Genomic DNA, 54,724 nt, shown 5'->3' with positions numbered 1-54,724 from the left:
TCTGGCGGATGCGGTCGAAGCGCTGATCGCGGCGGTTTACGTCGACGGTGGCATCGAGGCCGCGCGGCGGTTCGTCCTGCGCTACTGGGAACCGCGCTCGCATACGGTGATCGCAAAGCCGCTCAATCCGAAATCCGATCTGCAGGAATGGATTGCCAAGACCCGCGATGCGCGCCCTGAATATGTGATCGAGAAACGAGAAGGCCCGGACCACCAGCCCGTCTTCACCGTGTCCTTGCAGGTCCGCGGCTTTGCGCCGATAAGCGGTACTGGCGGCTCCCGCAGGGTTGCCGAAGAAGCGGCGGCTTCGGCATTTCTTGTGCGCGAAGGCGTCTGGGCCACCACGTCGGCCCAAAAACCGGAGCGCGCGCGCTCAAGTGAAGGGAGTGCGGCATGACCGCCACCGAAGAGCCGGCGACCGCAGCCGCCACGCATTCCGGCTTTGTCGCGCTGATCGGCGCGCCCAACGCGGGCAAGTCGACCTTGGTCAACCAATTGGTCGGTGCCAAGGTGTCGATCGTCACCCACAAGGTGCAGACGACCCGCGCCATCGTGCGCGGCATCGCCACGCATGATAATGCGCAGATCGTTTTTGTCGACACGCCCGGCATCTTCAAGCCAAAGCGGCGGCTCGACACGGCGATGGTGACCACCGCCTGGGGCGGCGCCAAGGACGCCGATATCGTGCTGCTTTTGATCGACGCCGAACGCGGCATCAGGGGCGACGCCGACGCCATCCTCGAGCGGCTGAAGGATGTGCGCCAGCCGATGGTGCTGATCCTCAACAAGGTCGACCGGGTCAAGCACGAGGCGCTGCTGGCCTTATCGGCGGCAGCCAACGAAAGGGTGCCGTTCAAGCGCACCTTCATGGTGTCGGCGTTGACCGGTTCCGGCTGCAAGGACGTGCTCGATTATCTGGCCGAGGCTCTGCCGGTCGGCCCCTGGTACTATCCGGAAGACCAGATCTCGGACCTGCCGATGCGCCAACTCGCGGCCGAGATCACGCGCGAGAAGCTGTATCTCAGGCTGCATCAGGAACTGCCCTATTCCTCGCATATCGAGACCGAGAAATGGGAAGAGAAGCCGGATGGCTCGGTGCGCATCGACCAGACCATCTATGTCGAGCGCGACAGCCAGAAGAAGATCGTGCTCGGCCACAAGGGCGAGACCATCCGCGCCATCGGCCAGGCGGCACGCATGGAAATAGCCGGTATCCTGGAACAGAAGGTGCACCTGTTCCTGTTCGTCAAGGTGCGCGAGAACTGGGGCGACGACCCCGAGCGCTATCGCGAGATGGGGCTCGAGTTTCCGCGCTAGACCGAAGGTTCGCGTAGCGACAGCGGCAAGCGGTTTTCGGAGAGTTCAAATAAATCGCTCCAGGTCCATGGTCAGCAATCTGAACATCGACACGGCGCTTGTCAGCCGACTGGTCGCCACGCAGGAGTGATCTTGCGGTCAGGCCGGTCGAGATTGGCAGCTGAGGCTTCTATCTTAGCGACGAGATGAGGTGGAAAAGGGCGATCCCGCCTGTGATCTGGCAATTGCCTGGACGCTTTTCGAGGGCAAAAGCCGGGAAGCGTTCTGCGCCGACCTTCCCGCCGACGAAGCGATGATGTGCAAAGCGCTGATCACGGTCGGCGGATACATCGGCATCAACCCCGTCGAGTTTGAAAAATCCTGGCACGTGGCCGATGAAGTGCTTGCCGATCACGCGCGCGGGCGTGAAGTGCCGAACGGTACGCCGCTCTAGCCAACCAGAACCCTGATCCTGTCGCCGGACCATCCGCCATCGCATGGCGTGACCAGGGACATTCTGGCCGAAGCGATGCTTTCCAGGACCTATGTGTGCCAATCCGCCTATCGAGGCGGGCGACCACGTCGCCTGCGTCGCCAAGGTCGACTGAGAGGCGTCGCGAAGGAATCGCCTTCAACGGTTGACTGCTGTCACAATCAGCGACGCGACAGCGCTCCAGGGGGTTTCGATCGCTTTGGAAGAGGCAGACAGGCTTGGAGGCGTCATCCTGCTTTTCGCCTCGGTATCAAAGTGGGTTTGGCGGATCGGCGGCATCTGACGATAAAGGGGGCGGCAAGATTCAGGCGATTTCGGCGTAAATCAGGTAGATATTCCGCATTATACGGTCATTTTGGAAATATAGCACGTCACAATTGTATTTAGCCGCGAAAGTATCGGTATATATATTTAATAAATGACATTGTGCCAGTTGTGCCACTCGTCGGATTCGCAAGTGTTATTTGTGCAACACAGTATTAATCTGTTCAAGGAATTGGCATTATTCGAGAAATCGTCATTGAAGACAGATGATCGATGGGTATGTTCGCCGCTGAAAAGGGCGAGCGATGCGAGCCTTTTTCGCTGTGGGGGTGAGGCGGGAAAACATTGCCGCCAGCCACAAATCCGAAGCCATTTATAACTATGACTGGAGAGGTCAGAGAATGAACATCAAGAGCCTCCTTCTCGGCTCAGCCGCGGCCCTCATCGCGGCCAGCGGCGCGCGCGCCGCGGACGCTGTCGTCGTTGCCGAGCCGGAACCTGCCGAATACGTCAAGATTTGCGACGTCTATGGCGCCGGCTACTTCTACATCCCTGGCACCGAGACCTGCCTGCGCATCGGCGGCTATCTTCGCTACGACATGGGCGTCGGCGATTCCGGCACGTTCGATGGTGTCAACAACGTTGCCGATCACATGGACGGCGATAGGCACGACACTTATTACAAGAACATGCGCTTCACGCTGAGGACTTATACCGGCCAGGAAACCGAGCTCGGCACGTTGAAGACCTTCACCGAGACCCGGTTCCAGTTCGGCAACTCCTCTGGCGACTATGACGGAAGCTCAAGCACTGGCTGGCAAGCCGGCAATAACAAGGCAGATGGAACCAGCAAGACTTCGCTGAATTTCGCCTGGATCCAGCTCGGTGGCCTGCGGGTCGGCAAGGATGAAACGGTATACGACCAGTTCATCGGCTATGCCGGCAATGTCATCCAGGACACGCTCATCCCGTATGGTGTCAAGGATACCAACCTCATCAGCTACTACTTCGACGCAGGCAGCGGCTTCACGGGCGTGGTCTCGCTCGAAGAAGGCACCGCCGTCAACACGATCGACAGCTACGTTCCGCATGTTGTCGGCGGTTTGAAGTACAAGGGCGACTGGGGTGCGATCACCGGCGTCGTGGCCTATGACAGCAACTATGAGGAAGTGTCCGGCAAGGTCCGTCTGGACGTCAACGTCAGCAAGGAACTGACGCTGTTCGTCATGGGCGGCTACGGCACCAACGACAACATCAACGACTTCGGCACAGGCCGTACCCAATACAAGCCATGGGGCGGAAACTGGGCGATCTGGGGCGGCGGCACCTACAAGTTCAACGACAAGACCTCGTTCAACGCCCAGGTCTCCTATGACGACTGGAAGAACCTCGGCGTCGCGGCCAACGTTGCCTACACCATCGTCCCCGGTTACACGATCACGGCCGAAGTCGATTACCTCAATGCAGGAAAATTCGACGACTTCGATTTCAACAACTGGACCAAGGCCGACAAGAAGAGCAGCGTCGGCGGCATCGTTCGCTTCCAGCGCAATTTCTAACAGATCGACTGACCTCACCAGCCCGCCCGCAGCACATCGCTGCGGGCGGTTTTTTATGCCATTGGCATGAGAGTTACCCAGGGCCAAGCCGATACCTTGATTTCGCCACCCGATCGGTGAAAAGCTCCTGAAATGGAATGGCGCGACGAGGGAATCATTCTCGGCACCCGCAAGCATGGCGAAACCAGCGCCATTCTCGAGGTGTTGACGCGAGCGCATGGCCGTCATCTCGGCCTTGTTCGCGGCGGCCGTTCGCGCAAGCAGCAGCCTGTTCTCCAGCCCGGCAACCGTGTCGACCTGTTGTGGCGAGCGCGCCTTGACGAGCACCTCGGCACGTTCCAGGCCGAAGCGATCGAGATGAACGCGGCCCGGCTGATGGACAGCGCCGTCGCCGTCTACGGCTTGCAGACCATGGCCGCGCATCTGCGCCTGCTGCCCGAGCGCGATGCGCACGAAGGTCTTTACGAAACGCTTGCCGTAATGATCGTCCATCTCGACGATGCCGAAATTGCCGGCGAACTGGTGGCGCGCTTCGAGCTTCTGGTGCTGGACGAACTCGGCTTCGGCCTCGATCTCAGTCAATGTGCCGCCACCGGCACGCGACAGGACCTGGCCTATGTCTCGCCGAAGTCGGGACGCGCGGTATCGCGCGAAGCCGGTTTGCCTTGGCGCGACAAGATGCTGACTCTGCCGGCTTTCCTGCAGCGCGGCTCCGGCCTGCGCGCCGATGCGGCAGCGGTCGAGGACGCCTTCCGGCTCACCGGCTTCTTCTTCAACCGCCATGTCTATGAGCCGCGCGGCTTCGAGCCGCCAGACGCTCGTACCGGCTTCCTCGCCGCCTTGCGCAAACATCACGCGCGCGGCAAGGCCATAGCTGGCGAGGACGCAGCCAGAGAAATCATCACATGAGCGAGGTCGAACTTTATCCTGGCCGGGTCTCACCGCTCGGCCTCGGCACCATTCCGCACGCCGACATCCTGAAATACACCGGTTTGGAATTGCTGCAGCGCATCGTCGACGGCAAGTATCCGGCGCCGCCGATTTCCTTTCAGCTGAATTTCACTCTCACCGAAGTCTCGGAAGGGCGCGCTGTCTTTCGTGGCATGCCGAGCGAGCGCCATCTCAATCCGCTGGGCAGCGTACATGGCGGCTGGGCGGCGACGCTGCTCGATTCGGCACTGGCCTGTGCCGTGCAGACGCTGCTCGAAAAGGGCGAGGCCTATACGACGGCGGAGTTCAAGGTGAATTTGACGCGTCCCATCACGCCGAGGACCGGCGAGGTGGTGTGCGAGGGCAGGGTTGTTCACAAGGGCCGCACGTTGGCGGTGTCGGAAGCGACGTTGAAGGATGCCGGCGGCAAGCTGCTGGCTTTCGGCACCGAAACATGCTCGATCTTTCCGGCCGCCAATCTGGCGGCGCGTTGACTGGCGGCGCATTGAGTTTTCCGAGCTTGGATTTTCTGGCCGCTTGGCCGCCGCATTTGAATGTCAGTACGACGGATGTCAGTGAAAACTGGCCTGGTTTGGGGGAACCGCCATGTTTGAAAGCCTGATCGGCCTTGTCGCCATCATCGCTTTGTTCGTCATCATTTCGCGCCAGCAGAGCCGCATCGGCCTTGTCGAGCGCGAGCTTGGCGCGCTGCGCAGCCTGGTCCTTTCCGGTGCCGTGCCGCCTGCGGCCCAGTCGTCCGAACAGGTGGACGACAACGCGCCCGCCGACATGGCTCCGGACGCAGCGGCTGCGACCGATATCGTTCCGCCGGAGGTAAGCGCATCAGTCACCGCCCCGGCGCCAGCCACGGACACGGAAGACTCGACCGGCGAGATCGTCTCCGGGCCGTGGACCGCTCCAGAACCGGCACCGAAGGCGGTGGATCCCGCGGAGCTTCCCGGAGCGGCGAAAGCCGCCCGCCAATCCGATGTCGAAACCGCGCTCGGCACCCGCTGGGCGGTCTGGGTCGGAGGCATCGCACTGGCGCTGGGCGGCCTGTTCCTAATCCGCTACACCATCGAAGCCGGCATTTTCGGTCCCGGCGTGCGGCTGAGCATGGCCGGCGTGCTCGGCCTTGTGCTGGTCGCCGGCGGCGAGTTCATCCGGCGCACCGGCTTCAAAGTACCGGTGCAAGGCGCTGCCGGCGCCTATATCCCGGCGATCCTGACCGCGGCCGGTGCCTTCATCCTGTTCGGCACCGTCTATGCCGCGCATGGCATTTACGGCTTCATCGGCCCGGCACTTGCTTTCATTCTGCTTGGCGTCATCGGGGTGGCGACGATCGCGGCAGCCCTTGTCCATGGCCAGGCGCTGGCCGGCATCGGCCTTGTCGGCGCCATGGTGACGCCAGTGCTGGTCGCCTCGCAGGCACCCAGTCCCTGGGCGCTGTTCGGCTATCTCGCGATCGTGCTCGCAGCGACCGGCGTCATCGCCCGCATGCGCGACTGGAAATTACTGATCGCGGCCGCCTTTTTCGGCACCGGTGTCTGGACCATCCTCTATATGACCGATGCGCCGGGGGCGAACCTCTCCGCCATCCTGTTCATCGACGCCGTCACGCTGGCTGTGCTGGCCCTTGTCTGGCTCGCTCGCCGTGGCGATGAAACCGGGCCGGCCAGGGTTTTCGACTGGCCGTCTATCGTGCCTGGCTTGTTCATCGCATTCTCGGCGCTGGGCCTGTCGGTCGACCCGGTCTTTGCAGCCGCCGGCGATGCCTTGCCGGGCGCGGTGGTGATCGCCGCAATGGTGGCTGTCGCGCTTTATCGTCCGCTGGCGCTGCCGCTCCTCTATGCCGCGGGACTGGTCATGGTGCTGATCTATCTCGGCATCATCCCGCCAACCTCGATCGCTTCCGATTTTTCGGGCGGTGCCCTGGGCGTCGACGGACTGCCGGTGGCCACGTCCAACGCGCTGACCTTGCGCATCGGCATCGTACTTGGCCTGGTTTTCATCGGCGCCGGCTTCTGGGCCGCACGCCGGTTCGCCGCCGGCACGCAGATCCGCGCGGCCTCATGGGCAGCGTGGGGCGTCATCGTCCCGCTGGTCGTCCTGCTGGCGCTCTGGTTCACTTTCGGCAATCTCGACCGTGACTTTGTCTACGCTGCCGCGGCGGCACTGCTGGTCGTCATTTTCGCCGCCGGTGGCGAGTGGATCGCGCGGGCCGAGGAGCCGCCGCTCAAGGGCGGTGTCGCGGTGTCGTTTGCCCTGGGCGGCGCGGCCATCGCCGGGCTCCTGCTCATGCATATGGCTTTCGATTCCGGCTGGACCACCATCCTGCTCGGTGCGGCGGCCATCGTGCCGGCGCTGGCCACGCGCCGGCGCGCCTATCCGGTGCTCGGCTGGATTTCGGTCGGCGCTGTGATCGCGGTGCTTGGCCGCGTCGCTTTCGACCCGACCATTGTCGGCGCCGGGTTCCTGTCGAGGACACCGGTCTTCAACTGGCTGTTGCCCGGCTACGGCGTGCCGGCGCTGGCCTTCGGCTTCGCCGCCTGGCAGCTCGCCCGCACCACGAATGGCCGGCCGCGCCTTGCCATGGAGGCGGCTGCGGCGCTGTTTGCGCTGCTCACGCTCGCCATGCTGGTGCGCCACGCCATGCACGGCGGCGTCATCGACACGGGTGCCATGACGCTCGCCGAACAGTCGATCTACACGCTGATCGCCATTGGCGCCGGCGCCATCCTGGTCGCCATCGACATGCGCTCGCCAAGCTCGGTGCTGCGCTATGGTTCGATGGCCGCCGGTGTGGCCTCGGTCGCCTTCATCGTTGTCAGGCATTTCGTCTTGCTGAACCCATTGTTCACCGACGAATCGACCGGCCGCATCCCGGTGTTCAACCTGTTGTTCCTCGCCTATCTCCTGCCGGCGATCGCCGCCGGGGGACTGGCGCTCTACACCAGGGACAAGCGGCCGAAATGGTATGCGCAGATGCTGGCTGTGGTGGCTGCCGCACTTGCCTTCGCCTATGCCACGCTCTCGGTGAGGCGTCTGTTCAAGGGCGAGTTCATCGGCTTGTGGAGCGGCCTCGGCCAGCTGGAAACCTACACCTACTCGGCGCTTTGGCTGGTCATCGGTGTGGCGCTGCTCACCGCCGGCGTCTGGCTGAAGTCGCAGGTGCTGCGAATTGCCTCGGCCGCGCTGATCGCGATCGCCGTGCTGAAAGTCTTCATCTTCGACATGTCGGAGTTGGAGGGAGTGCTCAGGGCGCTGTCCTTCATCGGCCTCGGCGCGGTGCTGATCGGCATCGGACTGTTTTATCAGCGGCTGCTGACGCGGGCGGCGAAGGAGGGATGACACGCTTGCTTCCGTGAACAGTTCTTACCGGTTCATGGACCGCCTATTCGCTATTTTCGGATGGTGCCACGCACGCGGCGTTGTACGACTGCCTCTTTGATGAGGCCCGCGATCTTGCGGACAAACGCCGGGCTGAAGGGGCCTATTGGCTTCGTCGTGACCAGATCATAAGCTTCGTCGACTTGTACGCGGTTGTACTCGTCTAGAATCAGCCACGACGGAAAATCGAGCCCACCTCTGCGGCACTCGATTTCGCTCACGGCAACATGCGTGTGGGACTGGTCGGGCTTTTGCGAAGTGAGCGGGAACAAGAAGAGTGCGGCAGGCGTTGCCGGGCGTTCTAACCACAATGCAGACGGGCCGCGCCTTGCGGCCGGACTCCTCGCCGACATCAGCCTGCCGCGCCCATAGATAGTAGTATCGAAGCAAATCGCCGGGCTTAAGCATCCGGCTTGTCGCCGGTTGTGATGGCCTCCAATCCGGACATGAGTTCATCGTGGATCTCGTCCGGCGCGTCCTCAAGCGTGTAGGCTACGGCATGAGGCGAACTGACGAGCTGCCGGTATTGGGTGGCTGACAGGATGATCAGCTTCTCCTTGCCACGTTTCGTGAGAGCGACAGGCTCGATCATTGCCGTTTCGAGAATTTCGCCGGACGCCCGGTTCATGTCTGAAAAGGTGAACTGCTTCATCGGGTGGTCCTCATACGTATTTCACCTATTGTGCATATTTTACGTATCTAAGCAATCGATTTGCCGCTGCCTTCCGGTCGGGAATAAATCGGCACCAGCCAGCGTTATCTCATTGCTTGGGTGACCGGAGCGGCGGACCGCTTCGCGCTGGCCGCTTGCGCCGCGCCCGGAAGGCGCGTTCAATCGGATCAACAAGGGCGACCTCGAAAACCAGCGGTCATGGACGAAAAGAAGGCAGCAATCCTTGGCGAAATACCGCGCCTGCGCCGCTACGCACGCTCGCTTTTGCGCGACCGCGACGCTGCCGACGATCTCGTCCAGGATTGCCTCGAGCGGGCGCTCGTGCGGCTCGACAATTGGCAGACAGGAGAAAGCCCCCGGAGGTGGCTGTTTACGATCATGCATCATTTGTTCATCGACCAGATGCGCAAGGTGAACCGTCGCGGCGAGGCGGCGATGTTGCCGCTGGAGGCGGGCGAGGCCGTTGCCCAGCCGGCCGAGCAGATGGAGAGCATTGCCTCGCGCGAGATCATCGACGCATTGCAGGCGATCAGCCCCGACCGTCGCGCAGCCCTTGTCATGGTTGCCATCGAAGGTTTTTCCTACGCCGAAGCCGCCAACATTCTGGGCGTGCCTGCGGGCACGCTGATGTCGCGCATTGCGCGCGGGCGTGAGGAATTGCGCGGGTTGCTGGACGACACGGCGCGCCGCCGGGCGATAAGGATCGTCGAGAAATGATCCGCCGCGACTTTTCCGAACGTGACATCCACATGGCGCTCGATGGCGAGCTGCCCGGCGATGAGCGCTCGGCCTACGATGCCTGGCTCGACGCCAATCCCGAGATGAAGGCCAAGAGCGCCCGTTTCACCGCCGACCGAGCGGCGCTGCGTGCCGCCTTCGCCGACGTGCTGGACGAAGCCGTGCCTGCGCGGTTGCGCAAGGTCGTGCTTGGCGAGACGCCGGTCAAGGCATCTGTGCCACGCTCACGCTGGTGGCTTGCCGCTGCTGCCGCCGTGCTTCTGGTCACTGGCGGACTTGGTGGCTACTTTGCCGGCATCGATGGCATCGGCCAGGAGGACCCGGCGGAAGATCGGCTGGCCGAGCAGGCAATCGCGGCCCATGTCATCTATGCCGCCGAAAAGCGGCATGCCGTCGAGGTGCCGGCCAGCGACAAGGACCATCTGCAGACCTGGCTGTCCAACCGGATAGGGCTGAAGCTGGTGGCGCCGGACCTGACCGCCGACGGATTCCAGCTGGTCGGCGGCCGGCTGTTGCCGGCAGGCGAGAGCAAGGCCGCCATGCTGCTTTACGAGGACGGCAATGGGCAGCGTATCTCGCTGTTCGTCACCACGGAATCGACCGAGAATGCCAAGGGCACCTACGCCGCCGCGCAAGACGGACCCGAGGCCGTCTACTGGCTGGACAAGGGCTATGGCTGTGCCGTGGTCGGCTCCTTGCCGCGCGAGCGGTTGGCCGAGGTCGCGAGGAGCGCCTACACGCAACTTGTAAACGGGCTGGCAAGCTGAACGGCATCGCTTTTGCCGGTGCCGTCGATGCGCGAATGCTGATCCGGCCGAAGGACCTTTTGCGCCCGTCGGGCCGGCGTCGGATTTGTCACAATTCGGCCCTAATCGAGGTGCGATAGCGCTTGATGAATGCCGTCGCATCGCCCCGAAAATCGGAAACGGTTTTTGGAAACCCGAGGCGAAGATTCAAGGTGGTGGAGCGGACTTCGTGCGCCCAGGTGGACGCCGGTTTTCCCAACGCCCTGGTTGGCGTCAAGGACGTGTTCGAGTAGGGCCATTTCCACCACCAATCGAGGTTTTCTGAAGCCGCATGCCTGCCGAGATCCGCACGGCCCGCGCGTCTGACGTCGATGATCTCGCCGCCATTGAGAAAGCTGTTTTCTCAAGCGACCGTATTTCCCGCCGCTCCTTCCGCCTGTTCATCGAGCGTGAAACCGCCGAGACGCTGGTCGCCGAAGTCGACGGCCGCGTGGCCGGCTATGCGATCGTGCTGTTTCGCAAGGGCAGCGGCGTGGCGCGCCTCTACTCGATTGCGACCAGTCCGTTTTTCGGCGGACTGGGTGTCGGCCGCATGCTGCTCGGATCCGCCGAAGATGCCGCCTTCGAGCACGACCGCATGATGCTGCGCCTCGAAGTTCGCGAGGACAACAGCCGCGCGATCCGCATCTACGAACGGGCCGGTTATCACAAGATCGGCCGTGAGCCCGGCTACTATGAGGATGGCGAAACGGCACTTCGCTACGAAAAGACCTTGCGTGGCGGCATTCCGATCGCCACCAAGGTTCCGTTCTACCCGCAGACCTGCGAATTCACCTGCGGCCCGTGCTGCCTGATGATGGCGATGGCCAATTTCGATCGCGGCTTCGTGCCGGATCCGGTCATGGAAATCCGCCTGTGGCGTGAAGCGACGACCGTCTTCATGATGTCGGGTCCCGGTGGTTGCGAACCGTTCGGCCTTGCTGTCTCGGGCTACGAAAGCGGGCTCGCGGTGGAGATCTACGTTTCCTTCTATGGCGCGCTGTTCCTGCAATCGGTGCGCAGTGAGGACAAGCGCAGGGTGATGGAACTGGCCCAGGTCGACTTTCGCCGACGCGCGGAACTTTACGGTATCCCGGTGAATTACCGTGCATTCACAATCGACGATATCCGCGCTGCGATCGCTGGGGGAAAGCTGGTGCTGGTGCTGATCAGCGGCTTCCTGATGTTCGGCAAGAAGGTGCCGCACTGGGTGCTGGCGATCGGCGATGACGGCGACCATATCCTGATCCACGACCCTTGGGTCGAGGATGAAAGGCAGGAGACCATTCTTGATGCAGCCAACATTCCCGTGCCTTACGGCATCTTCATGAACATGGCGCAGTTCGGTCGCGATGGACTGCGTGCCGCCATCACTCTGGGAAAGCGTGACAGATAATGACCTGGGTCATCCTTACCGGCAGGCAGAGCGATCTCGACCAGGTGGCGACACCGCACAAGATCATCACCAATCGCGACTATCTCGCGCATCCGTCACTGTTTCGCGGCCAGCGGCCGAAGGTCATCAACCTGTCGAACAATTACGCCTACCAGAGCCGCGGCTACTATGCGTCGCTGCTGGCAAGCTCGCGCGGCCACAAGGTGATCCCGACGGTCGAAACGATGATCGACCTTTCGGAGCGCAAGCTCTATGAACACGCGCTGCCGGAACTGGAGCTGGCGCTCAACAAATGCCGCAAGGACCTCGGCGACGTTTTTCCGCAAAAGGTCTGCATCTTCTTCGGCATCGGCCCGTCGAAAATCTGGGACCGCTTCGCCAAACTTCTGTTCGACTGGTTCCGCGCGCCGGCGCTCGAAGTCCACATCAAGGACAGCGCCGAATGGGCCTCGATCCGCAAGATCGGTTTCCATCCGCTGGCGCGGATGACCGAGGACGAGGAAAAAAGCTTCATCCAGTGCCTGGAGACCTACACCAACCGCGAATGGCGCGACACCAAGGGCCGCACGCCGGCGCGCTACACCTTCGCCACGCTGGTCGACCCGCATGAGGAATTGCCGCCCTCGGAGATATCGTCGCTGCGCTATTGGGCCAAGATCGCCGAGAAGATGGGCGTCGAAATCGAGCCGATCACCAAACGGGACCTCGCCAAGCTCGCCAATTACGACGCGCTGTTCATCCGCGAGACCACCTCGATCTCCAACCACACCTATCGTTTCGCCCGCCGCGCCCAGCAGGAAGGAATGCCGGTGATCGACGATCCGCTGTCGATGATCCGCTGCACCAACAAGGTCTATCTCAACGAGCTGATGGCCTACAACAAGGTGCCGGTGCCGCCGACGGTGATGATCGCCGGCACCTCGGATCTCGAACTGGCGGCGCAGACCCTGGGCTTTCCGCTGGTGCTGAAGATCCCGGATTCGTCGTTCTCGCGCGGCGTCAAGAAATGCGCCAATTTCGAGGAACTGAAGACGCTGGCCACCGAATGGCTGGAGGATTCCGACCTTCTGATCGCGCAGAAATTCATTCCGACCGAGTATGACTGGCGCGTCGGCGTGCTCGGCGGCCAGCCATTGTTTGCCGTGCACTATCTGATGGCCAAGAAGCACTGGCAGATCGTCAACCACAAGGCCAACGGCAAGCCCGACCAGGGCGGCATCAAGACCTTCACGCTAAAGGAAACGCCGGCGCATGTCGTCGAGACGGCAGTGAAGGCGGCGCGCTGCATCGGTGACGGGCTCTATGGAGTCGATCTCAAGGAGACCAAGGACGGCGTCTTCGTCATAGAGGTCAACGACAATCCCAACCTCGACCATGGCTGGGAGGATTCCGGCGAGAAGGACGAGGTCTGGGTGCGGCTGACGCAGTGGTTCCTGGAGCGGCTGGACCGGCCGGGGCGGTAATTTGATCGGGGGTAGAACATGCAGTTCATCGTCATCGAGGATTTCACCGGCTGCGATCGCAAGGAGATCTACCGTCGCTTTCGCGACCGGGGCCGCCTGAAGCCGGACGAGCTTCTCGTGCACCACAGCTGGATCGCGGCGGACATGAGCCGTTGCTTCCTGCTGGTGGAAGCCAATGACGTCACGCTGCTGCAGCGCTGGGTCATCGAATGGGCGGATCTGGTGGAATTCGAGATCGTTCCCGTGGCGACAAACAAGGACATGGCTGAGGCATTGAGCGGGCACCTCTGATCATCGCCGCACACTACGTCAACGCAGTGCCGGCGAGCCGACTGCGCGCCGACACTCGTCGATCAGCCACAGGCGAAACGCGGCCACGACATCGCGCCTGGCGCTGCGCTCCGGGATCGTCAGGCAATAGGGCTGGCGCAGCTCCAGTGCCTGGGCGAGGGGCCTGACAAGTCGGCCGTCTGCCAGCGCCGCGGCACAGTAGATCCCTTGCGCCAGCGCCACGCCCAATCCCGAAATGGCAAGGTCGAGTGCCGCGCGCGATGAGTTGGCCGAGAGGCCGCGCTGCGCTGCCCGGCCGGGCTCGATGCCGGCCGCCTCGAACCAGTTGTGCCAGGACGGAAAGGACGCACCAGTCGGTCCCCAGCCCGTGTGGATAAGCGGCAGGCTGGCCAGGCCCTCGGGTTTGATTGTGTCCGCCAGCCCGGGGGCACACACGGGATAGACTGCGTCCTGGACGATGTCCTCGGTCGGGTGCTCGCGATAATGCGGCCCATAGGAGAGCCTGATGTCGATCAGTTCACGGTCGAACGGCACCGGGTCGTCGTCGCCTCTGAGCGATATGTCGACGACGCCATGGCTTGAGGCAAAACCAGCGAGACGCTGCGAAAGCCAACCCATGGCCATGGATGGCGGCACCGACACCACAAGGCGTGGGCGGAACGTATCGCCGCCCAGCTGGCGCGCGACGCTGCCGATCTCCTGGAAGGCCATGGTCAGCCTGGGCAGCATCTCGACGCCTGCCTCGGTGAGGACGACGCGCCGGTTGACGCGGTGGAACAGCTTGCGGCCCATCTGCTCCTCGACCGTGCGGATGAGCTGACTGACGGCAGCGGCCGACACCGAAAGCTCTTCCGCCGCCGCGGCAAAGCTGCCTATACGGGCCGCAGCCTCGAAAGCTTGAAGCCCTTTGAGAGAAGGAGGTACGGCCATAATCACCGAATAGATAAGTTCAGCTTATCTAGATTGCAGAAATCGTCGTTTTTGGAAAGGTTGTTCATTGGCTACAGTGGGTTCATCAAACTCCAGTCTGGATCGAAGCACGTGGATCATCGTGACGTAATTTCATCGCTGACGCAGGAGGAGCGCAATCGGCTGACCGCCAAGTCTGATGTTGCGGGCCTCGTTCAGCTTGCTGCTCATTGGGGCGCGATCATGGTCGTCGGATCGCTGATCGCCGTCAAGGTGCCGTTCTGGCCACTGCTGATGCTGCCGCAAGGTATCCTCATCGTCTTCCTGTTCACGCTGCTGCACGAAACGGTCCATCGCACGGCCTTTGAGTCGCAATGGCTGAACGATGCCGTGGCGCGGGTGTGCAGCCTGGCGATCGCGCTGCCGGCGGACTGGTTTCGCTATTTCCATTTCGCCCACCATCGATACACGCAGGACCCGCAGAACGACCCGGAACTGGCCTTCCCCAAACCGGAGACATGGCGGCAATATCTCGTCCACATATCCGGCATCCCTTTGTGGTGGGGCCACCTCAAGACGCTTTATGCCAATGCGATGGACCGCGGCCGGGAAAGCTACGTTCCGCCAAAGGGCTATGACAAGGTGCGCATCGAGGCACGCGCCATGATTGCCTTTTACGCCGTGGTCCTTCTGCTGGCCGTCTATTTCCGGCTCTCGGTGCTTCTCTATGTCTGGATCTTGCCCGCTCTGTTGGGGCAGCCGTTTCTGCGCCTCTATCTCTTAGCCGAGCACGGCCGTTGTCCGTTCGTCGCCAACATGCTGGAGAACACCAGGACCACGCTGACCAACTGGCTGGTCCGCAGGCTGGCGTGGAACATGCCGTTCCATGCCGAGCATCATGCCTATCCAGGCGTGCCGTTTCATCAACTGCCGCGGTTTCATGCGCTGATCGAGCGGCATCTCAAGGTGGTCGAGCCCGGCTATGTCAGCTTCCACGGCAAATACATCGACACGCTGCGTTGACGATGGCCGGCCTCAGCCGGTCTGGCTGTGGAGCGCTCGGGATTTCAACAGACGCTGGATCTCGGCGGCCGTTGACGGCACGCCGATCAGATAGCCCTGCGCCTCTGTACAGCCATTGCCGCGCAGGATGTCGAGTTGCGCCTCGGTCTCGACCCCCTCGGCGGTGACAGTGATGCCAAGCTCGGCGCCCAGCCCGATGACGGTGCGAACGATCGCCGCGGCGTCACGATTGCCCAGGTCGTGGATGAACGAACGATCGATCTTGATCTTGTCGACGGGAAAACGCCTGAGATAGCCGAGCGAAGAATAGCCGATGCCGAAATCGTCCAGCGCGATACGGACGCCGAGTTCGCGCAACTGCCGCAGCGTCCTTAGCACCGCCTCGCTTTCGTCCATCAGCACGGTTTCGGTTATCTCCAGTTCCAACCGATCGGCTGGCACGCCGGAGAAAGCCAGCGCCGAGATGACGCTGCGGGCGAAGCTGCCGCTTTTAAGTTGCACGGCCGAGACATTGACCGCGACGCGCAGGCCGGCGGGCCAGTCGGCCGCCGCCGTGCAAGCTTTCCTCAGCGCCCATTCGCCAAGCGGCACGATCAATCCAGTGTCTTCGGCGACCGGAATGAAGCTGTCCGGCGCCACCGTGCCGCGTGTCGGCGAATGCCAGCGCATCAAGGCTTCCGCGCCGACGATCTCCCCGGATGCGATGTTCATGATGGGCTGGAAGTCGAGGTCGAATTCCTGGCGCGGCAGCGCGGTCTCGAGGTCGATCTCCAGCGCACGCCGTGCCTGTACCATAGCGTCCATTCCGGGTTCGAAGAACCGATACTGATTGCGCCCTTCGCTCTTCGCCCGGTAAAGCGCCGTATCGGCGTTCCTCAGCAGCGTGTCGGCATCTCCACCGTCGTCGGGGAAAACCGCTATGCCCAGGCTGATGCCGATATGCATCTCGCGGCTCTTGTCGCGGAACGGTTTTCCTATTGTCTCGATGATGCGCTTCGCGAGTTTTTCAGCATTGGCAATGCCCTTGAAATTGAACTGGATGATGACGAATTCGTCACCGCCGAAGCGGGCAACGACGTCGTTTTCATTATGAAGGCAGCGCTGCAGCCGCTCGGCCACGCTCTTCAGCAGCCAGTCGCCGGCCGGATGTCCCCAAGTGTCGTTGACCGCCTTGAAGCGATCGAGATCGAGCGAGAAGATCGCCAGCGGCGTGGCCGCCGTGTCCTCCAGCGCAAGGTCGAGCCGTTCGCGAAACATCGAGCGGTTGGGCAGTCCGGTCAGCATGTCGTGATGCGCAAGATGGGTCATGCGCTCTTCGGTACGGCGGCGCTCCGTAACATCGTCAAAGGTCGCCACCCAACCGCCGCCGTTCATCGGCTGGCGGGTGACCAGAACCGTCCTGCCGTCTGTAAGATGCCGATAGGCCGAATGCATTTTTTTCGCCACCAGGCAGGCCTCGGTCTTGGCGACTTCGCTGTCGACATCGATCTTCGTATAGATGCCGAGTTCCAGCAATCGTTCGAGCGCGTCGCGGTGCGTCGTTCCAAGCGGGAAGTCCGCCGCGGTGACGTTGTAGAGTTCTAGGAAACGCCCGTTGCGCACGATCATCTTGCCGTCGGCGTCATACATCAGCAGGCCTTGCGACATATTGGCGAGCGCTGCGTCGAAGCGGCGGTGCTGCTCTTTGAGGTCCTCTTGCGCGCGGCGCTGCTCAGTGATGTCCTCATAGATCGAGACCCAGCCGCCCAGAGCCAGAGGGCGGTGCGAGATGCTGACGATGCGGCCGTCCGACAGTGTTTCTTCGTAGGTCGAGGGCTTTGCCTGATCGATATAGGGTTTGCGGATGGCGTAGAGTTCGTCGGCGGTTTGCGAGGCGATGCCGATATCGACGCTGTGGCGCAGAATGTCGAGGAACCGGATGCCGGGCCTTATCACCCTGGTGTCGAGGCAAAAGATGTTTAGGTAGTTGCCGTTGCAGATGATCATCCGCTCGTCGGCGTCGAACATGCACAGGCCGTGCGACATGTTCTCGACCGCAGCCGAAAAGCGTTGGTTCTGCTCGCGCAGTTCGTCTTCCATGTGGCGGGAGCAGTCCATGCCTTCGGCCTCCCGTTTCGGGTTGGTCGAACCATCCTTGGCATCAGCGACGGGCATGAGCGCGCCTGCGGACCGTGATCGAACGCGCTATTGTGGCCGCCGCCGGTTAATTTAGCGTTTTTAGTCGATTGCGGTCGCCGAAACCTGGTGTCGCGATGTCTCGATCGCGGAAAACCGCTTCAGGAACGCATTTTGCGCCCAGGTCACCGAGCGTGGCGTGAAATCGAAGCGGTCGGCATTGAAGCCGCGCGGACGGCCGAAGAACTCGGTCGCCTCGGCGGTCGAAAAGCCGGCGAGCAGCGTTGCCTCGAAATAGGCGGCGATCTGGTCGGCGCGCTTGATCTCCTTGCGCAGCGCAGCACCCGGTTCCGGCAGCGAGAAGCGCAGATGGATGGCGCGTTGCAGCCGCAACTCACAATCCTTGTAGCTGCCGCCCATTACCGATTTGAACGGTGAGATCATGTCGCCGATGACATATTCGGGGGCGTCGTGCAGAAGAGCCGCCAGCCGGGCGTCGGCCGAAGCCTCGGGTACCAGGTCGCGGAACAGCGCTTCGACCAGCAGCGAGTGCTGGGCGACCGAAAAGGCATGCTCACCGCTGGTCTGGCCGTTCCAGCGGGCAACGCGGGCGAGCCCATGCGCAATGTCTGAAATCTCGATGTCGAGCGGCGAGGGATCGAGCAGGTCGAGCCGGCGGCCCGAGAGCATGCGCTGCCACGCGCGTGCCGGCGCGCCGACGCGGTCGGCAGCCATCAGGCCTCCTCCGCGCTGACGGCTTCCTGCGGGAAGGCGAATTTTGCCCAGACCGGGATGGCGAGTGAAACGGTGGCGTCACCGGCCATGATCGGCTGGCCGGCGTCGAGCGCCGCCTTGACCCGGTCGATGCGTGCAATGGCCAGACCGGTCGTGCCGGTGGTCGAGCCGAGCGTGCCAACCGGCCGGCCTGCAACGGTTAGCTCGGTGCCCGGCGCGGGCAGGGGCCCGTCGGCCGACACAATCAGCACACGCCGCCTGGCCGTGCCGCGATGCTGCATGCGCGAGACGACCTCCTGGCCGACATAGCAGCCCTTCTTGAAGCCGACGCCACCGGTTTCGTCCAGCAGCACGTCGTGGGGGAAGGCGTCTCCGAGTTGGTAGTCGCTGCCGCTTTCGGCAATGCCGCCGGCAATGCGGAAGGCTTGCCACGCGGCAAGATCGCTGCGCTCATCTGTTTCGCCATAGGAACGCGTGACGGCACCCTTCGGAAAGCGTGTGTCGGCGGCTGCCGTTGAATCAGATTGTGAGGGTGTTGATTCATGTCCCCATGCGACGGTGACAAATGCCTGATCGGATTTGGCAATCTCGACCTTGGCGCGCAGTTTGTAGAGCGTCAGCCGGCGTATGAAATCGTCCGCTATGTCGGCACGGCATTCGAGCCGGAATGCATTCTCGCCGGTGCGCGAGATCAGGAAATCGAACAGGATCTTGCCTTGCGGCGTCAGCAGCGCACCGGGCTTGGCTTCGCCGGGAGCCAGAATGTCGAGATCGGTGGTCACGATGTTTTGCAAAAAATGCTCGGCATCCGGACCTGATACGGAAATGAGGGCGCGGTCTTTGAGCTGGGCAAAGGGCATGGGCGGAAAAGCAACCTGATCTTGCAAAACGGTCGGCCTTTACGTAAGCCGCTGGCACTCCCCCCGCAAGAGAGCATGGCCATGATCTACGACCTCATCCTGACAGGCGGCACCGTGGTCAACCACGACGGCGAAGGGGCTCGCGACATCGGCGTGAAGGGCGGGCGCATCGCCGCCATCGGCGATCTCCGCCAGGCCTCGGCCGGCGAGACGATCGACTGCCGCGGCCTGCATATCCTGCCGGGTGTCATCGACAGCCAGGTGCACTTTCGCGAGCCGGGACTGGAGCACAAGGAAGATTTGGAAACGGGTTCGCGCGCGGCCGTGCTTGGCGGCGTCACCGCCGTGTTCGAGATGCCCAACACCAATCCGCTGACCACCAGCGAGGCAGCGCTTGCCGACAAGGTCCGGCGCGGCACGGATCGCATGCATTGCGATTTCGCCTTCTGGGTCGGCGGTACCCGCGAAAACGCCGGGGATGTCGGCGAGCTTGAGCGGCTGCCGGGCGCTGCCGGGATCAAGGTTTTCATGGGCTCGTCCACTGGCGACCTGTTGGTCGAGGATGACGAGGGCGTGGCGTCGATCCTGAGAAACACGCGCCGGCGCGCCGCCTTTCATTCGGAAGACGAATTCCGGCTGCGCGAGCGCCTTGGCGAACGCATCGAGGGCGATCCTTCATCGCACCCGGTCTGGCGCGACGAAATCGCCGCCTTGCGCTGTACCGAACGGCTGGTACGCATCGCGCGAAACGCCCGTGCCCGCATCCATGTCCTCCACATCTCGACGGCCGAGGAGATCTTGTTCCTCGAACAACACAAGGATGTCGCGACCTGCGAGGCAACGCCGCATCATTTGACGCTGAGCGCCGACGACTATGCACGGCTTGGCACGCTGATCCAGATGAACCCGCCGGTGCGCGCCGCCCGCCATCGCGACGGCGTCTGGCACGGCATTGCGCAAGGCGTCGTCGACGTGCTCGGCTCCGACCATGCGCCGCACACGCTGGCCGAGAAGGCCAAGCCGTATCCGGCCTCACCGTCGGGAATGACCGGCGTGCAGACGCTGGTGCCGATCATGCTCGACCACGTCAATGCCGGTCGGCTGACCTTGCAGCGCTTCGTCGACCTGTCCAGTCATGGCCCGCAGCGCATCTTCGGCATGGCCAGGAAAGGCCGCATCGCCGCCGGCTATGACGCCGACTTCACCATCGTCGACATGATGCGGCGCGAGATAATCACCAATGCGCAGGCCGGCTCGAAAGCCGGCTGGACGCCTTATGATGGCAGGGAAGTGACGGGCTGGCCGGTCGGCACCGTCATTCGAGGCCGACGTGTCATGTGGGAGGGCGAAATCGTCACGCCAGGCCAGGGCAAAGCGGTGGAGTTTTCCGAGGCATTGCCCGTCTAGGCCCCCGGATCTCTGCAAGGGCAGAGGCAGAAAGCTCAATCCCCGGCGACGAAGAACGACCACTGTCCGGCAGGCGTGATGCCGACACGGTAGAAGATATAGGCGCCGAACTGCTTCATGTCATTGAAATCGCCGGCGGTGACGATCTTGAAGAGCTCGACCCGCTGCTTGGCGTCCAGCTTGTCCAGCGGCAGGGCGAAGAAATACGGCCACACATAGAGTTCTTGTGGCGTGCCGGCATCGAGGTGGACGTAGCCGGCATTAAGCACCTCCTCCAGGATGGCCAGAATCTCCTGGCCGTCTGGGTCGCCGGAGAGGCCCTTGAGGAAGGCGATGGCGTCGCCGTCTATGTCGGTCAGCGATATCTGTGTCATGCTCTCGCCCGTGCCGATCAACGGCCGCAGCTTTTCGATATCGCCGCCCTTGCAGGCTTCGACGATCAGATCGTGCATGCGCCGCACCGGTTCCGGCAGCTTGCCGAGATCGTAGACGACCTCGGGCACCGGCGTTTCCGGATCGACGCGCGGTCTGGTCACGCCGCCATCCGCCGGACTGTCCGGCTCGGCTTCGGCAGGAGCAGTCGGCTGGCTGGCCGGCGGCGGTGTTCCGACCGGATTGGGCATTGGCACGGCGCTTCCGGGGGACAACATGTCGTCGTCGGCCGGCGGCGTGACTGTCGGGGGGAGCTCTTCGCGCTTGATTTCGCTCAGCGCATACACGGGGCTGCTCGCGAGACACACAAGCAGGGGAATCGCGGCACAGCAAGCGGCGAAGGAGATGCGAAGGATCAAGCCACGCGGCTTGCCTGACATCGAAAAACTCACTGCCCGTTTCTCCCTGCTTCCGGGCATGACGCCCGAGCGGCATGTTGCCGTCAAAGAACCGGATGTCGGTTCAGTGCCGCAGCCGTTCAGGTTCGAAGGCGCCAGCAATCACCTTTTCACGCATACGGTCGAGCAGGGCAAGGGCCGAGGTCTCGCCATTGGCACGCAACATCTCGCCGAAGGCTGTTTCGAGCGCTGCTTCGGCGATGATCTCGGGCTCTATCCCGGCGGAGAGACCTTCCGCCCAGGCCTCGCTGTGGCTTTCCACGGCGGTCAGGCGTTTTTCTTCCCTGACCAGCGCGTCGATGTCGTTGACACCATGTTCCATAAGCGAATGTCCACCCTTTCAAGCTGCGATCCATCGATGTGGATCAGGCCTGATCTGTTCATTTCACACGCAGGGACAATTAAGTATTTGTAAATACGACATTTTTTTGATCGTCTTTTACAAAGCCCAATTGCCTTGTGCGAAGCTGCGTTCAGCTCGAGTCAAACTTAGCCGATTGGGGCGGCCTGCGGGGCGAAAACCTTCAGTTTGAGTTAATTCCGCTTTCGCGCGGTAAGGTTTCGTTAATACTGTTGCAGAAGTGCAACATGAGGATTGCACCAAGATATCGCCTGGCACAAGCCGATATATCCGCTATGCCCAGCAATGATCCGGATAGTTGTTGATGAGCGAGTGCCTAGTTGCCGTAACGCGAGGCAATATCGCGAGACAGCGTCTCGCCTTCCTTCATGTAGCGGCTGATCGCTTCGGTCGCCGAGGGCGTGCACCTCGTATAGGTGCCGCCGAAGGAGCGGTAGCCGCGATTGAAGCTGGCAATGAAGCGGGCGCGCCGCTCGGCGTCCGGATTTTCCGAATCGAGCAGTTTTGTCATCTCGACACGCCACTGGTCGCCCTTCTCGCCGCACAGATTGCGCAGGAAATGCAGCGAGCCCAGAACCTCCGCCAGCCGCATCAACCCAGGCTCGAACGGCGATTCGGCGCTGAGCGCGGGCCGTATCGAAACGGTCGCACCGACCGCGAGACACACGGCGAGGAGCATGGACGGACGGTTCATAAGCCTTCTCTACCCAACGGCGTGGCTCTGCCAAACAGGATAAGTCTTTGTGGCGAAACAATTTGTCGCCTGCAAGGCGGTTTCAGGGCTTCGGCCCGTCGTCTCCGTCCGGGTCCAACAAGTCCTCGGCCACGGCGAACACCGAGCCGGCGAGCGGCAATGCCGCCATCTCGCTGAGCGTATAGAAGGCCGCCGTCTCTGCATCGTCGCTGGCTACGGCCTCGCCGCCGGCATAGGCGGCGCCGAACACCGTGAGGAGATAATCGACCGGGTGGCTGTCATCCCTGCCGTCGATGTGGATTTCCCGCAGCGGGCGGTAATCGGTGGCCCGCAAGCCGGTCTCTTCCAACAGTTCGCGGACCGCGGCCTGTTCCAGCGTCTCACCGGCTTCGACCTTGCCACCCGGAAAGGCATAGAGCCCTTGCGAGGGTTGCCGGGCTCGCTTGACCAGAAGCACGGTGTCTGCCCGCACGACGGCGACCGAGACTGCCGGAAGTGTTTTGCGCGCTTCGTTCATGGGTTCCCGATCAGGCGTGTAGGCAGGTCTGTTGTGGATCGCCCAGCATGGGCAAGCTTTAGCGGTTGCGCAACGCCGGTTGCATAGCCACTTTCAAGCTGAACCATTCGAAGGACGCCAATCGACCATGTGCGGACGTTTTGCCTTGACCGCGACGCCGGACCAGACTGCCGCCTTGCTAGGTTTGGCTGAACTGGAGGATTTCCCGGCGCGCTACAACATCGCACCAACCCAACCGATCCTGATGGCGGTCGCCGGCCCCCCGCAGGCGCCGGGCTCCAATCTGCCGGACCGGCAGCCGATGCTGGTGCGCTGGGGGCTGATTCCGACCTGGGTCAAGGATACCAGGGAATTTCCGCTGCTGTTCAACGCGCGCTCTGAAGGCGCAGCTGAGAAGGCCTCGTTCAAAGCCGCCATGCGCCATCGCCGCGCGCTGGTGCCGGCGTCGGGTTTTTACGAGTGGCGGCAAACTGGTGGCAAGAAGGGGCAGCCCTACTGGATCAGGCCTAGGCATGGCGGGTTGCTCGCCTTTGCCGGCTTGATCGAGACCTATGCCGAGCCGGGCGGTTCGGAAATGGACACCGGCGCTATCTTGACCGTCAACGCCAATGCCGACATCGCCCATATTCACGACCGCATGCCGGTGGTGATCGATCCCAGGGATTTCGCCCGCTGGCTGGATTGCCGCACGCTCGAGCCGCGCGATGTCGCCGACCTGTTGCGGCCGGCACAGCCTGATTTCTTCGAGGCAATTCCCGTCTCCGACCTCGTCAACAAGGTCGTCAACACCGGACCGGAGATCCAGGAGCGGGGCGAGATCGGGCCGGAGCCCGAAAAAGTCAAGCGCCAGAAGCCCGGCGCGGACGACAGTCAGCTGACGTTGTTTTAGCTGAGCTGTTCTTCAGGGCCGCATGTCAGCGCCCTCATGCCTGGCACCTTTGGCGCCAGCCACACACTGCTTCAGGCAGCGCGGGGCGATACGATCTTCTGCGCCGGCTTCTTCTTCTTCGCGGTGTGGAGAAGTGCGGCGACGATCGCGGCCGGGCCTATGGCGCGATAGTGGTTGGCCAGCGCCGGTTGCTTGGCGCGATTGGATTCCTGCTTGCTTCGGAGCATGTCTCTCTTCCCAGGTAACATTTTCGTGTCTGCGTTTGATGGCCGATTCTGACCAAATCGTGACGCCTGCTGATCTAGCCGGCGAATGTTTCATGACTGTGCCGACATGTTTAATAAAATGTTTTAGTGGCTCATTACCTGTGATCCAGCGACGTTTTTGCCGAAACTAGCGACTTGACGGCAACACTCGCCAAGGCGATAAAGCCGCCCATGAAAACGTCTTTCGCCATTTGTGGCATTTGCATTATTGGCTAGCCTCGCGCTGGTCCGGACGTTTTCGCCTCATCTTTCCCCAGATTGGACAAACGCCCCGGCCAGCAGGCTGGAGCCTGATTTGCGTTTCGCGCGGGGCTGGCTTCGTCACATTGAGTTCTGAACCGGGAAGGCACGAATGTCCGACGCATCGCAGGGCCTGCGCCTCTACAACACGCTGACGCGGACGAAAGAGGATTTCGTCCCGATCGATCCAGACAATGTGCGCATGTATGTCTGCGGTCCGACCGTCTACGACTTTGCCCATATCGGCAATGCCAGACCGGTGATCGTCTTCGACGTGCTGTTCCGCCTGCTGCGCCAAGTCTATGGCGAGGCGCACGTCACCTATGTGCGCAACATCACCGACGTCGACGACAAGATCAACGCGCGCGCGCTGCGTGATTTCGGCGGCGAGATCGCTTCAGGCACGCTCTCGCTCAACGAGGCGATCAGGCGCGTCACGGAAAAGACAGCCGACCAGTTCCACAGCGACGTGGCGGTTCTCGGCTGCCTGGAGCCGACGGTCGAGCCGCGCGCCACCGAATTCGTCGAGCCCCGCGCCGACGGCAAAGTCGACATGATCACCTTGATTCAAAGCCTGATCGAACGCGGCCATGCCTATGTTGCCGCGGGCGAAGTCCTGTTCGATACGGCGTCGATGCCGGACTACGGCCAACTGTCGAAGCGCAATCTCGACGAGCAGCAGGCCGGTGCTCGCGTCGCCGTCGACGCGCACAAGAAAAATCCCGGCGATTTTGTCCTGTGGAAGTTGTCGTCGCCGGAGGAGCCTGGCTGGAATTCGCCATGGGGCAGGGGTCGGCCGGGCTGGCACATCGAATGCTCGGCAATGTCGGCCGCCTATCTCGGCGAGGTGTTCGACATCCATGGCGGCGGCCTCGACCTGATCTTCCCGCACCATGAGAACGAGATCGCTCAGTCGCGCTGCGCCCATGGCACGGACGTGATGGCCAACATCTGGATGCACAACGGCTTCCTGCAGGTCGAAGGTCAGAAAATGTCGAAAAGCGTCGGCAATTTCTATTCGATCAACGAACTGCTCGAGACCGAGACGTTTGGCGGCCGCAAATGGCCGGGCGAGGTCCTGCGGCTGGCGATGCTGATGACGCACTATCGCGAACCAATCGACTTTTCCGTGCGCAAGCTGGAAGAGGCCGAGAACACGCTGCGCAAATGGAAGCGGGCGGCCGACCTTGCGCCGGCCGCCGCAGGACTGCTGCCCGTGCAGGTCGTCGATGCCTTGTCGGACGATCTCGCAACCTATGCCGCCTTCCAGGTCTTGACGCAGTTGGCTGGCGAGGCAGCGGACGGCAACGATGCGGCGGCTGCGCTGAAGGCGTCGCTGCTGTTCCTCGGCTTCGATGTCGCGTCGGCGACGGTTGATGAAGACCACGTCGCCAAGGCCATCGCTAAGCGTATCGCATTCATCGCCGCCAAGAACTGGGCCGAGGCCGACCGCATCCGCGACGAACTGCTGGCGCAAGGTGTACAGTTGAAGGACGGCAAGGATCCGGTCAACGGCGAGCGAGTGACGACGTGGGAGGTCAAGCGGTGAGGGTGGCGCGAAACACCTTTACAAGTTTGGCGGAGGCGCTGGTGACAGCCGATCTCCCCCCTTGCGGGGGAGATGTCCGGCAGGACAGAGGGGGGGGTGAAGGAACGCCATCGTTTCTGTTTGCCTACCCTCGTTTCGACCGTTTCCTGAGAAGGCAGCGGTCTCCAATTGATAAGCGGGCGGGACAGCACCCCCCTCTGCCCTGCCGGGCATCTCCCCCGCAAGGGGGGAGATCAGCCCTCGTCGCCGATTTCGCTAATCACCGGCGAAGGGGTGTTTGATGGGACACGATCTCGTTCCGCAACGACACCGCCGGAATGCAAAATCCATGCGTCGGGTCATGACCGATGCGGAGTTGGAACTTTGGAATGAGTTGCGTGCTCACCGGCTTATGGGGATGAGCTTTCGACGGCAGGTGCCGATCGGACCTTATATCGTTGACTTTGCTTGCTCGGCCTATCGTGTCATCGTCGAGGTAGACGGCAGCCAGCATGCGGATAGCGAAAATCTACAACAAGACGAGACACGCAGCGCATATTTTAAGAGCAGTGGCTGGACCATCCTGCGCTTCTGGAACGACGACGTCATTCGCGATATCGACAATGTCTGCCAGCACATCGTCATCGAGGCCGGCCTGGCCGCTGCCGAAGTGCCGGGGATCGAACCAGCAAAGGAGTCCGTTCCATGATCGACCATCTTGGCATTACCGTTGCCGATTTCGATGCTTCGAAGGCGTTCTATGACAAGGCGATGGCGCCGCTTGGTGCAGCGCTCCTCTACATGGTGCCGCTGGAATACACCGGCGGCGCCAAGGTCGGCGGCTATGGGCGTGACCGGCCGGTGTTCTGGCTGAGTTCGGCCAAGGACAAGCCCAGGGATCACCAGCACGTCGCCTTCACGGCGCGCAGCCGCGCCGAGGTCGATGCCTTCCACGCAGCGGCACTTGCTGCCGGTGGCAAGGACAATGGCGGGCCGGGCCTGCGCCGGCATTATCACCCGAACTACTATGGCGCCTTCGTCTTCGATCCCGACGGCAACAATGTCGAAGCCGTCTGCCATGCGCCGGAGTGAGCCGAGATGAGCCTCGACAACCGGCCGATCTACACCGGCGGCTGCCAGTGCGGCGCGGTGCGCTTTCGCGTTGAAGGCGCGCTCGGCGACGCTTCGGTCTGCCATTGCCGCATGTGCCAGAAGGCGTTCGGCTCGTTCTATGCGCCGCTGGTTTCGGTGCGTGGCGCCCGGCTCGACTGGACGCGCGGCGAGCCGAAATATTTCCGCTCGTCCAACCATGTCGATCGCGGCTTCTGCCCTGATTGTGGCACGCCACTGACCTTCACCGCGCCGGATGGTGTTGGCCTCGCCATCGGCGCGTTCGACAATCCGGCGGAGATCGTGCCGCTGATCCAATGGGGTGTCGAGGCAAAGCTGCCTTATGTCGATACGATCCCGCGATTGCCGGGCGAGGAGACGATGGCCGACGTGTCGTCGGCCTCTTATCTGGCGGATCTCGTCTCCTATCAGCATCCGGACCACGACACCGAACAATGGCCGCCAAAGGAAAGATCATGACCGAGACAGTAAGAACCGGCGGCTGCCAGTGTGGCGCCGTGCGTTTCCGCATTCATGGAGCGCTCGGCCGTCCGTCGATCTGCCATTGCCGGATGTGCCAGAAGCAGTTCGGCTCGTTCTTCGGTGCACTGGTCACGGTGCCCAGGGACGGCGTCGAATGGACCCATGAAGAGCCGAGCTATTTCCAGTCGTCGGTCAATATCGATCGTGGTTTCTGCGCGCGCTGCGGCACGCCGCTGACATATCGGCAGCCCGGCGGACTGGAAATCGCCATCGGTGCCTTCGACGACCGTTCGGATCTGGCACCGCAGATCCAGGTCAACTATGCCGCGCGGCTGCCATGGGTGGAGACGATCTTCGATCAGCCCGTCCACCAGGATCCTGATTATTACAACAGGCAGGAATCCATCATCTCCTTCCAGCACCCAGACCATGAAACAGCGGACTGGCCGACCAAAGGTTTGCAGCTATGAGCAGTCAATTGCGTACGCTTTATCCCGAGATCGAGGCCTTCGAGTCCGGCATGCTCGATGTCAGCGACGGCCATCAGGTCTACTGGGAGCGTTCCGGCACCAAAGGCGCCAAGCCGGCGGTGTTCCTGCATGGCGGACCGGGCGGCACCATTTCACCAAAACACCGGCGGCTGTTCGACCCGAAGCTTTACGATGTCATTCTGTTCGACCAGCGCGGCTGCGGAAAATCGACGCCCAACGCCTCGCTCGAAGCCAATACGACCTGGCACCTGGTCGCCGACATCGAACGCCTGCGCGAAATGGCCGGCTTCGACAAATGGCTGGTGTTCGGCGGCTCCTGGGGGTCGACGCTGGCGCTCGCCTATGCCGAAACGCACCCCGAACGCGTCAGTGAGTTGGTGGTACGCGGCATCTACACGCTGACACGTGCGGAACTCGAATGGTACTATCAGTTCGGCGTCTCGGAAATGTTCCCGGACAAATGGGAGCGCTTTCTGGCGCCGATCCCGGAGGCCGAGCGCGGCGACATGATGGCTGCCTACCGCAAGCGGCTGGTCGGCACGGATCGCAAGGCGCAGATCGAAGCCGCCCGCGCCTGGAGTCTGTGGGAGGGCGAAACGATCACGCTGTTGCCGGAGCCGGAAACCAGTGGACCGTTCGGGCAGGACGACTATGCTGTCGCCTTCGCCCGCATCGAAAACCACTATTTCGTCCATGCCGGTTGGCTGGAAGAAGGACAATTGCTGCGCGATGCGCACAAGCTTGCCGATATTCCCGGCACCATCGTCCACGGCCGCTACGACATGCCGTGCCCGGCGCGCTATGCCTGGTCGCTGCACAAGGCGTGGCCGAAGGCGGATTGCCATCTGATCGAGGGCGCCGGTCATGCTTATTCGGAGCCGGGGATTTTGGATCAACTGATCCGGGCGACGGATCGGTTTGCAGGGAAGATATAGTCGATGCACGGCGATCCTTCACACCCCCCTCTGTCCTACCGGACATCTCCCCCGCAAGGGGGGAGATTGGATGTCGCCTTCGCTTTCGCCAATCGCCGACATTGCAGGACCAGCGCTATCGTCAAAGCTGCCGATCTCCCCCTTTGCGGGGGAGATGGCCGGCAGGCCAGAGGGGGGTGCTCAAGCACCTTGCTGTCATGAAAAAGGAAAGACTGTTCCTCTTCGACACCACCCTCCGCGATGGCCAGCAGACGCCGGGCATCGACTTCTCTATCGAAGACAAGATCGCTATCGCGAAACTGCTCGACGCTTTCGGCCTCGATTATGTCGAAGGTGGCTATCCCGGCGCCAATCCGACCGACACAGCCTTCTTCCAGGAGAAGCGCACGGCGCACGCCAAATTTGTCGCCTTCGGCATGACCAAGCGGGCAGGGGTGTCGGCGTCCAACGATCCCGGCCTTGCGTCACTCGTGCAATCCAAGTCGGATGCCATCTGCTTCGTCGCCAAGAGTTGGGACTACCATGTCCGTGTCGCGCTCGGCTGCACCAATGAGGAGAACCTCGACGCCATCAAGGCCTCCGTCGAGGCGGCGATCGCCGCCGGCAAGGAGGCGTTGGTCGATTGCGAGCATTTTTTCGACGGCTTCAAGGCCAATCCCGATTATGCGCTGGCCTGCGCCAGGACCGCCTGTGATGCCGGCGCGCGCTGGGTGGTGCTGTGCGACACCAATGGTGGCACGCAACCCTCGGAAGTCCGCGCCATCGTCGAGAAGGTTATTTCATCAGGTATTTCAGGCGATCATCTCGGCATCCATGCCCATGACGACACCGGCCAGGCAGTGGCGAATTCCCTCGCCGCTGTCGAGGCCGGCGTGCGCCAGATCCAGGGCACGCTCAACGGCATCGGCGAGCGCTGCGGCAACGCCAATTTGATCTCGATCGTGCCGACGCTGGCGTTGAAACCGGCCTTCGCCGATCGTTTCGAGACGGGCATTTCGGCTGAGGCGCTGACCGGCATTTCGCGCCTGTCCCGCGCCTTCGACGAACTCCTGAACCGCGCCCCGGAAGCGCAAGCGCCCTATGTCGGGGCCTCTGCTTTCGCCACCAAGGCGGGCATCCATGCCTCCGCGCTGGCCAAGGAGCCGGCGACCTATGAGCATGTGCCCCCGGAAACGGTCGGCAACCGCCGCCGCGTCATGGTTTCGGACCAGGGCGGCAAGGCCAATTTCCTCGCCGAGTTGAGGCGGCGCGGCATCGACGTGCCGAAAGACGATCACCGGCTCGACGCGCTGATATCAGTGGTCAAGGAGCGCGAGGCCGAGGGCTATGCCTATGAGGGCGCCGATGCCAGCTTCGAGCTCCTGGCACGCAAGATGCTGCACGGCCTGCCGGAGTTCTTCAACGTCACCTCGTTCCGCTGCATGGTCGAGCGCCGCTTCGACGCCAACGGCCAGCTGAAGACGGTCTCCGAAGCGATCGTCAAGGTGGTGGTCGACGGCGAGGAGAAGATGTCGGTGGCCGAGGGGCATGGCCCGGTCAACGCACTCGACATCGCGCTGCGCAAGGACCTTGGCAAGTTCCAGAGCGAGATCGCCGACATGGAACTGGCCGACTTCAAGGTGCGTATCCTCAATGGCGGCACCGAGGCGATCACCCGCGTTCTGATCGAATCGCATGACGGCACCGGCGCGCGCTGGTGGACGGTCGGCGTTTCCGAAAACATCATCGACGCCTCGTTCCAAGCGCTGATGGATTCCATCGTCTACAAGCTGATGAAGAACCGCGAGATGGCCGGACTGGTGGCCGCCGAATAGGGTTGAACCATCAGCGAAAGTCCATTGATCCATCAGAACTTTGCGATGGTCTTGCCAAGGTGGCTGGGCCATAGCGTTGGCCCATGGCCACTGAAACAATCACCCTGGATGCGGATTCCAAGGCCCGTCGCGGCTTCCTGCTGGCACTGGGGGCCTATCTGCTATGGGGGCTGCTGCCTTTTTACATGAAGGCGGTCGCTCATCTGCCGCTCGCCGAGGTCATTGCCCATCGCATCGTCTGGTCGGTGCCGATTGCCGCCGCCGTTCTGGTTTGGGCCGGCCGTACGGCGGATTTCAAGGCGGCGCTGCGTTCGCCGCGCACCATCGCCATGGCCGCGCTGACGGCGGCGCTGATCTCGGTCAACTGGGGCATCTATGTCTGGGCGATCGCCGTCGACCGCACCGTCGAAACCGCGCTCGGCTACTACATCAACCCGCTGGTCAGCGTCGTCGTCGGCGCGCTGCTGCTTGGCGAGCGCCTCGACCGGCTGCAGATCGCGGCGGTGGTGCTGGCGGCCGTCGCGGTCGCGGTGCTGACCATCGAGGGCGGCAAGCTGCCCTGGGTGTCGCTGGCGTTGGCTTTTTCCTTCGCCGCCTACGGCTTCTTCCGCAAGACGCTGCCGATCGGACCGAGCCAGGGATTTTTGCTCGAAGTGCTTCTGCTGTCGGTGCCGGCACTTGGCTACATCGTTTATCTCATCGCGACCGGGCAGGACCACATCGTATCCAGCAGCGGTGCCGATAGGGCGCTGCTGATCGGCTGCGGTCCAGTCACGTCGATACCGCTGCTGCTGTTCGCCTTCGGCGCCAAGCTGCTGCGCCTGTCAACCATCGGCATCATGCAATATATCGCGCCGACCATGGTGTTCCTGATCGCCGTTCTGATCTTCGACGAGCCTTTCGGCACCACCCAGGCGATTGCGTTCGCGCTGATCTGGGCGGCCTTGGCGGTCTATTCCTGGTCGATGTTGACGACAGCGCGCCGCGCCGCGCCGCAGCCCGCACGGTAAGGAGTTTCGATGTACCTGCTGCATATCGCCAACAAGAACTATTCCTCATGGTCGCTGCGGCCCTGGGTGTTGATGCGCGCGCTGGATATCCCATTCGAGGAGCGGCTGACGCCATTCCCGACCGCATCGAGCTGGGAACTCTACCGGTCGTTTTCGCCCAGCGGCCGGGTGCCGTGCCTGATCGAGGACGGCTGGGCGGTCTGGGATTCGCTGGCCATCGTCGAATATCTGGCCGAACGCCACCATGGCGTGTGGCCCGTCGAAGCCAAGGCGCGCGCCTGGGCACGCTCGGCCGCCGCCGAGATGCATTCGAGCTTCACCGCATTGCGCGGGGCATGCCCGATGAGTTGCGGCGTGCGGGTAAAGCCGTTCCCGATGTCCGATGGGCTGAAGCAGGACCTTTTCCGCCTCGGTGACCTCTGGAATGATGGTCTTGCCCGTTTCGGCGGGCCGTTTCTGGCCGGCGCTCATTTCACCGCCGTCGACGCTTTCTTTGCTCCGGTGGCGTTCCGCGCCCAGTCCTATGGGCTCCCCTTCGAGGGTGCGGCTGCGGCTTATCCGGCGCAATTGCTTGCTCTACCGGCGATGCGCGAATGGTATGCGGCTGGCCTTGCCGAAATCTGGCGCGAGTCCGATCACGAAGCGGAAGTGGCCGCCGCCGGCACAGTCATCGAGGATCTTCGCGCCACGGCGTGATAGCCGCCGGCGGGTGCTACATCTGTCCGAGCCGCCTGACAAAGAGATAGGTCGCTCCCGCGATTACCATCGCTACCGCCGTCACCACCCAGAAGCCCATTGGCGTGTCGACCAGCGGCAGGCCGCCGACATTCATGCCGAACAGGCCGGAGATGATGGTCATCGGCAACAGCACCGCCGTCATCACCGACAGTACGTACAGCAGCCGGTTCGACTGCGTTGTCAGCTTGGCCATCAGCTCGTCTTGCAAAAGCCGGGCGCGGGCCTGCAACTGCTCGCCGTCATAGTGCAGCGTCTGCGCACGATGCGACAGCCGCGCCGCCATGTCGTTGATGGAATCCGGCAGGTCGTTGCGGTGCGAATGGTCGAGATGGCGAAACAGATTGGTCAGCGTCGCCATCTGCCGGTGGATCACCACCAGGTGCCGGCGCGCGTCGACCAGCGCCTGCCGCTCATTGTGCCATGCGTCGCAGACGATGCGATCCTCGATGCCGTCGAGACTGTCGCCAAGTGCCGCAAGTTCGGCCACCATGCCGTCGAACGACTGGCCGACGACCGCCTCGATCAGCGCGGCCGGCGAGCGGAATTTGCGCGATCCGTTCTCGATCGCCTTGCGGATGTTATCGACAGACTGCAGCGGCTGCTTGCGGGCGCCGACCAGCATGGTGTCGTTGAGGGCGAAGCGGAAATGGCCAAGTCCGCCCGTTTCCGCCGAATAGTCATGGCGCAGATCCGGCAGGTCGCCATAGAGCCAGTCGTCCTCGAGGTCGATGTGGCAGCCATGGCTGGCGGACAGGAAAGCTTCACGCACCGGTGCCGGCAAAGCCTGATCGGTGCCGATCTCATGGCGAGCGCGCATGTCGGAAAGCTGGTAGCTGCGCCATGTCCAGTGCGCGGCGGCGGCGTCCCTGGTTCGCACGCCCTCAGCGGTGAAGTGATAGATGAAGAACAATCCGTGCTCGTCGGGCAGGTAGGGCGACAGGTCGGTGCCTTCCGGGGCGACAGTGATATCCATGGGGGCGGTGCCAGATGCATGTTCCGAAGATGGCACCGCACGGCGGCTGCCTGGCCTTGATTTCTAGCACGAGCGAACCCGGTTCCGTGTGACGGTTTCTTGACAGCCGATCACGGTCTGTCGATCACCTACGTCAATCCGGTGGTGACGGCCTTCGCCACCCCCGGATTGTGTCCCTGTCAGTGCTTCGGGCCGAAGCCGGGGTAGGGCTTTAGGGATACGATTGCGGCAATGTCCATCATGCCGGCCTTGACCAACGGCAAGGTGGCGAGGTGGGCGCGAACCTCTGCATCATCGGCTGCCTCGAACATCATGCCGCTGCCCGGGATGTCGCCTCGGTTCCACATCTGGCGTACCGCGCCTTCGGCATAGAGCGTGCGCCGCTGTTCGGCTTCGCCGGGTAGAAGCGGAGCGAAATCGGCATCGGCAAATTTTTCGGTGTTGCGGGTGAGAAGGGCAAAGAACTGCATGGCGGTCTCCTTTGGTTGGAATGGCCGAATTATCGCTCCCGCCGGTCAGACTGTCCAAGACTGGTTAGGCTAAAGTTGAGACCTGGGGGGACTGGAGCCCGGAGAAAAATGTTCGATCTGCGTCAGCTCCGCTATTTCGTCACCGTCGCCGAAACCGGCAATGTCGGGCGCGCCGCCGAAATGCTGCATATTTCTCAGTCGCCACTCAGCCGGCAGATCATCCAGCTCGAGGAGCAACTCGGCGTCGCTTTGTTCGAACGGGCAAAAAGCAGCGGGTCCACCTCAACGCCGAGGGCCGCGCCTTCCTCGTCGAAGCCCGCGCGCTGCTGTCCAATGCGCGACGTTTGGAGCAGTTCGGCCGCAACCTGGCCAGCGGCGCCGTCGGCCGGCTCGCCATCGGCTATGTCGAAGGCGCCGTTCATGCCGGGCTTGTCGCTGGGATGCTGCGCCAGTTCCGTCGCGACCGGCCGGATTTCCACCTGCAGCTGAGAAGCCTGCGTTCGGCGGCGCAGTTGGAAGGGCTACGGCAGCGGTCGCTGGATCTGGGCTTTGTCTACTCGCCGCCAGCCGATGATGACCCGGATGTCGCCGCGATAGCGCTGCGGCATGAGCCGCTGGTGCTGGCGATCCCCGAAGATGATCCGCTTGCTGAAGTGCCAGAGATTGGGCCCGACCACCTTGACGGTCGCACCTGGATCACCGTCGTGCGCCAGCCGGACGACACCAATCGCGGCCAGTTCCTTGCCGCCTGCGCCAAGGCCGGCTTTCTGCCCGACATCGCCTATGAGACGGCGGACCCGCTGACCTCGCTCGGCCTTGTCAGCGCCGGTCTCGGCCTTGCGACGGTGCAAGCCAGCCTGCGTGTCGCTGCGCCGCCGCGGATCGTATTTCGCGACCTGCCGTGGTTCGACCGCACGGTCTCCATCTATCTCGCCTGGCGGCGTCATGACCGACGGGCGGTGATTGCCGATTTGCGGCAGGCAGCTGAGGAATAGGGGAATAGGGGAATAGGGGAATAGGGGAATAGGGGAATAGGGGAATAGGGGAATAGGGGAATAGGGGAATAGGGGAATAGGGGGCGCCGTTCCCAGGCACTTCACATATTCCCCTACTGCCTTACTCCCGTATTCCCCTACATCTTGTCTATCACCGACTGCACGCCCTCGGTCGGGGCGTCTACGGAGGATCCAGCCACCATGATGGCGGCGACGATCGCTTCGGGGTCGTCGACAACCAGCGGCTTGACCCGTTGCGCGGTGTGGATGAAGCCCTCAGCGGCCATGTGATCGAGCAGCGTCAGCATCGGATCCCAGAATCCTCCGACATTGCCGAAGACGATCGGTTTGCGATGATGGCCAAGCTGCGCCCAGGTCATCACCTCGACGATCTCCTCGACCGTGCCGATGCCCCCCGGCAGCGCCACAAAGGCGTCGGATTTCTCGAACATCTTGTGTTTGCGCTCGTGCATGTTGTCGGTGATCAGCAACTCGTCGAGCCGGTCAAGCGCGGTTTCGGTTGCCTCCCTGTTGATCAGGAAGCGCGGAATGATGCCCGTCACCTTGCCGCCGGCGCGCAAAGCGCCTTCGGCGACAGCGCCCATGATGCCTTTGGTGCCGCCGCCATAGACCAGCCGCATTCCTGCTTTGGCAATCGAGCGTCCGAGCAGGTTTCCGGCCTTGATATAGATTTCATCACGGCCCGGAGACGAGCCGCAATAGACGCAGACGGATCGAATCGTGTTCATGCCGATGATTGGTGATTGGGTCTGAAAGCGTGGTCAAGCCCCAAGGGTCAACAAGCCCGGGCTTTTTCTTGTCGGCCCGTTTTTCTTGTCGGCATTGGCAAAACAAGCTAGACCGGCGTTAGGTGGCTAAGGGGTAGGGAAATATGGCAATTAATCCACTGAAGGCGTTCCTGTTCGCGGCGGGTGGGACCGTTGCTGCCGCGGGAACCGCCTATGTATCGGGCGCACTCGACCCGTATCTCAATCCCACGCCGCCGGCGCAAGTGGCGGCGCAGACGTCGCCCGCAGCGCCAAAATCGGCCGATCCCGGCACCGAAGCGCGGCTGCCCGCCGCGGAGGTCCCCGCGGCGCCCGCCGCGGTGCCCCAGGCAACGGCACCGGCCGCGGCGGCGCCGGCTGCGGCCGGTCCCGTCGCACCGTCCTTTGACGTCGTGCGCGTCGAGGGCAATGGCTCGATCGTCGTTGCCGGCAATGCAGCGCCCAACGCAAGGGTCGAGATCCTCAACGGCACGACCGTGCTTGGCTCGACGGTTGCCGGTCCCGATGGCGCATTTGTCATCGTGCTGGACGATCCGCTGAAGCCCGGCGACTATACAATCGCACTGCGCGCGACCACGGGCGATGTCGTCACCCCTTCGGTGCAGACCGCTGTCGTTTCGGTTCCCAAGGATGCCGCCGGCCAGGTGCTGGCAATGGTCGAGGAGCCGGGCAAACCGGCCGAACTGCTCACCGTTCCGGCGCCCGAAACAAAGCCGGCTGCTCCGGCCGCCGCGCCGGCTGCTCCCGCAGCCGAAGCGCCCGCAACTGCTCCGGCACCAGCCGCCCCGGCACCAGCCGTCGTAGAAGCAGCACCGGCTCCTGCCGTGGTAGAAGCAGCACCGGCTCCTGCAGCGCCGGCGACGCCGCCCGCTGCAGGCGTGACCGAGCCCAAGATCGTCGTCGAGGCGGTCGAGATCGACGGCAGCAAGATCTTTGTCGCCGGTCTCGCCGATGCCGGCCGCAAGGTGCGCGCCTATGCCAACGATATCCTGCTCGGTGATGCGCAAACTTCGACGGACGGTCATTTCCTGGTCGAGGCGACGCGCGACATTCCGGTCGGCAGCTACACAATTCGTGTCGACGGCCTCGATACCGACGGTGTGACAGTTGTGGCCCGCGCAGCCGTGCCGTTCGAGCGCGAGCCCGGCGAAGCGGTCGCCGCCGTGGCACCCTCGGCGCCGAAGCCCGTTCAGCCCAAGCCGGCCGCACCTGCCGCCGCCGAGGCGCCGGCCGCGGCCGGGACGGCCCCGGCCACGACGCCTGCTCCCGCCACCGAGGCTCCGGCCGTTGTGGCGGAGGCGACGCCGCCAAGCGATGTGCCCGAGACCGTGGCGCCCAAGCTCGAACATGCCGACGGCGCCGTCATCATCCGCCGCAACGATACGCTGTGGCGGATCTCGCGGCGCGTCTACGGCCATGGCGTACGCTTCTCGACCATCTACCTCGCCAACCAGGACCAGATCAGTGATCCCGACCGCATCTGGCCGGGGCAGGTGTTCAAGGTCCCGGAAAAGTCGAAGGAAGGCGAGGCAGCCGACCTCAAGACGATGGGCGAGCAGGCAACGACAGCGCCGGCCAAGACCAACTAGATCCAAGGCCGTCCAGGTCGAAATCTACTGGTGTGCTGAGCCGCTCAGGTGCAGTTTGAATCCGATCATGTTCGGATCCCCCAGGTCGGGGCGTAGTTTCATGCTCGGAATCAAATAGTCGCCGCCATTCTGCCGGCGATAGGGGATGGGTTGCGTGGTCGCGAGCGTTCTCATCCTCTCGCGCAGGCGCTCGGCGGTGGGTTCGAAGTCGGCTTCACCGAAGCGGTCGACGCTGTAGACGACGAATGGCGGAAGGACGTCGTAGCCCGGGTAGTAGAGGATCCCGTGGTTGATCGGGAACAGCAGATCATCAATTGGTCCGTTGACGCCGCGAGGGGCATAGTGCTCCTCCCAGCCGCCGGCGGTCACGATCAACATTGCGCGCTTGCCCATCAAGGTTCCCTCGCCGTAGCGGTCGCCCCATCGTTTGTCGCTATGTTCGCCCACGCCGTAAGCGAAGCCGTAGGCAAAGACCCTGTCGACCCAGCCCTTGAGGATCGCCGGCATGGCAAACCACCAGAGCGGAAATTGGAGAATCAGGGCATCCGCCCATAGCAGCTTTGCGATCTCGGCCTTGACGTCCTCTGTCAGCGCGTCGGCCTCGAAAGACTTTTTTGACGCTGCGGCAGGCATCAGCCGCGCGCCCGGCGCCAAAACCGGAAAGTCGGCCCGATCAACCGCTGATTTCCAACCCTGGGCGTAGAGGTCCGTCACCCGCACTTCGTGGCCTTGTGCCTCGAGTTCTCTGATGGCGACGTCGCGGAGCGCGCCGTTGAGCGAGCGGGATTCGGGATGTGCGAAGACAAGTAGGATTTTCATGCGGGGGACTCCGGGGATTGAAAAACTGGTCCCTTAGCTAGGCAATATCGACGCAATCCGCTATATATTCGTAATGCATAAGATTGTGCCGAATAGTGGATAAATCGGACATCACCCTCGAACGCATGCGCACCTTCGTTCGCGTCGCGGAACGGGGCAATCTGTCCTTGGTTGCCGGTGAACTGGGTATCGGACAATCGACGGTCACGCGGCATCTGCAGGAACTCGAAGAGGCAGTGGGTGCGCCTTTGCTCAGCAGGACCACCCGGCGGGTCACGCTGACCGACGAGGGCAGCCGCTACTATGCCAACAGCGTCCAGATCCTGCGCCTTGTCGAGCAGGCCGGCGACGAAGCGCGGGGCGCACGTGGCGCGCCGGCCGGCACCGTCCGGATATCCTGTACTGCCGCTTTCGGGGTCTTGCACACCAGCCGACTCATCTTCGACTTTCAGGACCGATATCCCGACATCGGCGTTGACCTCAGCCTCAGCGATGAGCGTGTCGACCTCGTCAGGGAAGGTGTCGACATCGCGCTTCGGTTGGGGCCGCTCACCGACAGCTCATTGAGGCTGCGGGCCCTCGGCCTGTCACGGCGCCTGCTCGTGGCATCGCCGGATTATCTGGCGCAGCGAGGCAGACCGGCTATCCCGTCGGATCTGTCTGGACATGAGGGTATCCGGATGTCGAACGTGGCGGGGAGTGAAACTCTTGCCTTGCAGGGCGCCGGAGGCGAGCGCCATATGGTGCCTTTCGCGGGGCGCCTGCGTGTCGACCATGGGCTTGCCGCGCGCGAGGCTTTGCTCGCGGGTCGAGGGGTCGCACCGGCTCACCGATGGCTTGTCGACGATCTTTTGGCGGCGGGCCTGCTCGAGACGATACTGGATGATTATTCACTGCCGTCCGCCCCTTTGAACATGCTGATCGTCCCGGAGCGCGCGGGCGTTGCAAGGGTCCGCCTGATGGTCGACTTCCTGGCTGAGCGGATTGCCGGCATCCCGGGGATCGAGAAGTCCAGTCCAAAGCGTTAGCCGCTATCTGCTCTGCCCAGAAGAGTAGCTTGCAGCAGCGTCGACCATCGTTTATCGCCGATGGACGATGAGCGAATCCCTAGCTGAAATAGGTATGCCTGGCTGCGCCCCGGACAGCCGAGCCGTTGCCACCCGGCTGGCAGCACTTTCGCACCCGGCTCGGATCGAAATCCTGAAATACCTGTCCGCAAGCAACTCCTGCTGCTGCCGCGAGGTTGTCGACCGTTTCGATCTGGCGCAGTCCACTGTGTCACAACATTTGAAGATACTGGTCGAAGCCGGGCTGGTCCGGTTCGAACCCGACCGTCAGCGCTCGCGCTACGAGGTCGATCGTGCCGCACTTGCCGATGTTTCCGCGTCGGTGGCCGCGCTCGTCAATTCCTGCTGCTCCGGCCGCTAGACCATGATCCCGAAAAGTGGAGCCCGGTTCTCGGACGAGATCATGGTCAAAAAGACATAAGAAGAAGGCACAAGAAATGGCCGAAAAAACCGTCTCCGACTCCTCGACCTTCAAGACGCTGCTCAATTTGTGGCCCTATATGTGGCCGGCGGATCGCGCCGATCTGAGAGCCCGGGTCACATGGGCGACGCTTCTGTTGGTCGTCGCCAAGCTGACGCTGGTCGCCGGTCCCTATTTTTTCAAATGGGCGACCGACGCGCTGGCCGGCGACGCCAAATCGGTGCCGCCGCTGCCGAGTTTTCTGCTGGCGCCGGTCATGCTGGTCGTTGCCTACAATGTCGTGCGCCTGGTGCAACTTGGCTTCAATCAATTGCGCGACGCCTTGTTTGCCCGTGTCGGCCAATACGCGGTGCGCCAGCTCGCCTTCCGCACCTTCGTCCACATGCACCAACTGTCGCTGCGCTTCCATCTCGAGCGCCGCACCGGCGGCCTGTCGCGCATCATCGAGCGCGGCACCAAGGGTATCGAGACGATCGTGCGCTTCATCATGCTCAACACGGCGCCGACCATCCTCGAATTCGCGCTGACCACCGGCATCTTCGCCTACACCTATGGCTGGAAATACGTAGTCGTCGTCGCGGTCACCGTCTGGGTCTATGTCTGGTTCACGGTCCGCGCCAGCGACTGGCGCATCTCGATCCGCCGCGACATGAACGACAGCGACACCGATGCCAACACCAAGGCAATCGACTCGTTGCTCAATTACGAGACGGTGAAATATTTCAACAATGGGGGCATGGAAGCCGAGCGCTTCGACCGCTCGATGGCACGCTACGAGGTCGCAGCGACCCGGATCTGGACCTCGCTCGGCTGGCTGAACTTCGGCCAAGGCATCATCTTTGGCCTCGGCACCGTCATCGTCATGTGCATGTCGGCGCTGGAAGTGCAGGCCGGCACGCAGACGGTCGGCGACTTCGTCTTCATCAATGCCATGCTGATGCAGCTGTCGGTGCCGCTCAATTTCATCGGCTTCATCTACCGCGAAATCCGCCAGGGGCTGACCGACATCGAGCAGATGTTCGACCTTCTGGATGTGCCGCAGGAGATCGTCGACAAGCCGGACGCGAAGCCACTTACTGTCAGCGCCGGCAAGGTCGAGTTCCGCGACGTGCATTTTTCCTATGACCCCAACCGCAAGATCCTGAAGGGCATCAGCTTCGAGGTGCCGGCCGGCAAGACCGTGGCCATTGTCGGGCCCTCGGGCGCCGGCAAGTCGACCATCTCGCGGCTTCTGTTCCGCTTCTACGACGTCCAGTCCGGCCAGGTGCTGATCGACGGCCAGGATATCAGGGACGTGACGCAGGAGAGCCTGCGCGGAGCGATCGGCATGGTGCCGCAGGACACCGTACTGTTCAACGACACCATCGCCTACAACATCCGCTATGGCCGCATCGGCGCCAGCGAGGAGGATATGCAGAAGGCCGCCGAACTCGCCCAGATCGGCCCGTTCATCGAGCGATTGCCTGACGGTTACAAGTCGATGGTCGGCGAACGCGGGCTAAAACTTTCGGGCGGCGAGAAGCAGCGCGTGGCGATCGCCCGCACCATCCTGAAGGCGCCGCCGATCCTGATGCTCGACGAAGCGACCTCGGCGCTCGACAGCCACACCGAACAGGAAATCCAGGCCGCGCTCGATCTGGTCAGCCGTGGCCGCACCACCATCGTCATCGCCCACCGCCTGTCGACGGTGATTACCGCTGATGAGATCATCGTGCTGCAGGACGGCCAGATCGCCGAGCGCGGCACCCATGCCGAGCTGATGCGCAAGCATGGCCTCTACGCCTCGATGTGGGACCGCCAGCGCGAGGCGACCGAGGCCGAGGAGCGCCTACGCATCGCCCGCGAGGGCGACGAGCTTGGCGTTGTCGTTCGTCGACGAACGTCGGAGGTGAATTGACACCGTTCCTTCTCCAACGAGGGGAAAAGAGAAAATTTCCGCTTGACCTCAACTTAAGTTGAGATCGTAGGCCGTTCTTGGAGCCCGCCAACTAGCGTGTTTAAAAAACGGAGCAATCGAATGAGCGAGACAAATCAGACTGTTGACGGGGGCAGCGTGTTCAGGGTGGACAAATTCGTCGTCCCGGCCGCCGCTCGCAAGGAGATACTCGCCAAGGTCCGGACGACGCATGAATTGCTGCGCCTGCAACAAGGCTTTGTGCAGGATTTCCTGCTCGAGCAATTCTCGGGCCCAGGCGAATTCAACCTCGTCACCATCGTCGAATGGGAGAGCCAGGCGGCCGTCGACAACGTCGTGCCGATCGTTAAGGCCGCGCACGAGCGCATCGCCTTCAACCCGCAGGAGACGATCGCCCGGCTCGGCGTTCGCGCCGACATCGCCAACTATCAGAGGGTTCCCGGGCTGTAGCAAGGCTGCTACCGCCAGCCGATGCCAGGTGCCGGCGCTTCGACGCTGAGCACCTGGCCGGTGCGGGCTTCAGAAGCCTTCGGATTTGGGATCATGGACGGGCAACCTTTTCCGGCGCCTTGAACCGTCGGTGTCCCGAATTCTGCCGACAACGACACCGACCTAGCAAGCGGATCGCGACCCCTGCCGGCGCACCCAATACGGCCTTCCCTATTGTTGCGTTGCGGCGAGGGGGGCTTTCGGCTATTGAGGCCGGACTTGAAACGGAGCCTGTTTATTACCGATGAGCCTTGTCGATACGGTCAAGAACGCGTTCGTACCGATCCATCGCGAGGGCTATCCCTTCATCGCAGCCTTTGGCGCGGCGACGCTTTTCCTCGGTTATTTCTCCTCGATCCTGTTCTGGATCGGTCTGATACTGACGGCCTGGTGCGTCTATTTCTTTCGCGATCCCGAGCGCGTCACGCCGGTCGACGACCGCCTGGTGGTCAGCCCGGCCGACGGCATCATCTCGGCGGTCGGACCCGCCGTGCCACCGCGCGAACTCGGCCTCGGCAATGCCGAGATGACCCGCATCTCGGTGTTCATGAACGTCTTTTCCTGCCATGTGAATCGCGCCCCGGTGCGCGGCCGTATTGCGAAAATCGAGCACCGGCCGGGCAAATTCCTCAATGCCGAACTCGACAAGGCCAGCACCGAGAACGAGCGCAACGGCCTGGTCATCGAGAGCCCCAATGGCACGGTCGCGGCCGTCCAGATCGCCGGCCTGGTGGCGCGCCGCATCGTCTGCTGGGCCCAGGCCGGCGGCTCGATCGGCACTGGCGAGCGTTTCGGCCTGATCCGCTTCGGCTCGCGTGTCGATGTGTTCCTGCCCCTGACCGCGACGCCGCGCGTTGCCGTCGGCCAGACGGCGGTTGGCGGCGAAACCGTGCTGGCCGAATTCGGCGGTGTTGCCGGCACGCCTCTTGTTCGGGTTTCCTGACCGGTGGGCACGCAATACAAAAAGTTCGAGGCTCATGCCAGCGGCGGTCCGCGCATCCGCGAAATCCCGATGCGCATGGTGCTGCCCAATCTGGTCACCGTGCTCGCCATTTGCGCCGGCCTGTCCGGCATCCGCTTCGGCTTCGAAGGCCGCTTCGAGCCGGCGGTGGTGATGGTGCTGCTTGCAGCCTTCCTCGACGGCATCGACGGCCGCTTGGCGCGGATGTTGAAGGCGACCTCCAAATTCGGCGCGCAGATGGATTCGCTGGCCGACATCGTCAATTTCGGCGTGGCGCCGGCTCTGGTGCTCTATGCCTTCCTGCTCGACCGCGCCGGTTCGCCGGGCTGGATCGCGGCACTGCTGTTCGCCATCGCCTGCGGGCTACGCCTCGCCCGTTTCAACGTGCTCGATGACGAGAAGGCGGATCGCCCCATATGGCAGTCCGAATATTTCGTCGGCGTGCCGGCGCCGGCTGGCGCCGTGCTGGTGATGCTGCCGCTTTATCTCTATTTCCTGCGCACAGGTCTGGAGCCCAGTCGTCCAGCAGCCTTCGTCGCCACCGGCTTCACCATCCTGGTCGCTTTCCTGCTGGTCAGCCGGCTGCCTGTCTATTCCGGCAAGAGCCTGAAAATCCCGGGCGACAGGGTGTTGCCGATCATCCTGGGTGTCGTGCTCTACGTACTCCTGCTGATGACCTACCCCTGGTACACGCTGACCGCTTCGGTTGCCGGCTACCTGATCTTCCTACCGTTCAGCGTGCGCGCCTATTCGAAGCGCGCCAAGCTGGAGGGCGAGAAGGTGCCGCCTTCGGATATAGGTTAGAAGGTCGGCGGAAGTGCTTGATCTGACTCAGGCCGCGACGCCGAGCCCCAGCCTGTCGATCGCCAGTTTCCTCGTCGACACATAATCAGTCTTGCCGGAACCCAGCACCGGGATTTCCTCCACCTTGACGATGTCGTTGGGCACCATCAGTTCGGCGGCACCGGCCTGTTTGCCGAACCTGCGCAAGTCGTCGGGGTTGGCGTCGTCGGCGGTGGTGACCAGCACGATGCGCTCGCCGCGCCTCTTGTCAGGCACGGCCACAGCCGCGTGGTGCTCTTCCGGCCACAGCGACTGCACCAGCATCTCCACCGCACCCAGCGACACCATCTCGCCGGCGATCTTGGCGAAGCGCTTGGCGCGTCCGCGAATGGTGATGAAGCCTTCGCGGTCGACGGCAACGATGTCGCCGGTGTCGTGCCAGCCGGTCAGCGGCTGCAGCTCGCCGGGGCGGTCCGACGTCATGTAGCCCATCATCAGATTCGGTCCGTCGAGCCACAATTGGCCGGCGTCGGAGATGCCCTCGACCGGCTCCAGCTTCATGCGCATGGCCGGCAGCAGCCGGCCGACCGTGCCATCGCGGCCATGGATTGCCGTGTTGACGGCAACCACCGGTGCCGCCTCGGTCAGCCCGAACCCTTCGATGATCTCGGCCTGGAAGCGCTCGCGATAGACGCGGCGGGTTTCCGGCTTCACCGCCTCGGCGCCGGCGACGACGAAGCGCAGGCTGGAAAAATCGCCGTCCTTGGCGGTGCGCGCATAGTTGGCGAGGAATGTGTCGGTGCCGAACATGATGGTCGGTTTTACCTTGCGCGCAACCTCGGGGATGATCTTGTAGTGCAGCGGCGAGGGGTAGAGGAACAGCTTTACCCCGGTGACCAGCGGTAGGATGGTGCCGCCCGTTAGGCCGAAGGAGTGGAACACCGGCAGCACGTTGAGCAGGATGTCGGCAGGCGAGATGGTGATCCGCGCCTCGGCCTGCATGGCGTTGGCGTAAAGGTTCTTGTGCGACAGCACGACCGCCTTCGGCGTGCCTTCCGAGCCCGAGGTAAACAGGATCACGGCCGGCTTGGCCGCATCCTGCCGCTGCAGTGGCCAGCGCCACAGCAAGGCGGCGGCAAGCTTGTCCAGCGCGGTGACGCTGGCCCGCACATCCTCGAGCCAGAGAAGCCTGGCGCCGCCCTTTTCGATCGCCGCGACGATATCGGCAAGGTCGGCCTTCTCGACGAACGCGCGGGACGAAATCACGGTCCTTATCACCGCCGTGCGCACGGCCGCGGTGACGCTCGCCGGCCCGGCCGTATAGTTGATCATCGCCGCCACCCGGCCGGCCGACAGAAGGCCGGTGAGCGACAGCACGACGCCATTGGCGTTGGGCAGCATCACACCGACCGCTTCGCCCGGCGCCGTGACGGCCTCGAAGCGCCTGCCCAGGACGCGGGCGCCGATGAACATCTTGCGGTAGCTCAACGCACCCGAGATGACGTCTTCTATGATCGTGTGCGAAGCGCCGACGCGGTCGGCGGCATCGCGCATGGCCAGGAAAAGGCCACGATCGAGGTTGGTGCCGAAGAGCCGCGCCTCGGCGACACGGTCGAACAGCGCGTTGGTGTTCGAGGCCTGCTCGGGGTTGCGCGCCACCAGTTCGGCGATGGTCATCGGCTCCAGCACGCTGATCGACAGCTGCGGAAACCAGTGTCGTGGCGCCTTGTCCGCGGGCGTCAGCGACACCGGCAGGCTGCGCGCGCCGCCGACGAAGATCGGCACGATTTTGGCATCGGCCTGCATGGCGATGCGGGTGACGGCACGAAACAACCGAAACGTCTTGACGTCGGGCTCGACCGCATCCGGCAGATAGACGGCGAGCCGGCCCTTGCCTTTGAGCACGCGCACCAGCCGGCGGCTGACGAAGACATGTTCGGCGTTGAAGGCGATGGTACGGCCAAGCTCGCGCCAAGGTTCGAGCCACGGCGAGCGCGCCGAGACCTCATCGAGAATATGCAGCGTGTCTTCCGGCAGCAGCGACAGCATCAGCGCCGGCTCGAAGCGCGATTGATGCGAGATGACGTAGATGACTGGAGCCTGCGCCTTGCGGGCGACCCGGATGCGGCTGTCTCCGATCCGGTAGGCGAGCTTGAACGGCACATAGAGCAGCGCCTGGGTGAAGCGCAGGCCGAGGCGGAATTTTTCCGCCACGCCGATCAGCAGCCAGGCCAGAACAAGACCCGCAAGCAGCGCCAGTGTCAGGATCATGCCGCGTCTCTCCCAACGTTTTTTAGCATCTCGGCTCTTTGCGGCCGTGTCGGCCAGAACCTAGACGATGTGGGAGCAAGGTCAATGCGGAGCTTTTGCTTCCCTTGGTGCGGGAAGCTGCTTCTCACGCCGCCTGCAGCCGTCCACTGATGAAACGAAATTCCTGCGTCTTGCCGCCATAGCCATAAGCGGCTGCCGGCACTTCATGCACGAAGGCGTAGCTCTCCTCATGCACGCCGCCCAGCAGACGGCCGAAGGCTGCGAAGATCGCCTTCAGATAGGCCTCCAGTTCAAGCTTGGTATTGGTGCCGTCGACCACCTTGATATCAAGCCAGAACGTGTTGGTGCCGTGCTCGGCCAGCGACATGCCGCTGGCGAACCAGTGCTGCGGATCGACGTAGGACACGGCAACTGCCGTGATCGTCGGGTCCTTGCGCAGCTGCGTCGCGGTGATTTCGGTGGCCTCCTTTGCGATGCGAGCGGAAAGAGCCGCGTCAGGTTTGCCGGTGACGCTGATGTTGATGATGGGCATTTTTCTTCTCCTTGGCTTGAGCGGCGTCCGATCGCCGTTGAAACAACCATGCCACCATCTTTCGATCAAAAAAATCGAATTGTTTTTAACTGAAGATTCGATAAGATCGAAGTATGGAAACGCTGGATCCCGATCTGCTCCGAACCTTCCTAGCTTTCGTCGACAGCGGCTCACTGGCCAAGGCGGCTGCAAGCGTCGCACGTTCGCCCTCGGCGGTGACCGCCCAGATGCAGCGGCTGCAGGAAATCGTCGGCGAGCCGCTGCTGGCGCCGCAAGGGCGAGGGCGCGGCTTGACCCCTGCAGGCGAAGACCTCGTCGGCCATGCTAGGCGGATCCTTGCCGCCCATCGCGAGGCATGGCTGGCGCTTAAGGGCGCCCGCGCTGCCGGACGCGTCGCCATCGGCACGACACAGGATTTCGCCGACAGCGGCCTGCCGGATCTGCTGCGTGCCTTCGCCGGCAGCCATCGGCGCGTCAGGATCGAACTGCGGGTCGGCCGCTCCGCCGAACTGGCGCAGGCGCTGCAGTCTGGCGGCCTCGATCTGGCGATCGTCATGCGCCAGGCGGCAGCGCCGGACGAAGTCGGTGTGCTGCGCGAGCCGATGATATGGCTATGCTCACAAAAGGGGCTGGCCACGCGGCAGGAGGAACTGCCGCTGGCGCTGCTCGACCCATATTGCGGTTTTCGCGAAGCAGCACTTGCCGCACTCGATGCTGCCGGCCGCCGCTATCATATTGCTGCCGGCAGCGCCAGCCTGGCCGGCCTGCGCACGGCGGTGAACGCCGGTGTCGCGCTGACGCTGCGAACGGCCCGCTTTGCCCATTCCGGCATTGTCGAGGCACCGCGCGAGCTTGGCCTGCCACAGGTTCCAATGGCTGAGTTCGCCATCCGGCTGCGCGCTGGCGCCGATGGTCCGGCGGGCGATCTGGCGGCCCTGCTCGGCGGTAACCTTGCCCTGTCGGGCGGTTGAATGAAGAAAAAGCCGACCTTACGGTCGGCTTGGAGTAGGACGGGCCGAGGGGTTTGGGGGGACTTGGGGATGGCCCGTCGCAGCAATAATGCCTGACCCGGATGATGGTTCCGTGACCGCGTCACTTTTTTAAGAAATATTTGATGCTAAGCGTTGCGAGCGGGCCATCAGCCAATCCCGCCCCGCATGGGCAAACACCGCACACAACACGATGACGCCGCCGATCATGCTGGCGGCTGGGGCAATCTCGCCCAGGAACAGGAAGGCAAACAGGATCGCGAACGGCACTTCGGCCGAGCCGAGCAGCCCGGATTCGGCCGGCGGGATGAGCCGCGCGCCCTCCGTCCACAGGATCGAGGAGAGTGCGAAGGACGCGCCGAAAGTGGCGAGCAGAACGGCGTCCCTTGGCGAAACCGCCAGCGGATCGGCGACGAACCAGCCGAGCACGAACAACAGGAAAGCCGAAACCGCACCGGCCCACACCACGGGCGTGTCGCGGAAGGCGCGCACCATGATCATGTAGAGGCCGCTGCCGATGGTCATCAGCAGTGCCAGTCCGTCGCCGAACAGATTGCCGGTGCCGAAGCCGGACCAGACCATGATCGCCACGCCGCACAGTGACACGGCGGCGGCGATCATCGTCTGCAACCGGAAGGGTTCGCGCGTCAGAACCCAGGCCAGCAGCGCGGTGACGAAAGGTGCTGTGGCATAGATGACGGCGACATTGGCAACGAAGGTGAACTTGAATGCCGATATGAAAGCGATGCTGGCGAGAGCCCCTTCCACCGCCAGCAGCCAGCCGCGCCAGCCAAGCCGCAGGCTATCACGCCCGCCGGAGCGGTGGCGCCGCCACAGCACATAGAGGCTGACCAGGATCGAGCCGACGAAGCCGCGCCAGCAGATGATGGTCAGCGGGTCGGCATGGATCGACTTGGTCAGAACGCCGGTCAGGCCAAACACAGCCGCCGAGGACGACACCAGGATGATGCCGAGCGTACGCTCCGCGGCGGTGTCGATGGTAGCTGCAATCTCAGTCATGCGGCCAGCCTACGCCGCTTGGTCCTGACATCGTAATGTCAGCAATGATGGTGATCCACATCATAGGCGTTTGCGAAAATGCGCGGTGCCGACGATCAGCAGGCCGGCGGCGACGATCAGGGCGGCACCCAGGAAGACTTCGCGGCGCGGCACGTCGCCCCAGATCGCAAAGCCGAGCGCGAACGCCCACAACAGCGAGGTGTATTCCAGCGGTGCCAGCACCGAGGCCGGTGTGCGCTTCATGCCCTCGAAGAGAAGATACTGCGCCAGGCCGCCGAGTGCGCCGACGCTGGCAAGGAGCAGCAACTGAGCCCCGTCCGGTGTCCGCCACCACAACAACGCCGGTACCGCCGAAAACAGCAGGAAATAGAAATTGTTGAGCAGGAGTTGGATCATCGAGCGCTCGGCAAGGGCGGTTTTGCGCAAGAGTACGATGGCGATGCCCCACAAGAAGGCGGCCGCCAGCACCAGCAGCACCGGCACGGACAGGCCGAGATGAGTCGGATCGCAAGCGATGAACACGCCGGCAAAGCCGATCAGCACCGCCAGCCAGCGCAGCATCGGCACTTTTTCGCCGAGCAGGAACACCGAAAGCACGGTGACAATGATTGGGGCCGCGTAATAGACGGTGGTCAGTTCGGCGAGCTGCAGGCTGCGCGCCGCGTTGTAGTAGCAGAGCCACGCAGCAAGCGTGAAGGCACTGCGCACCAGCATCGGCCGCACGATCGGCGAGCGCATCGTGTCAGCAAACAACTGTCGTCCGCCGATCGCCGCGCACGCACCCAGAATGGTGATGCTGCGGAAGAACATGATCTGCCAGACGCTCATGCCGACGACCAACAGCTTGATCGAAGCATCCTGTGTCGAAAACAGCAGATAGGCCGCACCGGTCAGCAGGATGCCTGCAAGAACCCGCTCGCGTGTTTCGAGAATGGCGATATCGGCCATAAGGCGCGTGGGACCAAAATTGCCGGAGCGGCAGAAATGCTGTGAGGAGCGACACAAGGGAACTGTGAATTCAGCTCCCTTGGCACCAAGCTATACGGGCGAAAACCGCTGCGGCGCTACGCCAGCCCGGTGCTTATGTTGGGGCAGGGGTCCATGGCGAGTTGCACTGTCGCCAAGCCTATTGCGTCGCCTGGTAAAGCTCCGAAGCGGCCTCTTTCAGGGCGCGCCGACCATCGGATCGGAAATACATCATGTGCCCGCCCTCGACGACATCGAGACGGATAGGCTTGGCATTGGCGAGCGACGGGATCTGGTTCACCAGGTAGCGCGAGGCGAGGTAAGGCGTGACCAGGTCGGTGTAGCCGTTGACGATCACGACGCCGAGCGAGGGGTTCAGCGAGCGTGCTCGCTGCAGATCGTCCATTACCCCGGCATAGCCTTGCCGTGACGCGCTGGTCCCGTAGTCCCAATTATGGCTGATTTCGCCATTGAGCAGCCGATAGCTGACATCGGTGCGGAAATGCAGTTCGTCGCTGATATAGCCGACGAACGCCGACGTCAGCGCCGGCACGCTGCGGTCGAGCACCGGATCCGGGCCGGCGATGCGAGCGCTCTCGGGCGCGATGTCGGCCGTGCCGATCGTGGCGTCATAGGGGCTGAGCACCTTGCCGCTGGCGCGGGCGAACTCCCTTGCGAACAGGCCGGTGGGAATGCGGGCGGAGTTCCGCTGCACCAGGTCGAGCGGCAGGCCGGTGATGTCAGCCACGCGTTGACTGGCCAGCCGCCTGCCTTGCTCCAGTCCGCTGGTGAGCGCCGTAAGGTAATCGCCCATCGCATAATGTTCGACGTCTGCCAGCTTCTCCCGCAATGCATCGCCGCTGACGCCTTCGGCGCGCAGGCGCACCGCCGCCAGTGAAGGCAGTTCGAGCGCCCAATGCAGCGGCTCGAATTCGTCGGGCTGCACCAGCGTGAACTCCAGCGCCGGGGAGATCAGCACGATGCCGTTCGGACTGATGCCGATATCTTCCTGCAATGTCCTGGCGAGCAGCGCCGCGCGGAACCCGCCATAGCTTTCACCGGCAAGGAACAGCGGCGAGCCGGTGCGGCCGTTCTGCGCGAGATAGAGCCGGATGAAGGCGCCAATCGAGCTGGCATCCTGGTTGACGCCCCAGAAATCGCGCGTGTCCTGCCCCGGTGCCTCGCGGCTATAGCCGGTTCCCACCGGATCGACGAAGACGAGATCGGTCATGTCGAGCCAGCTGTCGGGATTGTCGATCAGTCTTTGCGGTGACGGCAGGAATTCGCCGTCGGCTCCCATTGCGATTATACGCGGGCCGAGCGCGCCGATGTGCAGATAGGCGGACGCTGCTCCAGGGCCGCCGTTGAACACGAAGGTGATCGGCCGCTGCGGGTCTTTGGCCCCGCTTGCCGGCGGCTCCAGCGTGTAGGCGACATAGAAGATCTCCGCCGTGACGTCGCCCTTGCCGGAAAGCAGCGACAGGGTGGCGGCTTTTGCCTGGTAATCCAGCTTTCTTCCGGCCAGCGTGATCGAATGGTTGGTTGTCTGCGGCGGCGGCAGCAGGGACAGAACGCCGCCCGAGGGCGCCGGCCGCTCCGCTGTTTCAGCCAGGACGGGCTGCGCCAGGACGGCAAGCATCGGCAGGATAAGGCAGATCAGTTTCAGCTTGACCGGCATGATGGCTCCGCGACAACGACTCCCGCATAGGTATGGCCGAGAGGTTCGAAGTCAAAGGAAATGGCTGTTTTGAACTTGTAACGGCTTGCGCTAGTGTGAGCCGGAATGCAGTCGAACGTTTCCCTCGATCAGTTTGGACGCTGGAGCGGCGGTGTGGCCGCTGCGGCCGTTGCCGCGACTCCCGAAGAATTGTCGGCTCGCTTCACGGCAGCGGCGAGCGAGTTGCTTGGCTCCGACCGCGCCTATGTCGGCTTTTACCGTCGCGATATCACGTCCCTGACCATCGACGATGCCGGCCCCGATCGCTGGAACCGCGACTACGATGCACGACTGTATCGCCAGGATCCCTTCTTCCAGAGGTTCGCCAGCACAAGGCAGGATTTCCTGTTGCCGCTGTCGGCACTCCGCAATGGCGACTTCCAGCGCACCCCCTACTATCGCGAATTCTTCGGCCCTTCCGACAGTTTCGACGAGATCACCGGCGTGTTCAATCTCGACGGGCTGACCGCTGGCTATGTCACTTTTCTCAGGCGAAACGGGGCAGAACCGTTTGGCGAGCAGGATCTGGCAACGGCTTGCGCGGCAAGCAGCGCGACAAGGCTCATTTTGGAAAGATTGCTTCATCTGTGCCGCTTCCGGCACAAGGGCGCCGCAATCGGTGACGCTCGCTCGCGGCTGAGCAGGCGCGAGGCCGAGATTGCGCGGCACCTGGTCGATGGTGGCAACGCCAAGACCATCTCGCGAAGTCTCGCCGTCTCGCCCGGCACCGTCCGCAACCACATCAAGCAGATCTACCGCAAGCTCGGCGTGCACTCCCAGGTCGAGCTGCTGGCGACCCTCCGCGACGTCGCTTGAGCCTGACGGCTCCCGCCGGCTCTATTGCCCCGTCACGATGCGCGTCCACATGCGGTTTTGCGATCGCAGCCACTTTGGGTCGTTGTTGTCGACCACGAACAGCTTGGCCTTTACGGCATCAGCCGGAAAGACGCCGGGATCGCTGGCTATGGCCTTGTCCATCAGCGGCAGGGACTCCGGTATCGCATTGGCGTAGGAGACATAGCTGGAATTGGCCGCGGCGATATCGGGCCGCAGATTGAAGTCGATCCAGGCCTGGGCGTTGTCGGGATGCGGCGCATCTTTCGGCACCGCCATCGTATCGAAGTTGATGAGCGTGCCTTCCCTGGGAATGGAATAGGCGATCTCCAGCTTCTTCACGGATTCCGCCGCACGAGTCCTTGCCTGGAGGATGTCCCCCGACCAGCCCAACACCACGCAGATGTCGCCGTTGGCGAGGTCGTTGATGTATTTGGACGAATGGAAATAGCGGATGTAGGGCCGCACCTTGCCCATCAGGTCCTCGACCCTGGCGAGGTCGTCGGGACTGGTCGATTTGGGGTCGATGTGAAGATAGTTCATCGCCATCGGGATGACTTCCGCCGGCGCATCGATCATGGCCACGCCGCAATCGGACAGCTTCTTGACCATTTCGAGGTCGAAGACCATGGCGAAGGAATCCGTCGGCGCGTCCGGCAGCCGCTGCTTCACCGCGGCGACGTTGTAGCCAATGCCGTCGGTGACCGCCATATAGGGCACGGCATGCAGGTTCCGCGGGTCGGCGCCAGCGATCAGCGCCAGGGCCTGCGGATCGATCTTCGAATGGTTGGCAAGCTTCGATTTGTCGAGTTCCAGGAACGCCCCCGCCTTCACCTGGTTCTTCAGGAACGGATAGGCTGAGGGGTAGACCACGTCATATCCCGAGCCGCCGGTGAGCAGCTTGGTTTCAAGCACCTCGTTGCCGTCATAGACATCGTAGCGAACCTTGATGCCCGTCTCCTTCTCGAATTTCTCGGCCGTGTCCTGCGCGATGTAGTCGGACCAGTTGTAGACGTTGACGATCTTTTCCTCGTCAGCCGAAGCCGCATTTGCGCAGATGCCGCAGGCAAGCAGGGTTGAGAAGATCAGAGCGCGCATAAATGTCCTCCGTTTTCGCTATCTGTTTTGGGCATGCCCCGTCCCTCAACGCCGTTGCGGGGCATAGACTGGCAAGGTGATGCAGGCGACATTGCCGCCACCCAGCAGGATCTCGCGTGAGTTTTCGATGCCGACTATCTTGTGGTCGGGAAACAGCTCGGCCAGCGTCTGCTTGGCCGTCACATCGAGATCGCAGCCGAACTGCGGTACCACCACGACGCTGTTGCCCGGATAGTAGTTGATATAGCTCGCCGCGATCCGGTTTCCAGCCGGTCGCGCCCAGGTCGAATCCAGCCGGTCCACGCTGTCGCTTTCTTCCGGCGTCATCTCGATCGGCAAGGGGTGGGGCAGCCGATGAACTTTCAGCGCGCGGCCACGCGCATCGCGGGCCGAACGCAGCACCTCTTCGGCTTCTCGCACAATCTCGTATTGCGGGTCCTCCCGGTTGTCGGTCCAGCTCAGCACGACCACGCCGGGGCGCACGAAGCAGCAGACGTCGTCGACATGGCCGTCGGTCTCGTCGAAAGCGAGGCCGCGTGGCAGCCAGATGACGGTATCGACACCGAGATAGTCGCCGAGCTGGCGTTCCACTTCGGCCTTGCCGAGATGGGCGTTGCGATTTCGGTTGAGGAGGCATTGCTCCGTCGTGATGAGGGTGCCCTGGCCGTCGCACTGCAATCCGCCGCCCTCGGCGATCAGCGGTGCGCGGTAGCGATCCATGTTCTCGATTTCGAGCACTTTCTGCGCCGCCAGGTCGTCCAGGTCCCATGGCGAATAGAGGCCGCCGTCGAAACCGCCATAGGCGTTGAAGATCCAATCGACGCCACGCACGTCGCCTTGATCGTTGACGACGAAATTGGGGCCGCTGTCGCGCAGCCAGGAATCGTTGGTGGACATCTCCACGATGCGCACATGGCCTGGCAATCGCGCTCGGGCATTCTGCCACTGGCGAGCAGAGGCCGCCACCGTCACCGGCTCGCTTTGCGCGATCGCCCCGGCGACATCCGCGAACAGCTTTTGCGCGGGCTTGGCGCCGAGGCGCCAGGTGTCCGGTCGCTCCGGCCAGATCATCCAGCAGCCTGATTTGGGTTCGAATTCGCCGGGCGCGCGAAACCCATCCTGTTTCGGCCTTGTCGAGAGGGTACGGGGCATCTTGGGACCGCCGGGAAATGGAGTGATGACTTGCCCGGATCAGACGTTTTGGGACCTTGTCCGTCAATGTCCCATTTGGGATATCGGTGTTGGCGGCTGTCTCCTGTTGCGGAACGGCATTGCCTTCCCACGGTGATCGGCGCAAATCTCGACCGGACGGCGTATGCCGGTGACGCAAGCAGTCGACGAAAGGGGAAAGCGGATGGATGCGACCGAACTGAAGGCCATGCAGGCGCCGCTGAAGCAGGCCTATCGTGACGATGCTTCGCAGGCCCTGATCACGCTTCGCGCCAAGGGCTCGATCGACGACCAGTCGGTTGCCTGCAAGGTGGAGACGGGCAGGGCGCTCGCCATCGCCGGACTGCATCCGGCAACAGGCGGCTCAGGGCTTGAGCTCTGCTCGGGCGACATGCTGCTGGAGGCCTTGGTGGCTTGCGCCGGGGTGACGCTGAAGGCGGTGGCGACGGCGCTCGAGTTCAAGCTCGGTGCCGCCACGGTGGAAGCCGAAGGCGATCTCGATTTTCGCGGCACGCTCGGTGTCGCCAAGGATGCGCCGGTCGGCTTTCGCGCCATCCGGCTCAATTTCAACCTCGACACCAATGAGCCGCAGGAGCGGATAGACTCGCTGCTGAAGCTGACCGA

57 protein-coding genes and 1 pseudogene (2 of these 58 running past the window's edge) are annotated in these 54,724 nt (G+C 62.9%); 36 read left to right on the top strand and 22 right to left on the bottom strand.

Translation table 11 applies throughout. From position 1 onward, the window contains the following. The 7 genes from rnc to NKI69_RS25600 form a co-directional block, all read left to right on the top strand. Window positions 1-397 carry the 3' portion of a ribonuclease III gene (gene rnc / locus NKI69_RS25630; protein ID WP_023812870.1) on the top strand. Its footprint begins 356 nt before the window's first position, so only the last 397 of its 753 coding nucleotides appear in the window; its start codon lies beyond the left edge, outside the window; it ends in the stop codon at window positions 395-397. Further along, window positions 394-1,317, top strand: a complete 924-nt coding sequence (gene era, locus NKI69_RS25625) for a GTPase Era (protein WP_023812871.1) — start codon at window positions 394-396, stop codon at window positions 1,315-1,317. The genes rnc and era overlap by 4 nt, the downstream gene beginning before the upstream one ends. Window positions 1,318-1,507: 190 nt before the next feature. Beyond that, window positions 1,508-1,750 (top strand): hypothetical protein, encoded by a 243-nt coding sequence (locus NKI69_RS25620; protein ID WP_023812872.1) that lies wholly within the window; start codon window positions 1,508-1,510, stop codon window positions 1,748-1,750. A 704-nt stretch (window positions 1,751-2,454) separates the two neighbouring features. Continuing rightward, window positions 2,455-3,612, top strand: coding sequence for a porin (locus NKI69_RS25615; protein WP_023812874.1), 1,158 nt, complete (start codon window positions 2,455-2,457; stop codon window positions 3,610-3,612). Window positions 3,613-3,744: 132 nt separating this feature from the next. Further along, window positions 3,745-4,521, top strand: coding sequence for a DNA repair protein RecO (gene recO / locus NKI69_RS25610; protein ID WP_023812875.1), 777 nt, complete (start codon window positions 3,745-3,747; stop codon window positions 4,519-4,521). Next, window positions 4,518-5,036, top strand: a complete 519-nt coding sequence (locus NKI69_RS25605; RefSeq protein WP_023812876.1) for a PaaI family thioesterase — start codon at window positions 4,518-4,520, stop codon at window positions 5,034-5,036. The genes recO and NKI69_RS25605 overlap by 4 nt, the downstream gene beginning before the upstream one ends. A gap of 112 nt (window positions 5,037-5,148) precedes the next feature. Next, a complete protein-coding gene (locus NKI69_RS25600; protein WP_352722780.1) occupies window positions 5,149-7,893 on the top strand; it encodes a DUF2339 domain-containing protein in 2,745 nt (914 codons plus the stop codon). Window positions 7,894-7,943: 50 nt separating this feature from the next. Here NKI69_RS25600 and NKI69_RS25595 read toward each other — a convergent pair whose 3' ends face one another. Together NKI69_RS25595 and NKI69_RS25590 are read right to left on the bottom strand one after the other, a co-directional pair. Then, window positions 7,944-8,153, bottom strand: a complete 210-nt coding sequence (locus NKI69_RS25595; RefSeq protein WP_245273265.1) for a hypothetical protein — start codon at window positions 8,151-8,153, stop codon at window positions 7,944-7,946. 179 nt (window positions 8,154-8,332) lie between these two features. Beyond that, window positions 8,333-8,584, bottom strand: coding sequence for a type II toxin-antitoxin system Phd/YefM family antitoxin (locus NKI69_RS25590; RefSeq protein WP_023812878.1), 252 nt, complete (start codon window positions 8,582-8,584; stop codon window positions 8,333-8,335). A gap of 219 nt (window positions 8,585-8,803) precedes the next feature. On the opposite strand from NKI69_RS25590, the gene NKI69_RS25585 reads away from it, so the two are divergent. From NKI69_RS25585 to NKI69_RS25565, 5 genes are all read left to right on the top strand, one after another. After that, the gene (locus NKI69_RS25585; protein WP_023812879.1) at window positions 8,804-9,322 is read left to right on the top strand and encodes an RNA polymerase sigma factor; all 519 of its coding nucleotides are present in this window, start codon (window positions 8,804-8,806) and stop codon (window positions 9,320-9,322) included. Next, on the top strand, window positions 9,319-10,110 hold the full coding sequence (locus tag NKI69_RS25580; protein WP_023812880.1) for an anti-sigma factor family protein: 792 nt from the start codon (window positions 9,319-9,321) through the stop codon (window positions 10,108-10,110). Before NKI69_RS25585 ends, NKI69_RS25580 begins: the two co-directional genes overlap by 4 nt. Before the next feature lie 310 nt (window positions 10,111-10,420). Further along, the gene (locus tag NKI69_RS25575) at window positions 10,421-11,524 is read left to right on the top strand and encodes a peptidase C39 family protein (protein ID WP_023812881.1); all 1,104 of its coding nucleotides are present in this window, start codon (window positions 10,421-10,423) and stop codon (window positions 11,522-11,524) included. Then, window positions 11,524-12,987 carry a RimK family ATP-grasp domain-containing protein gene (locus NKI69_RS25570; RefSeq protein WP_023812882.1) on the top strand — a complete coding sequence of 488 codons (1,464 nt, stop codon included), beginning with the start codon at window positions 11,524-11,526 and terminating at the stop codon, window positions 12,985-12,987. Before NKI69_RS25575 ends, NKI69_RS25570 begins: the two co-directional genes overlap by 1 nt. Window positions 12,988-13,005: 18 nt before the next feature. Beyond that, on the top strand, window positions 13,006-13,278 hold the full coding sequence (locus NKI69_RS25565; protein WP_023812883.1) for a DUF3303 domain-containing protein: 273 nt from the start codon (window positions 13,006-13,008) through the stop codon (window positions 13,276-13,278). A gap of 18 nt (window positions 13,279-13,296) precedes the next feature. Here the strand turns inward: NKI69_RS25565 and NKI69_RS25560 are convergent, their stop codons facing one another. Continuing rightward, window positions 13,297-14,208: a LysR substrate-binding domain-containing protein gene (locus tag NKI69_RS25560; RefSeq protein WP_128303041.1), complete on the bottom strand. Its 912-nt coding sequence runs from the start codon at window positions 14,206-14,208 to the stop codon at window positions 13,297-13,299. Between the two features lie 111 nt (window positions 14,209-14,319). Between NKI69_RS25560 and NKI69_RS25555 the strand changes: the two genes are divergently transcribed. Further along, window positions 14,320-15,210, top strand: a complete 891-nt coding sequence (locus NKI69_RS25555) for a fatty acid desaturase family protein (RefSeq protein WP_023812885.1) — start codon at window positions 14,320-14,322, stop codon at window positions 15,208-15,210. A 12-nt stretch (window positions 15,211-15,222) separates the two neighbouring features. On the opposite strand, the gene NKI69_RS25550 is transcribed toward NKI69_RS25555, so the two are convergent. From NKI69_RS25550 to ygfZ, 3 genes are all read right to left on the bottom strand, one after another. Beyond that, a complete protein-coding gene (locus NKI69_RS25550) occupies window positions 15,223-17,364 on the bottom strand; it encodes a putative bifunctional diguanylate cyclase/phosphodiesterase (RefSeq protein WP_352722779.1) in 2,142 nt (713 codons plus the stop codon). Between the two features lie 63 nt (window positions 17,365-17,427). After that, the gene (locus NKI69_RS25545) at window positions 17,428-18,060 is read right to left on the bottom strand and encodes an HD domain-containing protein (RefSeq protein WP_127289343.1); all 633 of its coding nucleotides are present in this window, start codon (window positions 18,058-18,060) and stop codon (window positions 17,428-17,430) included. After that, on the bottom strand, window positions 18,060-18,920 hold the full coding sequence (gene ygfZ / locus NKI69_RS25540) for a CAF17-like 4Fe-4S cluster assembly/insertion protein YgfZ (protein WP_127289341.1): 861 nt from the start codon (window positions 18,918-18,920) through the stop codon (window positions 18,060-18,062). Before ygfZ ends, NKI69_RS25545 begins: the two co-directional genes overlap by 1 nt. 75 nt (window positions 18,921-18,995) lie before the next feature. Here ygfZ and NKI69_RS25535 point away from each other — a divergent pair, with 75 nt between their 5' ends. Beyond that, window positions 18,996-20,327: a dihydroorotase gene (locus tag NKI69_RS25535; protein ID WP_352722778.1), complete on the top strand. Its 1,332-nt coding sequence runs from the start codon at window positions 18,996-18,998 to the stop codon at window positions 20,325-20,327. Window positions 20,328-20,362: 35 nt separating this feature from the next. Here NKI69_RS25535 and NKI69_RS25530 read toward each other — a convergent pair whose 3' ends face one another. The 4 genes from NKI69_RS25530 to NKI69_RS25515 form a co-directional block, all read right to left on the bottom strand. Beyond that, complete coding sequence (locus NKI69_RS25530; RefSeq protein ID WP_352722777.1) at window positions 20,363-21,151, bottom strand: hypothetical protein; 789 nt, start codon at window positions 21,149-21,151, stop codon at window positions 20,363-20,365. A 70-nt stretch (window positions 21,152-21,221) separates the two neighbouring features. Beyond that, window positions 21,222-21,479: a hypothetical protein gene (locus NKI69_RS25525; RefSeq protein ID WP_008874920.1), complete on the bottom strand. Its 258-nt coding sequence runs from the start codon at window positions 21,477-21,479 to the stop codon at window positions 21,222-21,224. 355 nt (window positions 21,480-21,834) lie between these two features. Then, complete coding sequence (locus NKI69_RS25520) at window positions 21,835-22,212, bottom strand: TIGR02301 family protein (protein ID WP_013532565.1); 378 nt, start codon at window positions 22,210-22,212, stop codon at window positions 21,835-21,837. An 82-nt stretch (window positions 22,213-22,294) separates the two neighbouring features. After that, window positions 22,295-22,729, bottom strand: a complete 435-nt coding sequence (locus tag NKI69_RS25515) for an NUDIX hydrolase (RefSeq protein ID WP_127289337.1) — start codon at window positions 22,727-22,729, stop codon at window positions 22,295-22,297. 127 nt (window positions 22,730-22,856) lie between these two features. On the opposite strand from NKI69_RS25515, the gene NKI69_RS25510 reads away from it, so the two are divergent. Then, entirely contained in the window at window positions 22,857-23,618 is a 762-nt protein-coding gene (locus tag NKI69_RS25510; protein ID WP_023812893.1) for an SOS response-associated peptidase, read from the top strand. Between the two features lie 71 nt (window positions 23,619-23,689). Here the strand turns inward: NKI69_RS25510 and NKI69_RS25505 are convergent, their stop codons facing one another. Then, the gene (locus NKI69_RS25505) at window positions 23,690-23,845 is read right to left on the bottom strand and encodes a hypothetical protein (protein WP_023812894.1); all 156 of its coding nucleotides are present in this window, start codon (window positions 23,843-23,845) and stop codon (window positions 23,690-23,692) included. 391 nt (window positions 23,846-24,236) lie between these two features. Here NKI69_RS25505 and cysS point away from each other — a divergent pair, with 391 nt between their 5' ends. The 9 genes from cysS (at window position 24,237) to NKI69_RS25460 (ending at window position 32,191) form a co-directional block, all read left to right on the top strand. Further along, complete coding sequence (gene cysS, locus NKI69_RS25500; RefSeq protein ID WP_352722776.1) at window positions 24,237-25,673, top strand: cysteine--tRNA ligase; 1,437 nt, start codon at window positions 24,237-24,239, stop codon at window positions 25,671-25,673. 280 nt (window positions 25,674-25,953) lie between these two features. Next, window positions 25,954-26,361, top strand: a complete 408-nt coding sequence (locus tag NKI69_RS25495; RefSeq protein WP_352722775.1) for an endonuclease domain-containing protein — start codon at window positions 25,954-25,956, stop codon at window positions 26,359-26,361. After that, window positions 26,358-26,744: a VOC family protein gene (locus NKI69_RS25490; protein WP_023812897.1), complete on the top strand. Its 387-nt coding sequence runs from the start codon at window positions 26,358-26,360 to the stop codon at window positions 26,742-26,744. Before NKI69_RS25495 ends, NKI69_RS25490 begins: the two co-directional genes overlap by 4 nt. A 6-nt stretch (window positions 26,745-26,750) precedes the next feature. Beyond that, window positions 26,751-27,242: a GFA family protein gene (locus NKI69_RS25485; RefSeq protein WP_352677461.1), complete on the top strand. Its 492-nt coding sequence runs from the start codon at window positions 26,751-26,753 to the stop codon at window positions 27,240-27,242. Further along, window positions 27,239-27,715: a GFA family protein gene (locus tag NKI69_RS25480; protein WP_109662751.1), complete on the top strand. Its 477-nt coding sequence runs from the start codon at window positions 27,239-27,241 to the stop codon at window positions 27,713-27,715. The genes NKI69_RS25485 and NKI69_RS25480 overlap by 4 nt, the downstream gene beginning before the upstream one ends. Continuing rightward, the gene (gene pip, locus NKI69_RS25475) at window positions 27,712-28,671 is read left to right on the top strand and encodes a prolyl aminopeptidase (protein WP_352677462.1); all 960 of its coding nucleotides are present in this window, start codon (window positions 27,712-27,714) and stop codon (window positions 28,669-28,671) included. The genes NKI69_RS25480 and pip overlap by 4 nt, the downstream gene beginning before the upstream one ends. Window positions 28,672-28,868: 197 nt before the next feature. Next, entirely contained in the window at window positions 28,869-30,485 is a 1,617-nt protein-coding gene (cimA, locus tag NKI69_RS25470) for a citramalate synthase (protein ID WP_352722774.1), read from the top strand. An 83-nt stretch (window positions 30,486-30,568) separates the two neighbouring features. Beyond that, window positions 30,569-31,495 (top strand): EamA family transporter RarD, encoded by a 927-nt coding sequence (gene rarD, locus NKI69_RS25465; protein ID WP_352722773.1) that lies wholly within the window; start codon window positions 30,569-30,571, stop codon window positions 31,493-31,495. 9 nt (window positions 31,496-31,504) lie between these two features. Then, complete coding sequence (locus tag NKI69_RS25460; RefSeq protein WP_023812903.1) at window positions 31,505-32,191, top strand: glutathione S-transferase family protein; 687 nt, start codon at window positions 31,505-31,507, stop codon at window positions 32,189-32,191. Between the two features lie 16 nt (window positions 32,192-32,207). Here the strand turns inward: NKI69_RS25460 and NKI69_RS25455 are convergent, their stop codons facing one another. Both NKI69_RS25455 and NKI69_RS25450 read right to left on the bottom strand, forming a co-directional pair. Further along, window positions 32,208-33,206: a transporter gene (locus tag NKI69_RS25455; protein WP_023812904.1), complete on the bottom strand. Its 999-nt coding sequence runs from the start codon at window positions 33,204-33,206 to the stop codon at window positions 32,208-32,210. 179 nt (window positions 33,207-33,385) lie between these two features. Then, window positions 33,386-33,676: a muconolactone Delta-isomerase family protein gene (locus NKI69_RS25450; protein WP_128303053.1), complete on the bottom strand. Its 291-nt coding sequence runs from the start codon at window positions 33,674-33,676 to the stop codon at window positions 33,386-33,388. A gap of 108 nt (window positions 33,677-33,784) precedes the next feature. Here NKI69_RS25450 and NKI69_RS33580 point away from each other — a divergent pair. Both NKI69_RS33580 and NKI69_RS25445 read left to right on the top strand, forming a co-directional pair. After that, window positions 33,785-33,910 (top strand): annotated as a pseudogene (locus NKI69_RS33580) (LysR family transcriptional regulator); the annotation flags it as partial. 110 nt (window positions 33,911-34,020) lie between these two features. After that, entirely contained in the window at window positions 34,021-34,671 is a 651-nt protein-coding gene (locus NKI69_RS25445) for a LysR family substrate-binding domain-containing protein (RefSeq protein ID WP_502900199.1), read from the top strand. A 137-nt stretch (window positions 34,672-34,808) separates the two neighbouring features. On the opposite strand, the gene NKI69_RS25440 is transcribed toward NKI69_RS25445, so the two are convergent. Beyond that, window positions 34,809-35,420, bottom strand: coding sequence for an LOG family protein (locus NKI69_RS25440; RefSeq protein WP_023812907.1), 612 nt, complete (start codon window positions 35,418-35,420; stop codon window positions 34,809-34,811). Between the two features lie 143 nt (window positions 35,421-35,563). On the opposite strand from NKI69_RS25440, the gene NKI69_RS25435 reads away from it, so the two are divergent. Next, on the top strand, window positions 35,564-37,048 hold the full coding sequence (locus NKI69_RS25435) for a LysM peptidoglycan-binding domain-containing protein (RefSeq protein ID WP_352722772.1): 1,485 nt from the start codon (window positions 35,564-35,566) through the stop codon (window positions 37,046-37,048). A gap of 24 nt (window positions 37,049-37,072) precedes the next feature. On the opposite strand, the gene NKI69_RS25430 is transcribed toward NKI69_RS25435, so the two are convergent. After that, entirely contained in the window at window positions 37,073-37,867 is a 795-nt protein-coding gene (locus tag NKI69_RS25430; RefSeq protein ID WP_023813729.1) for an NAD(P)H-dependent oxidoreductase, read from the bottom strand. Window positions 37,868-37,962: 95 nt separating this feature from the next. On the opposite strand from NKI69_RS25430, the gene NKI69_RS25425 reads away from it, so the two are divergent. The 6 genes from NKI69_RS25425 (at window position 37,963) to NKI69_RS25400 (ending at window position 43,524) form a co-directional block, all read left to right on the top strand. After that, window positions 37,963-38,895, top strand: coding sequence for a LysR family transcriptional regulator (locus NKI69_RS25425; protein WP_031213735.1), 933 nt, complete (start codon window positions 37,963-37,965; stop codon window positions 38,893-38,895). Between the two features lie 67 nt (window positions 38,896-38,962). Then, window positions 38,963-39,295, top strand: coding sequence for an ArsR/SmtB family transcription factor (locus tag NKI69_RS25420; RefSeq protein WP_031213736.1), 333 nt, complete (start codon window positions 38,963-38,965; stop codon window positions 39,293-39,295). A 76-nt stretch (window positions 39,296-39,371) separates the two neighbouring features. Next, entirely contained in the window at window positions 39,372-41,252 is a 1,881-nt protein-coding gene (locus NKI69_RS25415) for an ABCB family ABC transporter ATP-binding protein/permease (RefSeq protein WP_352722771.1), read from the top strand. Window positions 41,253-41,372: 120 nt separating this feature from the next. Beyond that, the gene (locus NKI69_RS25410; RefSeq protein ID WP_023813733.1) at window positions 41,373-41,720 is read left to right on the top strand and encodes an antibiotic biosynthesis monooxygenase family protein; all 348 of its coding nucleotides are present in this window, start codon (window positions 41,373-41,375) and stop codon (window positions 41,718-41,720) included. A 283-nt stretch (window positions 41,721-42,003) separates the two neighbouring features. After that, window positions 42,004-42,702 carry a phosphatidylserine decarboxylase gene (locus NKI69_RS25405; RefSeq protein WP_023813734.1) on the top strand — a complete coding sequence of 233 codons (699 nt, stop codon included), beginning with the start codon at window positions 42,004-42,006 and terminating at the stop codon, window positions 42,700-42,702. A gap of 3 nt (window positions 42,703-42,705) precedes the next feature. Beyond that, window positions 42,706-43,524 carry a CDP-alcohol phosphatidyltransferase family protein gene (locus tag NKI69_RS25400; protein ID WP_013532542.1) on the top strand — a complete coding sequence of 273 codons (819 nt, stop codon included), beginning with the start codon at window positions 42,706-42,708 and terminating at the stop codon, window positions 43,522-43,524. A 27-nt stretch (window positions 43,525-43,551) separates the two neighbouring features. Here NKI69_RS25400 and NKI69_RS25395 read toward each other — a convergent pair whose 3' ends face one another. Both NKI69_RS25395 and NKI69_RS25390 read right to left on the bottom strand, forming a co-directional pair. Further along, on the bottom strand, window positions 43,552-45,774 hold the full coding sequence (locus NKI69_RS25395; protein ID WP_023813735.1) for an AMP-binding protein: 2,223 nt from the start codon (window positions 45,772-45,774) through the stop codon (window positions 43,552-43,554). A gap of 124 nt (window positions 45,775-45,898) precedes the next feature. After that, window positions 45,899-46,306, bottom strand: coding sequence for a tautomerase family protein (locus tag NKI69_RS25390; protein ID WP_023813736.1), 408 nt, complete (start codon window positions 46,304-46,306; stop codon window positions 45,899-45,901). 113 nt (window positions 46,307-46,419) lie between these two features. Here NKI69_RS25390 and NKI69_RS25385 point away from each other — a divergent pair, with 113 nt between their 5' ends. Next, window positions 46,420-47,277, top strand: a complete 858-nt coding sequence (locus tag NKI69_RS25385) for a LysR substrate-binding domain-containing protein (protein WP_023813737.1) — start codon at window positions 46,420-46,422, stop codon at window positions 47,275-47,277. A 129-nt stretch (window positions 47,278-47,406) separates the two neighbouring features. Here the strand turns inward: NKI69_RS25385 and NKI69_RS25380 are convergent, their stop codons facing one another. From NKI69_RS25380 to NKI69_RS25370, 3 genes are all read right to left on the bottom strand, one after another. Next, a complete protein-coding gene (locus tag NKI69_RS25380) occupies window positions 47,407-48,315 on the bottom strand; it encodes a DMT family transporter (protein ID WP_352722770.1) in 909 nt (302 codons plus the stop codon). Window positions 48,316-48,375: 60 nt separating this feature from the next. Then, a complete protein-coding gene (locus NKI69_RS25375) occupies window positions 48,376-49,263 on the bottom strand; it encodes a DMT family transporter (protein WP_352722769.1) in 888 nt (295 codons plus the stop codon). Window positions 49,264-49,441: 178 nt separating this feature from the next. Beyond that, window positions 49,442-50,959 (bottom strand): S10 family peptidase, encoded by a 1,518-nt coding sequence (locus NKI69_RS25370; RefSeq protein WP_352442162.1) that lies wholly within the window; start codon window positions 50,957-50,959, stop codon window positions 49,442-49,444. A 153-nt stretch (window positions 50,960-51,112) separates the two neighbouring features. Here NKI69_RS25370 and NKI69_RS25365 point away from each other — a divergent pair, with 153 nt between their 5' ends. Further along, complete coding sequence (locus NKI69_RS25365; protein WP_352550562.1) at window positions 51,113-51,814, top strand: helix-turn-helix transcriptional regulator; 702 nt, start codon at window positions 51,113-51,115, stop codon at window positions 51,812-51,814. A 21-nt stretch (window positions 51,815-51,835) separates the two neighbouring features. On the opposite strand, the gene NKI69_RS25360 is transcribed toward NKI69_RS25365, so the two are convergent. Then, window positions 51,836-52,930, bottom strand: coding sequence for a polyamine ABC transporter substrate-binding protein (locus NKI69_RS25360; protein WP_352550560.1), 1,095 nt, complete (start codon window positions 52,928-52,930; stop codon window positions 51,836-51,838). A 45-nt stretch (window positions 52,931-52,975) separates the two neighbouring features. After that, on the bottom strand, window positions 52,976-54,082 hold the full coding sequence (aguA, locus tag NKI69_RS25355; RefSeq protein WP_352722768.1) for an agmatine deiminase: 1,107 nt from the start codon (window positions 54,080-54,082) through the stop codon (window positions 52,976-52,978). A gap of 202 nt (window positions 54,083-54,284) precedes the next feature. On the opposite strand from aguA, the gene NKI69_RS25350 reads away from it, so the two are divergent. After that, window positions 54,285-54,724: the 5' portion of an OsmC family protein gene (locus NKI69_RS25350; protein WP_056580352.1), read on the top strand. It continues 67 nt past the right edge of the window; 440 of the gene's 507 nt are visible here — the first part of the coding sequence; it begins with the start codon at window positions 54,285-54,287; its stop codon lies off the right edge, out of view.

The sequence above is a fragment of the Mesorhizobium sp. M0491 genome (assembly GCF_040321265.1).
Taxonomy (GTDB): Bacteria; Pseudomonadota; Alphaproteobacteria; order Rhizobiales; family Rhizobiaceae; genus Mesorhizobium.
The sequence above is the reverse complement of the archived record's forward strand: the minus strand, read 5'-3'. Positions and strand labels throughout refer to the sequence as shown.

Excerpts from the sequence above, each read along its gene's own strand:
- era (WP_023812871.1), top strand. The coding sequence starts at position 394 with ATGACCGCCACCGAAGAGCCGGCGACCGCAGCCGCCACGCATTCCGGC.
- NKI69_RS25615 (WP_023812874.1), top strand. The coding sequence starts at position 2,455 with ATGAACATCAAGAGCCTCCTTCTCGGCTCAGCCGCGGCCCTCATCGCG.
- recO (WP_023812875.1), top strand. The coding sequence starts at position 3,745 with ATGGAATGGCGCGACGAGGGAATCATTCTCGGCACCCGCAAGCATGGC.
- NKI69_RS25605 (WP_023812876.1), top strand. The coding sequence starts at position 4,518 with ATGAGCGAGGTCGAACTTTATCCTGGCCGGGTCTCACCGCTCGGCCTC.
- NKI69_RS25600 (WP_352722780.1), top strand. The coding sequence starts at position 5,149 with ATGTTTGAAAGCCTGATCGGCCTTGTCGCCATCATCGCTTTGTTCGTC.
- NKI69_RS25590 (WP_023812878.1), bottom strand. The coding sequence starts at position 8,584 with ATGAAGCAGTTCACCTTTTCAGACATGAACCGGGCGTCCGGCGAAATT.
- NKI69_RS25585 (WP_023812879.1), top strand. The coding sequence starts at position 8,804 with ATGGACGAAAAGAAGGCAGCAATCCTTGGCGAAATACCGCGCCTGCGC.
- NKI69_RS25580 (WP_023812880.1), top strand. The coding sequence starts at position 9,319 with ATGATCCGCCGCGACTTTTCCGAACGTGACATCCACATGGCGCTCGAT.
- NKI69_RS25575 (WP_023812881.1), top strand. The coding sequence starts at position 10,421 with ATGCCTGCCGAGATCCGCACGGCCCGCGCGTCTGACGTCGATGATCTC.
- NKI69_RS25570 (WP_023812882.1), top strand. The coding sequence starts at position 11,524 with ATGACCTGGGTCATCCTTACCGGCAGGCAGAGCGATCTCGACCAGGTG.
- NKI69_RS25565 (WP_023812883.1), top strand. The coding sequence starts at position 13,006 with ATGCAGTTCATCGTCATCGAGGATTTCACCGGCTGCGATCGCAAGGAG.
- NKI69_RS25560 (WP_128303041.1), bottom strand. The coding sequence starts at position 14,208 with ATGGCCGTACCTCCTTCTCTCAAAGGGCTTCAAGCTTTCGAGGCTGCG.
- NKI69_RS25550 (WP_352722779.1), bottom strand. The coding sequence starts at position 17,364 with ATGCCCGTCGCTGATGCCAAGGATGGTTCGACCAACCCGAAACGGGAG.
- NKI69_RS25545 (WP_127289343.1), bottom strand. The coding sequence starts at position 18,060 with ATGGCTGCCGACCGCGTCGGCGCGCCGGCACGCGCGTGGCAGCGCATG.
- ygfZ (WP_127289341.1), bottom strand. The coding sequence starts at position 18,920 with ATGCCCTTTGCCCAGCTCAAAGACCGCGCCCTCATTTCCGTATCAGGT.
- NKI69_RS25535 (WP_352722778.1), top strand. The coding sequence starts at position 18,996 with ATGGCCATGATCTACGACCTCATCCTGACAGGCGGCACCGTGGTCAAC.
- NKI69_RS25525 (WP_008874920.1), bottom strand. The coding sequence starts at position 21,479 with ATGGAACATGGTGTCAACGACATCGACGCGCTGGTCAGGGAAGAAAAA.
- NKI69_RS25520 (WP_013532565.1), bottom strand. The coding sequence starts at position 22,212 with ATGAACCGTCCGTCCATGCTCCTCGCCGTGTGTCTCGCGGTCGGTGCG.
- NKI69_RS25515 (WP_127289337.1), bottom strand. The coding sequence starts at position 22,729 with ATGAACGAAGCGCGCAAAACACTTCCGGCAGTCTCGGTCGCCGTCGTG.
- NKI69_RS25510 (WP_023812893.1), top strand. The coding sequence starts at position 22,857 with ATGTGCGGACGTTTTGCCTTGACCGCGACGCCGGACCAGACTGCCGCC.
- NKI69_RS25505 (WP_023812894.1), bottom strand. The coding sequence starts at position 23,845 with ATGCTCCGAAGCAAGCAGGAATCCAATCGCGCCAAGCAACCGGCGCTG.
- cysS (WP_352722776.1), top strand. The coding sequence starts at position 24,237 with ATGTCCGACGCATCGCAGGGCCTGCGCCTCTACAACACGCTGACGCGG.
- NKI69_RS25495 (WP_352722775.1), top strand. The coding sequence starts at position 25,954 with ATGGGACACGATCTCGTTCCGCAACGACACCGCCGGAATGCAAAATCC.
- NKI69_RS25490 (WP_023812897.1), top strand. The coding sequence starts at position 26,358 with ATGATCGACCATCTTGGCATTACCGTTGCCGATTTCGATGCTTCGAAG.
- NKI69_RS25485 (WP_352677461.1), top strand. The coding sequence starts at position 26,751 with ATGAGCCTCGACAACCGGCCGATCTACACCGGCGGCTGCCAGTGCGGC.
- NKI69_RS25480 (WP_109662751.1), top strand. The coding sequence starts at position 27,239 with ATGACCGAGACAGTAAGAACCGGCGGCTGCCAGTGTGGCGCCGTGCGT.
- pip (WP_352677462.1), top strand. The coding sequence starts at position 27,712 with ATGAGCAGTCAATTGCGTACGCTTTATCCCGAGATCGAGGCCTTCGAG.
- cimA (WP_352722774.1), top strand. The coding sequence starts at position 28,869 with ATGAAAAAGGAAAGACTGTTCCTCTTCGACACCACCCTCCGCGATGGC.
- rarD (WP_352722773.1), top strand. The coding sequence starts at position 30,569 with ATGGCCACTGAAACAATCACCCTGGATGCGGATTCCAAGGCCCGTCGC.
- NKI69_RS25460 (WP_023812903.1), top strand. The coding sequence starts at position 31,505 with ATGTACCTGCTGCATATCGCCAACAAGAACTATTCCTCATGGTCGCTG.
- NKI69_RS25455 (WP_023812904.1), bottom strand. The coding sequence starts at position 33,206 with ATGGATATCACTGTCGCCCCGGAAGGCACCGACCTGTCGCCCTACCTG.
- NKI69_RS25450 (WP_128303053.1), bottom strand. The coding sequence starts at position 33,676 with ATGCAGTTCTTTGCCCTTCTCACCCGCAACACCGAAAAATTTGCCGAT.
- NKI69_RS25440 (WP_023812907.1), bottom strand. The coding sequence starts at position 35,420 with ATGAACACGATTCGATCCGTCTGCGTCTATTGCGGCTCGTCTCCGGGC.
- NKI69_RS25435 (WP_352722772.1), top strand. The coding sequence starts at position 35,564 with ATGGCAATTAATCCACTGAAGGCGTTCCTGTTCGCGGCGGGTGGGACC.
- NKI69_RS25430 (WP_023813729.1), bottom strand. The coding sequence starts at position 37,867 with ATGAAAATCCTACTTGTCTTCGCACATCCCGAATCCCGCTCGCTCAAC.
- NKI69_RS25420 (WP_031213736.1), top strand. The coding sequence starts at position 38,963 with ATGAGCGAATCCCTAGCTGAAATAGGTATGCCTGGCTGCGCCCCGGAC.
- NKI69_RS25415 (WP_352722771.1), top strand. The coding sequence starts at position 39,372 with ATGGCCGAAAAAACCGTCTCCGACTCCTCGACCTTCAAGACGCTGCTC.
- NKI69_RS25410 (WP_023813733.1), top strand. The coding sequence starts at position 41,373 with ATGAGCGAGACAAATCAGACTGTTGACGGGGGCAGCGTGTTCAGGGTG.
- NKI69_RS25405 (WP_023813734.1), top strand. The coding sequence starts at position 42,004 with ATGAGCCTTGTCGATACGGTCAAGAACGCGTTCGTACCGATCCATCGC.
- NKI69_RS25395 (WP_023813735.1), bottom strand. The coding sequence starts at position 45,774 with ATGATCCTGACACTGGCGCTGCTTGCGGGTCTTGTTCTGGCCTGGCTG.
- NKI69_RS25390 (WP_023813736.1), bottom strand. The coding sequence starts at position 46,306 with ATGCCCATCATCAACATCAGCGTCACCGGCAAACCTGACGCGGCTCTT.
- NKI69_RS25385 (WP_023813737.1), top strand. The coding sequence starts at position 46,420 with ATGGAAACGCTGGATCCCGATCTGCTCCGAACCTTCCTAGCTTTCGTC.
- NKI69_RS25380 (WP_352722770.1), bottom strand. The coding sequence starts at position 48,315 with ATGACTGAGATTGCAGCTACCATCGACACCGCCGCGGAGCGTACGCTC.
- NKI69_RS25375 (WP_352722769.1), bottom strand. The coding sequence starts at position 49,263 with ATGGCCGATATCGCCATTCTCGAAACACGCGAGCGGGTTCTTGCAGGC.
- NKI69_RS25370 (WP_352442162.1), bottom strand. The coding sequence starts at position 50,959 with ATGCCGGTCAAGCTGAAACTGATCTGCCTTATCCTGCCGATGCTTGCC.
- NKI69_RS25360 (WP_352550560.1), bottom strand. The coding sequence starts at position 52,930 with ATGCGCGCTCTGATCTTCTCAACCCTGCTTGCCTGCGGCATCTGCGCA.
- aguA (WP_352722768.1), bottom strand. The coding sequence starts at position 54,082 with ATGCCCCGTACCCTCTCGACAAGGCCGAAACAGGATGGGTTTCGCGCG.